The sequence below is a fragment of the Pseudomonas sp. MEJ108 genome (genome assembly GCF_030208985.1).
GTDB lineage: Bacteria > Pseudomonadota > Gammaproteobacteria > Pseudomonadales > Pseudomonadaceae > Aquipseudomonas > Aquipseudomonas fragariae.
In genome coordinates, this window is the sequence record NZ_JARVSW010000022.1 from 1 (window position 1) to 55328 (window position 55328).

61 protein-coding genes (1 of these 61 running past the window's edge) are annotated in these 55328 nt (G+C 59.9%); 19 read left to right on the forward strand and 42 right to left on the reverse strand.

Features of this window, described 5'->3' with window-relative positions:
* Nucleotides 1-134: 134 nt before the first annotated feature.
* A complete protein-coding gene (gene argC, locus QRN50_RS12280; RefSeq protein ID WP_003411695.1) occupies nucleotides 135-1169 on the reverse strand; it encodes an N-acetyl-gamma-glutamyl-phosphate reductase in 1035 nt (344 codons plus the stop codon).
* Nucleotides 1170-1302: 133 nt separating this feature from the next.
* Here argC and hemJ point away from each other — a divergent pair, with 133 nt between their 5' ends.
* The 5 genes from hemJ to coq7 all read left to right on the forward strand — a co-directional run bounded on the left by hemJ (nucleotide 1303) and on the right by coq7 (nucleotide 4775).
* A complete protein-coding gene (gene hemJ, locus QRN50_RS12285; protein WP_003401951.1) occupies nucleotides 1303-1731 on the forward strand; it encodes a protoporphyrinogen oxidase HemJ in 429 nt (142 codons plus the stop codon).
* An 85-nt stretch (nucleotides 1732-1816) separates the two neighbouring features.
* Nucleotides 1817-2731: a DUF805 domain-containing protein gene (locus QRN50_RS12290; RefSeq protein ID WP_003401952.1), complete on the forward strand. Its 915-nt coding sequence runs from the start codon at nucleotides 1817-1819 to the stop codon at nucleotides 2729-2731.
* Between the two features lie 56 nt (nucleotides 2732-2787).
* Entirely contained in the window at nucleotides 2788-3564 is a 777-nt protein-coding gene (locus QRN50_RS12295) for an SDR family NAD(P)-dependent oxidoreductase (RefSeq protein WP_024659392.1), read from the forward strand.
* Nucleotides 3565-3667: 103 nt separating this feature from the next.
* Nucleotides 3668-4006, forward strand: coding sequence for a histidine triad nucleotide-binding protein (locus QRN50_RS12300; protein ID WP_003316306.1), 339 nt, complete (start codon nucleotides 3668-3670; stop codon nucleotides 4004-4006).
* A 121-nt stretch (nucleotides 4007-4127) separates the two neighbouring features.
* On the forward strand, nucleotides 4128-4775 hold the full coding sequence (coq7, locus tag QRN50_RS12305) for a 2-polyprenyl-3-methyl-6-methoxy-1,4-benzoquinone monooxygenase (RefSeq protein ID WP_003401955.1): 648 nt from the start codon (nucleotides 4128-4130) through the stop codon (nucleotides 4773-4775).
* A 70-nt stretch (nucleotides 4776-4845) separates the two neighbouring features.
* Here coq7 and speD read toward each other — a convergent pair whose 3' ends face one another.
* A complete protein-coding gene (gene speD, locus QRN50_RS12310) occupies nucleotides 4846-5640 on the reverse strand; it encodes an adenosylmethionine decarboxylase (protein WP_003316303.1) in 795 nt (264 codons plus the stop codon).
* A gap of 242 nt (nucleotides 5641-5882) precedes the next feature.
* Nucleotides 5883-6305: an OsmC family protein gene (locus QRN50_RS12315; protein ID WP_024639966.1), complete on the reverse strand. Its 423-nt coding sequence runs from the start codon at nucleotides 6303-6305 to the stop codon at nucleotides 5883-5885.
* 201 nt (nucleotides 6306-6506) lie between these two features.
* Here QRN50_RS12315 and crp point away from each other — a divergent pair, with 201 nt between their 5' ends.
* Nucleotides 6507-7151, forward strand: coding sequence for a cAMP-activated global transcriptional regulator CRP (gene crp / locus QRN50_RS12320; RefSeq protein ID WP_003401959.1), 645 nt, complete (start codon nucleotides 6507-6509; stop codon nucleotides 7149-7151).
* Nucleotides 7152-7162: 11 nt separating this feature from the next.
* Here the strand turns inward: crp and QRN50_RS12325 are convergent, their stop codons facing one another.
* The 27 genes from QRN50_RS12325 to QRN50_RS12455 all read right to left on the reverse strand — a co-directional run bounded on the left by QRN50_RS12325 (nucleotide 7163) and on the right by QRN50_RS12455 (nucleotide 28310).
* Complete coding sequence (locus QRN50_RS12325) at nucleotides 7163-7858, reverse strand: lipoate--protein ligase family protein (protein ID WP_060406096.1); 696 nt, start codon at nucleotides 7856-7858, stop codon at nucleotides 7163-7165.
* 34 nt (nucleotides 7859-7892) lie between these two features.
* Entirely contained in the window at nucleotides 7893-8729 is an 837-nt protein-coding gene (gene trpC, locus QRN50_RS12330; protein WP_011269105.1) for an indole-3-glycerol phosphate synthase TrpC, read from the reverse strand.
* Nucleotides 8726-9775, reverse strand: a complete 1050-nt coding sequence (gene trpD, locus QRN50_RS12335) for an anthranilate phosphoribosyltransferase (protein ID WP_024640873.1) — start codon at nucleotides 9773-9775, stop codon at nucleotides 8726-8728. Before trpD ends, trpC begins: the two co-directional genes overlap by 4 nt.
* Before the next feature lie 21 nt (nucleotides 9776-9796).
* Nucleotides 9797-10396, reverse strand: coding sequence for an aminodeoxychorismate/anthranilate synthase component II (locus QRN50_RS12340; protein ID WP_004415847.1), 600 nt, complete (start codon nucleotides 10394-10396; stop codon nucleotides 9797-9799).
* A 411-nt stretch (nucleotides 10397-10807) separates the two neighbouring features.
* Complete coding sequence (locus QRN50_RS12345) at nucleotides 10808-11320, reverse strand: lysis system spanin subunit (protein ID WP_192873921.1); 513 nt, start codon at nucleotides 11318-11320, stop codon at nucleotides 10808-10810.
* The gene (locus QRN50_RS12350; RefSeq protein ID WP_057457391.1) at nucleotides 11317-11862 is read right to left on the reverse strand and encodes a glycoside hydrolase family 19 protein; all 546 of its coding nucleotides are present in this window, start codon (nucleotides 11860-11862) and stop codon (nucleotides 11317-11319) included. The genes QRN50_RS12345 and QRN50_RS12350 overlap by 4 nt, the downstream gene beginning before the upstream one ends.
* Before the next feature lie 231 nt (nucleotides 11863-12093).
* Nucleotides 12094-12591: a tail fiber assembly protein gene (locus QRN50_RS12355; protein ID WP_024643155.1), complete on the reverse strand. Its 498-nt coding sequence runs from the start codon at nucleotides 12589-12591 to the stop codon at nucleotides 12094-12096.
* Nucleotides 12592-12945: 354 nt separating this feature from the next.
* Nucleotides 12946-13512 carry a tail fiber assembly protein gene (locus tag QRN50_RS12360; RefSeq protein WP_024639975.1) on the reverse strand — a complete coding sequence of 189 codons (567 nt, stop codon included), beginning with the start codon at nucleotides 13510-13512 and terminating at the stop codon, nucleotides 12946-12948.
* Nucleotides 13513-13519: 7 nt separating this feature from the next.
* The gene (locus QRN50_RS12365) at nucleotides 13520-14983 is read right to left on the reverse strand and encodes a hypothetical protein (RefSeq protein WP_024639976.1); all 1464 of its coding nucleotides are present in this window, start codon (nucleotides 14981-14983) and stop codon (nucleotides 13520-13522) included.
* A gap of 10 nt (nucleotides 14984-14993) precedes the next feature.
* On the reverse strand, nucleotides 14994-15593 hold the full coding sequence (locus tag QRN50_RS12370; protein ID WP_024661073.1) for a YmfQ family protein: 600 nt from the start codon (nucleotides 15591-15593) through the stop codon (nucleotides 14994-14996).
* On the reverse strand, nucleotides 15581-16621 hold the full coding sequence (locus tag QRN50_RS12375) for a baseplate J/gp47 family protein (protein ID WP_003401993.1): 1041 nt from the start codon (nucleotides 16619-16621) through the stop codon (nucleotides 15581-15583). Before QRN50_RS12375 ends, QRN50_RS12370 begins: the two co-directional genes overlap by 13 nt.
* On the reverse strand, nucleotides 16611-17009 hold the full coding sequence (locus tag QRN50_RS12380) for a phage GP46 family protein (protein WP_024652217.1): 399 nt from the start codon (nucleotides 17007-17009) through the stop codon (nucleotides 16611-16613). Before QRN50_RS12380 ends, QRN50_RS12375 begins: the two co-directional genes overlap by 11 nt.
* Entirely contained in the window at nucleotides 17006-17518 is a 513-nt protein-coding gene (locus QRN50_RS12385) for a phage baseplate assembly protein V (protein WP_003372720.1), read from the reverse strand. Before QRN50_RS12385 ends, QRN50_RS12380 begins: the two co-directional genes overlap by 4 nt.
* Nucleotides 17515-18642: a phage baseplate assembly protein gene (locus QRN50_RS12390; protein WP_003401994.1), complete on the reverse strand. Its 1128-nt coding sequence runs from the start codon at nucleotides 18640-18642 to the stop codon at nucleotides 17515-17517. Before QRN50_RS12390 ends, QRN50_RS12385 begins: the two co-directional genes overlap by 4 nt.
* A 3-nt stretch (nucleotides 18643-18645) precedes the next feature.
* Nucleotides 18646-20070: a DNA circularization protein gene (locus QRN50_RS12395; RefSeq protein WP_096127451.1), complete on the reverse strand. Its 1425-nt coding sequence runs from the start codon at nucleotides 20068-20070 to the stop codon at nucleotides 18646-18648.
* Entirely contained in the window at nucleotides 20067-22226 is a 2160-nt protein-coding gene (locus tag QRN50_RS12400; protein ID WP_096127452.1) for a phage tail tape measure protein, read from the reverse strand. The genes QRN50_RS12395 and QRN50_RS12400 overlap by 4 nt, the downstream gene beginning before the upstream one ends.
* Nucleotides 22226-22432, reverse strand: a complete 207-nt coding sequence (locus QRN50_RS12405) for a hypothetical protein (RefSeq protein ID WP_103360398.1) — start codon at nucleotides 22430-22432, stop codon at nucleotides 22226-22228. Before QRN50_RS12405 ends, QRN50_RS12400 begins: the two co-directional genes overlap by 1 nt.
* The gene (locus QRN50_RS12410; RefSeq protein ID WP_003316280.1) at nucleotides 22357-22653 is read right to left on the reverse strand and encodes a phage tail assembly protein; all 297 of its coding nucleotides are present in this window, start codon (nucleotides 22651-22653) and stop codon (nucleotides 22357-22359) included. Before QRN50_RS12410 ends, QRN50_RS12405 begins: the two co-directional genes overlap by 76 nt.
* Nucleotides 22650-22997, reverse strand: a complete 348-nt coding sequence (locus QRN50_RS12415; protein ID WP_011269114.1) for a phage tail tube protein — start codon at nucleotides 22995-22997, stop codon at nucleotides 22650-22652. Before QRN50_RS12415 ends, QRN50_RS12410 begins: the two co-directional genes overlap by 4 nt.
* A 60-nt stretch (nucleotides 22998-23057) precedes the next feature.
* Nucleotides 23058-24554 carry a phage tail sheath subtilisin-like domain-containing protein gene (locus QRN50_RS12420; RefSeq protein ID WP_024652213.1) on the reverse strand — a complete coding sequence of 499 codons (1497 nt, stop codon included), beginning with the start codon at nucleotides 24552-24554 and terminating at the stop codon, nucleotides 23058-23060.
* Nucleotides 24555-24572: 18 nt separating this feature from the next.
* Entirely contained in the window at nucleotides 24573-24761 is a 189-nt protein-coding gene (locus tag QRN50_RS12425) for a DUF2635 domain-containing protein (protein WP_024639981.1), read from the reverse strand.
* Nucleotides 24758-25348, reverse strand: a complete 591-nt coding sequence (locus QRN50_RS12430; RefSeq protein ID WP_096127453.1) for a phage tail terminator protein — start codon at nucleotides 25346-25348, stop codon at nucleotides 24758-24760. Before QRN50_RS12430 ends, QRN50_RS12425 begins: the two co-directional genes overlap by 4 nt.
* 45 nt (nucleotides 25349-25393) lie before the next feature.
* Complete coding sequence (locus QRN50_RS12435; RefSeq protein WP_024639982.1) at nucleotides 25394-25732, reverse strand: hypothetical protein; 339 nt, start codon at nucleotides 25730-25732, stop codon at nucleotides 25394-25396.
* Nucleotides 25713-26102 (reverse strand): hypothetical protein, encoded by a 390-nt coding sequence (locus tag QRN50_RS12440; RefSeq protein ID WP_003411734.1) that lies wholly within the window; start codon nucleotides 26100-26102, stop codon nucleotides 25713-25715. Before QRN50_RS12440 ends, QRN50_RS12435 begins: the two co-directional genes overlap by 20 nt.
* A gap of 122 nt (nucleotides 26103-26224) precedes the next feature.
* Complete coding sequence (locus QRN50_RS12445; protein WP_096127454.1) at nucleotides 26225-27397, reverse strand: cellulase family glycosylhydrolase; 1173 nt, start codon at nucleotides 27395-27397, stop codon at nucleotides 26225-26227.
* Nucleotides 27398-27408: 11 nt separating this feature from the next.
* Nucleotides 27409-27594, reverse strand: coding sequence for a Com family DNA-binding transcriptional regulator (locus QRN50_RS12450; RefSeq protein WP_011269119.1), 186 nt, complete (start codon nucleotides 27592-27594; stop codon nucleotides 27409-27411).
* 272 nt (nucleotides 27595-27866) lie between these two features.
* The gene (locus tag QRN50_RS12455) at nucleotides 27867-28310 is read right to left on the reverse strand and encodes a hypothetical protein (protein WP_011269120.1); all 444 of its coding nucleotides are present in this window, start codon (nucleotides 28308-28310) and stop codon (nucleotides 27867-27869) included.
* 189 nt (nucleotides 28311-28499) lie between these two features.
* Here QRN50_RS12455 and QRN50_RS12460 point away from each other — a divergent pair, with 189 nt between their 5' ends.
* The 4 genes from QRN50_RS12460 to estP all read left to right on the forward strand — a co-directional run bounded on the left by QRN50_RS12460 (nucleotide 28500) and on the right by estP (nucleotide 31906).
* Nucleotides 28500-29111 carry a LexA family protein gene (locus tag QRN50_RS12460; protein WP_024639984.1) on the forward strand — a complete coding sequence of 204 codons (612 nt, stop codon included), beginning with the start codon at nucleotides 28500-28502 and terminating at the stop codon, nucleotides 29109-29111.
* Nucleotides 29112-29265: 154 nt separating this feature from the next.
* Nucleotides 29266-29514: a DUF1654 domain-containing protein gene (locus tag QRN50_RS12465; protein ID WP_003402012.1), complete on the forward strand. Its 249-nt coding sequence runs from the start codon at nucleotides 29266-29268 to the stop codon at nucleotides 29512-29514.
* Between the two features lie 121 nt (nucleotides 29515-29635).
* Nucleotides 29636-29878, forward strand: a complete 243-nt coding sequence (locus tag QRN50_RS12470; RefSeq protein WP_003316268.1) for a pyocin activator PrtN family protein — start codon at nucleotides 29636-29638, stop codon at nucleotides 29876-29878.
* Between the two features lie 105 nt (nucleotides 29879-29983).
* Entirely contained in the window at nucleotides 29984-31906 is a 1923-nt protein-coding gene (estP, locus tag QRN50_RS12475; protein ID WP_096127456.1) for an esterase EstP, read from the forward strand.
* A 559-nt stretch (nucleotides 31907-32465) separates the two neighbouring features.
* Here the strand turns inward: estP and trpE are convergent.
* From trpE to QRN50_RS12520, 9 genes are all read right to left on the reverse strand, one after another.
* On the reverse strand, nucleotides 32466-33947 hold the full coding sequence (gene trpE, locus QRN50_RS12480) for an anthranilate synthase component I (protein WP_003402019.1): 1482 nt from the start codon (nucleotides 33945-33947) through the stop codon (nucleotides 32466-32468).
* Nucleotides 33948-34017: 70 nt separating this feature from the next.
* Nucleotides 34018-34836, reverse strand: coding sequence for a phosphoglycolate phosphatase (locus QRN50_RS12485; protein ID WP_024651921.1), 819 nt, complete (start codon nucleotides 34834-34836; stop codon nucleotides 34018-34020).
* Nucleotides 34833-35507 carry a ribulose-phosphate 3-epimerase gene (gene rpe / locus QRN50_RS12490; RefSeq protein WP_003304938.1) on the reverse strand — a complete coding sequence of 225 codons (675 nt, stop codon included), beginning with the start codon at nucleotides 35505-35507 and terminating at the stop codon, nucleotides 34833-34835. The genes QRN50_RS12485 and rpe overlap by 4 nt, the downstream gene beginning before the upstream one ends.
* A 259-nt stretch (nucleotides 35508-35766) precedes the next feature.
* On the reverse strand, nucleotides 35767-36588 hold the full coding sequence (locus QRN50_RS12495; protein WP_096127036.1) for an ABC transporter permease: 822 nt from the start codon (nucleotides 36586-36588) through the stop codon (nucleotides 35767-35769).
* Nucleotides 36589-36599: 11 nt separating this feature from the next.
* Nucleotides 36600-37847 carry an ABC transporter permease gene (locus QRN50_RS12500; RefSeq protein WP_058823013.1) on the reverse strand — a complete coding sequence of 416 codons (1248 nt, stop codon included), beginning with the start codon at nucleotides 37845-37847 and terminating at the stop codon, nucleotides 36600-36602.
* 77 nt (nucleotides 37848-37924) lie between these two features.
* Entirely contained in the window at nucleotides 37925-38959 is a 1035-nt protein-coding gene (locus tag QRN50_RS12505; protein ID WP_003394920.1) for a polyamine ABC transporter substrate-binding protein, read from the reverse strand.
* An 82-nt stretch (nucleotides 38960-39041) separates the two neighbouring features.
* On the reverse strand, nucleotides 39042-40166 hold the full coding sequence (locus tag QRN50_RS12510; protein ID WP_096104450.1) for an ABC transporter ATP-binding protein: 1125 nt from the start codon (nucleotides 40164-40166) through the stop codon (nucleotides 39042-39044).
* 277 nt (nucleotides 40167-40443) lie between these two features.
* On the reverse strand, nucleotides 40444-41073 hold the full coding sequence (locus tag QRN50_RS12515; RefSeq protein WP_003341145.1) for a response regulator: 630 nt from the start codon (nucleotides 41071-41073) through the stop codon (nucleotides 40444-40446).
* Nucleotides 41070-43082 carry a sensor histidine kinase gene (locus QRN50_RS12520; protein ID WP_096127037.1) on the reverse strand — a complete coding sequence of 671 codons (2013 nt, stop codon included), beginning with the start codon at nucleotides 43080-43082 and terminating at the stop codon, nucleotides 41070-41072. Before QRN50_RS12520 ends, QRN50_RS12515 begins: the two co-directional genes overlap by 4 nt.
* A gap of 114 nt (nucleotides 43083-43196) precedes the next feature.
* On the opposite strand from QRN50_RS12520, the gene QRN50_RS12525 reads away from it, so the two are divergent.
* Nucleotides 43197-44201, forward strand: coding sequence for an alpha/beta hydrolase family protein (locus QRN50_RS12525; RefSeq protein ID WP_024651923.1), 1005 nt, complete (start codon nucleotides 43197-43199; stop codon nucleotides 44199-44201).
* Nucleotides 44202-44222: 21 nt separating this feature from the next.
* On the opposite strand, the gene QRN50_RS12530 is transcribed toward QRN50_RS12525, so the two are convergent.
* From QRN50_RS12530 to QRN50_RS12540, 3 genes are all read right to left on the reverse strand, one after another.
* Nucleotides 44223-44990: a DnaJ domain-containing protein gene (locus QRN50_RS12530; protein WP_024642762.1), complete on the reverse strand. Its 768-nt coding sequence runs from the start codon at nucleotides 44988-44990 to the stop codon at nucleotides 44223-44225.
* Entirely contained in the window at nucleotides 44991-45662 is a 672-nt protein-coding gene (gene murU, locus QRN50_RS12535; protein WP_003402035.1) for an N-acetylmuramate alpha-1-phosphate uridylyltransferase MurU, read from the reverse strand.
* A 97-nt stretch (nucleotides 45663-45759) separates the two neighbouring features.
* Complete coding sequence (locus tag QRN50_RS12540; RefSeq protein WP_032655944.1) at nucleotides 45760-46782, reverse strand: aminoglycoside phosphotransferase family protein; 1023 nt, start codon at nucleotides 46780-46782, stop codon at nucleotides 45760-45762.
* A gap of 129 nt (nucleotides 46783-46911) precedes the next feature.
* Here QRN50_RS12540 and QRN50_RS12545 point away from each other — a divergent pair, with 129 nt between their 5' ends.
* From QRN50_RS12545 to QRN50_RS12580, 8 genes are all read left to right on the forward strand, one after another.
* The gene (locus QRN50_RS12545; protein ID WP_060400820.1) at nucleotides 46912-49692 is read left to right on the forward strand and encodes an LPS-assembly protein LptD; all 2781 of its coding nucleotides are present in this window, start codon (nucleotides 46912-46914) and stop codon (nucleotides 49690-49692) included.
* Complete coding sequence (locus QRN50_RS12550; RefSeq protein WP_024639777.1) at nucleotides 49673-50995, forward strand: peptidylprolyl isomerase; 1323 nt, start codon at nucleotides 49673-49675, stop codon at nucleotides 50993-50995. Before QRN50_RS12545 ends, QRN50_RS12550 begins: the two co-directional genes overlap by 20 nt.
* Nucleotides 50992-51981 carry a 4-hydroxythreonine-4-phosphate dehydrogenase PdxA gene (pdxA, locus tag QRN50_RS12555; protein WP_003402040.1) on the forward strand — a complete coding sequence of 330 codons (990 nt, stop codon included), beginning with the start codon at nucleotides 50992-50994 and terminating at the stop codon, nucleotides 51979-51981. Before QRN50_RS12550 ends, pdxA begins: the two co-directional genes overlap by 4 nt.
* Complete coding sequence (gene rsmA, locus QRN50_RS12560) at nucleotides 51978-52784, forward strand: 16S rRNA (adenine(1518)-N(6)/adenine(1519)-N(6))-dimethyltransferase RsmA (protein ID WP_003402042.1); 807 nt, start codon at nucleotides 51978-51980, stop codon at nucleotides 52782-52784. Before pdxA ends, rsmA begins: the two co-directional genes overlap by 4 nt.
* Nucleotides 52785-52900: 116 nt before the next feature.
* Nucleotides 52901-53281 carry a Co2+/Mg2+ efflux facilitator ApaG/CorD gene (gene apaG, locus QRN50_RS12565; protein ID WP_024639778.1) on the forward strand — a complete coding sequence of 127 codons (381 nt, stop codon included), beginning with the start codon at nucleotides 52901-52903 and terminating at the stop codon, nucleotides 53279-53281.
* Complete coding sequence (locus QRN50_RS12570; protein ID WP_011269135.1) at nucleotides 53281-54156, forward strand: symmetrical bis(5'-nucleosyl)-tetraphosphatase; 876 nt, start codon at nucleotides 53281-53283, stop codon at nucleotides 54154-54156. Before apaG ends, QRN50_RS12570 begins: the two co-directional genes overlap by 1 nt.
* A gap of 23 nt (nucleotides 54157-54179) precedes the next feature.
* Nucleotides 54180-54500, forward strand: coding sequence for a thiosulfate sulfurtransferase GlpE (gene glpE / locus QRN50_RS12575; RefSeq protein WP_003402047.1), 321 nt, complete (start codon nucleotides 54180-54182; stop codon nucleotides 54498-54500).
* A gap of 284 nt (nucleotides 54501-54784) precedes the next feature.
* Nucleotides 54785-55328: the beginning of a PrkA family serine protein kinase gene (locus QRN50_RS12580; RefSeq protein WP_003316247.1), read on the forward strand. 1379 nt of this gene lie beyond the right edge of the window; 544 of the gene's 1923 nt are visible here — the first part of the coding sequence; it begins with the start codon at nucleotides 54785-54787; its stop codon lies beyond the right edge, outside the window.

The window sequence follows — 55328 nt, forward strand, 5'->3', positions numbered from 1 at the left end:
ACAAGCTACAAGCTACAAGCTACAAGCTACAAGCTACAAGCTACAAGCTACAAGAGCATGGCCGGCCCGCCTTTGCCTTGCAACTTGAAGCTTGCCGCTTGAAGCTTGAAGCTTGAAGCTCAAAGCTGCCTCCCTCAGGGCATCATGCCCGCATGGGACAACCCGGCGCGCTCATCGAGGCCAAACAGGATGTTCATGTTCTGCACCGCCTGACCCGACGCACCTTTGACCAGGTTGTCGATCACCGAAAGCACGACGACCAGATCGCCGCCCTGCGGACGATGCACCGCGATGCGGCACACGTTGGCGCCACGCACACTGCGGGTTTCGGGATGGCTGCCCGCTGGCATCACATCCACGAATGGCTCGTCGGCGTAGCGCTTCTCGAACAGTGCCTGCAGGTCCACCGAGCGATCAGTGACCGTTGCATAGAGCGTGGAGTGAATGCCACGAATCATCGGCACCAGGTGTGGCACGAACGTCAGGCCGATGTCGCCACCGGCAGCGCGACGCAGCCCCTGGGTGATTTCAGGCAGGTGGCGGTGGCCCTTCACGGCGTAGGCCTTGAAGCTTTCATTGGCTTCCGAGTACAGCGAACCGATATTCAGACCACGGCCCGCTCCGCTCACGCCAGATTTGCAGTCGGCAATCAGACGAGTGTTATCGGCAATACCGGCTTCAAGCAGCGGCAGGAAACCCAACTGGGTAGCGGTGGGATAGCAACCCGGTACGGCGATGAGTCGCGCGTTCCTGATCTGTTCGCGGTTGACTTCCGGCAGCCCGTACACCGCATCCTCCAACAACTGAGGAGCACCATGAGGCTGGCCGTACCACTTGGCCCACTCGACCGGATCCTGCAGACGGAAGTCGGCAGACAGGTCGATCACTTTGGTGCCTGCCGCGAGCAATTCACCAGCCAGGGCATGGGCTACACCGTGGGGCGTGGCGAAGAACACCACGTCACAGGCACCCAGGGTTTTCACGTCAGGCACGCTGAACGCGAGGCCGTCGTAGTGCCCGCGCAGGTTCGGATACATGTCGGCGACTGGCATGCCGGCCTCCGAGCGCGAGGTAATGACCACTACTTCTGCCTGCGGATGCTGTGCCAACAGACGCAGCAGCTCGACCCCGGTGTAACCCGTGCCGCCGACGATACCGACCTTGACCATAACCTGCCCTCAACGAAACAACTGGAAAGCGGTCGATAATAGGAGCCTATCGCCTCTGCGACAACCGACAACGTGACGTATGGGCGCACAAGACACTACTATTCGGCCACCGTGAACCTGGGAATAATCAAAAATGCTCTATCTATGGATAAAGGCGCTTCATGTCATTTCAATGGTCTGCTGGTTTGCAGCCCTGTTCTATCTGCCAAGACTGTTCGTCTATCACTCGATGAGTGAGGACACGGTCAGCCGCGAGCGTTTCATCGTCATGGAGCGCAAGCTGTACCGTGGCATCATGACCCCGGCAATGATCGCAACGCTGGTCTTCGGCGGCTGGCTGATCAGCTTCGACCCCAGCGGTTATTTCAGTCAGGGCTGGATGCACGCCAAGCTCGCACTGGTTGTCCTGCTGATCGGCTATCACCACGTCTGCGGTGCACAGGTCAAACGCTTTGCCCGTGGCGAAAATGGCCGCAGCCACGTGTTTTATCGATGGTTCAATGAAATCCCGGTACTGATCCTGATCGCTATCGTCATTCTGGTTATCGTCAAACCCTTCTGACTTCAATCATCAGTAACGCGACAGGGCGCCCTGTCTCAGACAGGCGCCCGGCATTGTTTTCCATTTAAAGACAAGGAAGCCCCGTATGGCCGATTCACACTTCAAGATTGTATTTGAAGGGCAGGTGCGTGAAGGCGTCGAGCTCGACACCGCAAAGGCCAACCTGGCGGGGCTGTTCAAAAGCGAACCGTCTGCAGTGCAGAAGCTGTTCAGCGGTCAACCCGTCGCGCTCAAGCGCGGGATCACTTATCAGGATGCGGAACGCTACCTGAAGGCGCTGGACGATGCGGGCGTCGAAGCACGTATCGAACCTGACGTTGAAATCAGCCTGAGTCTGGATGAAGTCGTCAGCCAGCCCTCCCCCAAACCCGCGCATCTGGAAATATCGCCCTACGCACCGCCCAAGGCACAGGTCGGCGCTGATCAGCCCGGTCATTCGACGCTGAAGGTCTTGAGTATCCATGGGCGTATCGGGCGCTTGCGCTATCTGGCGTGGAGCATGGTCCTGAGTGCCGCGACGCTGGTGCTGGTAGGTGTGTGCCTGCTGGTCATGAACGGTTCGCTGGTCGCCGGCGGCCTGCTGATGGCGGTGGTGCTCGTCGTGTTCGCTGTCATAGGTGCGCAGATCGGCGTTCAGCGGCTGCACGATCTGGGTTGGTCGGGCTGGCTTCTGCTGCTGACCATGGTGCCGTTCGTAGGCAGCGTCTTCCCGTTTCTGATGATCCTGCTGCCTGGAACGAAAGGCCCCAACGCTTTCGGCCCGCCGCCGCCACCGAATTCCCGAGGCGTGAAGACCCTGGCCATTCTGTGGGTGTTACTGATCCCGATTGTCCTGATCGGACTCACCGCCGGCGGCGCAGGCATGCTGCGTGATGAGCTGGAATTGCAGACCGACGAATACGAGCAATCGCTCCCTTACGACGACGAAGAAAGCCGTGACAGTGCCTTGACCGCGCCAGCGGATGTCAACATAGAGCCCGAAGAACAAAGCGACAAGTAATAGACTGCTCACGGTTCGGCAGACTGCCGGTCGCAACACGCTCAATGGAGAAATGCATGACCCGTTACGCCCTGATCACCGGCGCGTCCAGCGGCATAGGCCTGGCGATGGCCGAAGCGCTGGCACGTCGCGGTCGCAACCTGATCCTGGTCGCCCGCCAGCGCGACCTGCTGGAAACAATTGCACTGGAATTGACTCAGCGTTTTGGCGTGGAAGTGCTGTTTCGAGCCTGCGATCTGGGCGAGCCGCTGAGACTCTCGGGCTTTCTGCTGGAACTGGAAGACGGCGCCCATCAGATCGATCTGCTGGTCAACGCTGCGGGCATCGGCACCTGCGGACCTTTTCTGGCTCAGGACTGGAGTGCAGAGCAGGACCTGATCGATCTGAACATTCTGGCCCTCACGCGCCTGTGCCACACGGTCGGCAACCTGATGGCCATTCAGGGCGGCGGCCAGATACTCAACATCGCCTCGGTGGCGGCATTCCAGCCCGGGCCATGGATGAGCACCTACTATGCAAGCAAGGCGTATGTGCTGCATTTTTCCGAAGGGCTGCGCGAGGAAGTGAAGAAAGCCGGCGTAAAGGTCTCGGTGCTGTGCCCCGGCCCGACCAGGACGGCTTTTTTTCGCACCGCGCAGTTGCAGGTCAATGTGGATAACCTGATGAGCCCCGAAGAAGTGGCGCTGTATACCGTTCGCGCGCTGACAAAAAACCGCGCAGTGATCACTCCCGGTTTCGGTAACCGGCTGTGGACGCTTAGCCCGCGCCTGGTTTCACGCTGGCTGGCCCGCCAGATCAGCGGCTACATCAACAAGAAATACTGCCCGCGCTGACCGACAAACGGCTGGGCGAGCCGCGTCTTGCTCAGTACACTCGGACGCGCTGAAGCACAGCGATACCCTGTGACGACCATCAACCGACAAGGAGCAAACGGCTGTGGACACTTTGTTTACCAAGATCATCAATCGGGAAATCCCGGCGAAGATCATCTATGAAGATGATCAGGTACTGGCCTTTCACGACATCGCCCCACAGGCACCCGTGCATTTTCTGGTTATCCCGAAAAAGCCCATTCGCACCCTGAACGATCTGACCGAGGAAGACAAAGGCCTGGCCGGACATATTCTGTTCACGGCGCAGCGTCTGGCCCTCGAGCTGGGCTGCGAAGAAGGCTTCCGCGTGGTGATGAACTGCAATGAGCTGGGCGGGCAGACCGTCTACCACATTCACATGCATGTACTTGGTCAGCGCCAGATGAACTGGCCACCGGGCTGAGCCAGCGTTTTCGGGCTTCCCGGCCGACCAGCGTGTGTGATCAGCGCTGGTCGGACGACACAAGCCCTGCCCGCTCCGGCCGATTGGGGTAAACTGCCCGCATGATCTTCCGGAGGTGCCCATGGCTACCGAACGTCAATACTCCCCCCTCGACCGTCTGTTACTGCAAGCCGACAGCGCGATGCGCACATTGCTGCCGTCCAGCGCGCACTCGCAGCGCCCTTCCCCCGCCGTTGTTCAGCCCGAGCACAAGATGAGCGAAGTCGACACGCGCCACGTCGCGGGTCTGATGCGCATCAACCATACCGGCGAAGTCTGCGCCCAGGCGCTTTATCAGGGCCAGGCGCTGACGGCAAAGCTGCCCAAGGTGCGCAAGGCGATGGAGCGTGCGGCTGAAGAGGAAATCGATCATCTGGTCTGGTGCGAACAGCGCATTCATCAGCTTGGCAGCCATACCAGTGTGCTGAACCCGCTGTTCTACAGCCTGTCCTTCGGGATGGGCGCAGTAGCCGGCGTTATCAGCGACCGGGTCAGCCTGGGTTTTGTCGCGGCGACCGAAGATCAGGTCTGCAAGCACCTGGCTGAACATCTGGAGCAACTGCCGACCGAAGACGGCAAGTCCCGGGCTATCCTGCAACAGATGCTCAGCGATGAAGAACACCACGCTGAATCCGCACTGGAGGCAGGCGGTTTTCGCTTCCCGGCACCGGTCAAGTTCGGCATGAGTGTGCTGGCCAAGGTCATGACCAAGTCGACTTATCGCATCTGACAACACGTATACAACCCCCCATAAAAAAGGCGCCTGCATCAGGCGCCTTTTTAATGTCCGGAATCCGGGTTTATACGGCGACGTTGCGGCCGTAGAAGATTTCCAGCATTTCGTGTTTGACCTTGGCGGTCACTTGCTCGCGCTGCTCGGGAGACAAGTTGCTGGTGGCGTCGCCAAACAGGTAGTTGTCCAGTTCGAACTGCTTGAGCAGCATCTTGGTGTGGAACAGGTTTTCCTGATACACGTTCACGTCGGTCATCTGGTAACCGTTGCGCGTGTCTTCGGACAGGTAGTTCTGGATCGAGTTGATCTCGTGGTCGATGAAGTGCTTCTTGCCTTCCACGTCACGGGTAAAGCCGCGCACGCGATAATCGACGGTCACGATATCCGACTCGAATTTATGAATCAGGTAGTTCAACGCCTTGAGCGGTGAAATAACGCCACAGGTCGACACATCGATATCCACGCGGAACGTGGCAATACCGTCAACCGGATGAATTTCCGGGTAGGTGTGGACCGTGATATGGCTCTTGTCCAGGTGCGCCAGGATGGTTTCCGGCAGTGGACCTGGCGACTCTTCGATCTGGCTTTCGGTAGGCGTCACCGGCTGCTCCGAGATCAGAATGGTCACACTGGCACCTTGTGGATCGTAATCCTGACGCGCAATGTTCAGGATGTTGGCACCAATGATATCGACAACATCAGTCAGAATCCGCGTCAGGCGTTCTGCGTCGTACACACTGTTGATGTACTCGACATACGCCTGCTGGTCCTGCGGGGTTTCCGCATAGCAGATGTCATAAATGTTGAAGCTCAAGGTCTTTGTCAGGTTATTGAACCCGTGGAGCTTGAGTTTGCTTTTCACCGTTAAAAACTCTCTATATGGGTGCGGCGCCAGCCGCGTGATCAAGCATGCCCGTCAGGTGAGCCCGGCTCATCTGCGTAGGACGGTTAACACCTCTTCGCGTTGGCGATTTTGGTTGTCTGTTCGGACCGGCAGCAGAAAACCAATACATGCTGCGCCCGTAAAAAGTGGCGCATTATGCAGACGTCCGAAGCCGTCTGCCAGAGTGTGCGCCGTTTTTATGATCGTTGGATGTCTGGCGTTCAGCCCAGTTCGACAATTTCATAATCGTGAGTGATCTTCACACCCGCGTTGCCGAGCATGATCGAGGCCGAGCAATACTTCTCTGCGGACAGTTCGATCGCCCGCTTGACCTGTGCTTCTTTCAACTCTCGTCCCTTGACGACGAAGTGCAGATGGATCTTGGTGAACACTTTCGGGTCTTCATCGGCCCGTTCGGCATCCAGAAACGCCTCGCAGCTTTCCACGGGTTGGCGCGACTTCTTCAAAATGCTCACAACGTCAAAGTTGCTGCAGCCACCCAGCCCGATCAAGACCATTTCCATCGGGCGTACACCCAGGTTGCGACCACCGCTTTCCGGCGGACCATCCATTACCACCACATGACCACTGCCGGATTCGCCGAGGAACATGGCTTCGCCAGCCCATTGGATGCGTGCCTTCATCGCCAAGACTCCACTGTAAAAAAGGGGTCGCCAGCTTAGCACAGGGCCAAAAGCCGCCCGGAAGAAATGCCTTTTGTAGGAAATGCGTAGGAATGTTCGCAAATAGCTTCCTACACGTCTGGAAAAGCTGGCGAGAATAAAGGCGCAGCCGATACCTATAGGTATGCCATTTGGCCATACACCTTATTTCGGAAGCCTCGCATGGTCGCAATAACCTTTACGCCCAAAGCAAACAGTCTGGACAAGCTGCTGCCCCATGCAGAACGCCGCCGCTGCCCCGCGAAAACCAACATCATCAATGCTGGTGAGCGTTCCGAGTCGTTGTTTCTGATCCTCAAGGGATCAGTCACGGTTTTGATCGAAGACGACGAGCGCCGGGAGATGATCGTCGCCTATCTCAACAGCGGGGACTTCTTCGGCGAACTGGGTCTGTTCGAGCAAGCGGGAAAGGAGTCCGTACGCAGCGCCTGGGTGCGGGCCAAGACCGAATGCGAAGTGGCCGAGATTTCATATGACTCGTTCCGCGAGCTGACCAGGCAAGAGCCGGAAATTCTGTATGCGCTCGGCAGCCAGATGGCCGAGCGCCTGCGCAATACAACGCGCAAGGTCGGTGATCTGGCGTTTCTCGATGTCACCGGGCGAGTGGCTCGCACGTTGCTCGAGTTGTGCAAGCAGCCGGATGCAATGACTCACCCGGACGGCATGCAGATCAAGATTACCCGCCAGGAAATCGGACGCATCGTCGGCTGTTCGAGGGAAATGGTCGGACGCGTGCTCAAGGCCCTTGAAGAACAGAGCCTGGTCAACGTCAAAGGCAAGACCATGGTGGTCTTCGGGACACGCTGAGCCCTTGGTATTCAGAGCCCGGCGAGCAGCTTGCGGTAAGCCTGCGCCAGACGCTCCAGGACGTCAGCACCCGGAAACGCTTCGTACAAGGCAATGTGACTTTCGGCCTGAACACGCGGCTCAAGCTCACACAGCTCATTGAAGCGGTTTACCGCGGCCGCCATCTGAACGCGCTCGTTATCCAGCAGCAAGGCGCCATGCGCCAGCACTACGGGACGCGTCCCGCCCTGGCTCTGACGCCAGCGCTGAGCCGTTCCAACCATTTTGCGACCATCGAGGTTGACGTTGAAGCGACCGTCGCAGAATGCGCCTGCCACCTCACCCAGTGAGGCTTGGCCACCCAGGTCGGTCAACAGATCGAGAATCGGCTGACATAATCGCAGGTAGGCGGTTTCTATACGGTCACGATCCACGTCAGTGGGCGGCTGCGCGTAGACCAGCGCGATGTTCAGCGTGGCAGAGGACTGCGGCACTGGCTCGCCGCCGGTTTCACGCAAGAGGACAGGCCATGCATTGTCCGACAGGGTCTCGCTGGCCTCGGCAAAACCCGCTAACCGGCTCATCCGCCGTGGCATGACCAGCGCCCGATCATTGGGCCGCCAGAACAGCAGCCCGTGATCTGCAGCACCTGCACATACCGACGCCAGAAGATCCTGCTCGGCCTGCAGGCCTTGTTCGACACATATGTCGATGATCGAGTCTTGCATGCCGGCCCTCGCAAAGATGTTCAGCTCAATACGCTCAGTCGCTGGACGAAGCGCTTACTGCAATCTTGCGCTCCGGGAAGAACAACCGCTGCAACTCGGCGCCCGGGTGTTCGGCACGCATGAAGGCCTCACCCACCAGAAACGAGTAGACATCGCTGATTTCCATCAGCTCGACATCCGCACGATTGAGAATGCCGCTTTCGGTAACGACCAGGCGATCACGCGGGATGCGCGGGAGCAAGTCCAGCGTGGTTTCCAGGCTCACCTCAAAGGTATGAAGGTTGCGGTTGTTGATGCCCACCAGCGGTGTATCGAGCGTTTTGAGTGCGCGCTCCAGTTCGTCGCCGTCGTGCACCTCGACCAGTACATCCAGCTTCAGGCCCTTGGCAACGGCAGCCAGTTCAGCCATTTGCACGTCATCCAGTGCCGACACGATCAACAGAATGCAGTCAGCGCCCAAAGCACGTGCTTCGACCACCTGATAAGGGTCGATCATGAAATCCTTGCGGATCACTGGCAGGTTGCACGCCGCACGTGCCTCCTGCAGATAGGCATCGGCGCCCTGAAAGAAGTCCACATCGGTCAGCACTGACAGACAGGTCGCGCCACCGGCCTGATAACTTCTGGCGATCTCGCCCGGCAGGAAGTGTTCGCGGATGACGCCCTTGCTCGGCGATGCCTTCTTGATCTCGGCGATAACGGCAGGCTGCTTTGCCTTGGCCTGAGTGATCAATGCCTTGGCAAAGCCACGTGGCGCGTCGGCCCGGGCGGCCTGTTGTTCAAGCTCGGTCAGGCCCACAATCGCACGACGAGCCGCAACTTCCTCGGCCTTTCGGGCAAGGATCTTTTCCAGTACGGTTGGCACACTCATGCTTCGTTCTCCTGCTTGAATACCGCCGTGAAGGCACCCAGTTCTTCCAGTTTTTCCCGCGCCAGGCCAGTGTGCAGCGCATCGTGCGCCAGGGCCACGCCTTCTTTCAGGCTTGTCGCGTGATCAGCAGCATAAAGCGCGGCGCCGGCATTGAGCACGATCATCTCCGCAGCTTTCTGCCCGTTCTCGGTTTTGCGGCGTCCCAGCGCATCGCGGATCAGCTCCAGCGAAGCCGCCGGGCTTTCCACGGCAAGGCCGTACAGGCTCTGACTTTTGATGCCCAGGTCTTCGGGCTGTACCCAGTATTCGGTGACTTCGCCGTTTTTCAGCTCGGCCACGAAGGTCGGTGCGGCCAGACTGAATTCGTCCAGGCCGTCCTGCGAGTGGACCACCAGCACATGCTTGCTGCCCAGACGCAGCAGCACCTCGGCCAGCGGGCGGCACAGCGCCTGGTTGAACACGCCGACGATCTGATGACGAACGCCGGCCGGATTGGTCAGCGGGCCGAGCATATTGAACAGTGTGCGCAGACCCAGTTCGCGGCGCGGCCCGGCCGTGTGCTTCATGGCGGTGTGATGAGACTGGGCGAACATGAAGCCGATACCCACGCTGTCGATGCAACGCGCTACCTGAACAGGCGTGAGGTTCAGATAAACCCCGGCAGCCTCGAGCAGATCGGCACTGCCGCTTTTGCCCGAGACGGCACGATTACCATGCTTGGCCACGGTGCAACCCGCGGCGGCGATGACGAAAGCGGAAGCTGTCGACACGTTGAAAATATTCGCGCCATCGCCGCCCGTGCCAACAATGTCGACCACGCCGTCCAGGGTTTTCAGTTCGACCTTGCCAGCCAGCTCGCGCATGACCGACACCGCACCGACGATTTCATCGATGGTTTCGCTCTTCATGCGCATGCCCATCAGAAACGAACCGATCTGCGCTTCAGTGCATTGGCCGGTCATGATTTCGCGCATGACATCGCTCATCTCTTCAGTGGTCAGGTCCAGCTGGTTGACCACGCGATTGAGCGCGCTTTTGATATCCATGGGGGTACTCATAAAAAATCCTTAGCCCTGACGATGACCGCCACTCTGCTTGAGAAAATTGGCGAACAGCTCGTGGCCCTGCTCGGTCAGGATCGACTCGGGGTGAAACTGCACCCCTTCGACGTTCAATGTCTTGTGGCGCAGGCCCATGATCTCATCGACCGAACCGTCTTCCAGCGCAGTCCAGGCCGTCACTTCCAGGCAATCGGGCAGCGTATCCTGTTTGACCACCAGCGAGTGGTAGCGGGTGACCACCAACGGATGATTCAAGCCATCGAACACCCCGCCGTCTTGGTGAATGACCGGGCTGGTTTTGCCATGCATGACCTGACGCGCGCGGACCACGTCGCCGCCAAAGGCCTGACCGATGGACTGATGCCCGAGACACACGCCCAGAATCGGCAGTTTGCCCGCGAAGTGCTTGATCACATCCAGCGAGACGCCGGCTTCATTGGGCGTGCACGGGCCAGGCGAAACGACGATGTGCTCCGGGTTCAGGGCCTCGATCTCGGCGATGCTCAGTTCGTCATTGCGAATGACTTTGACGTCCGCCCCCAGCTCACCGAGGTACTGCACGACGTTGTAGGTAAACGAATCGTAGTTATCGATCATCAGCAGCATTTTGCTATCAACCTTTTGATTTACTGACTTGATTCAGGCCTTCCGGATTCTGCTTCACTCATGCATCCCCTCGTCAGCCACAAGGCCGGGGGACGGAGAAAAACATCACAAAATCGAAGGCATACAGGTACGGGACCGGCAGGGCCGGCAAGGAAATAGTCAGGCGCGCCAACGCCAACGGGCGTGAGCCTTGATAACGCGCATCAAAAGCTTGCTGACTGTCGTCACGGAAGGGGTCTCATCGGTACGTTTCAAGACATTAGCGTACCGAATCGGCCGGTGCAATATGAATGTACCGGGCCGCGCCGATTGAAAAGCAGTTAAAGGCTGAAAAGAGGGCCGCGCCTCCTTGCGGAGGCGGGATTGAGGCAGGGGCACGATGGCCTGGGAGGTGGGGAGCCGAGAGGAACATCAGTGCGCAATCTCGCGCACATAGGCTTGGCAGGCCTTCAAAGCGATCAATCCCTGATCGCCGTAGTCGGTGATGGCGACAATTCGTCCAGCAGCCGCTGGGTCAAGTTCGCCTCGCGGGCTTCCATGAACCACGCCGCCGGTGTCGGTGCCGGCTGGCATGCCATCACGGTTGGCGGGGCTGTTGGCGAGGAGGACTGACAAGCGCAAATCAGCGGTAGCCAGGCGATCACGCAAACGAGCCTGAGCAGTCTGTGCATCGCTCAACTCCTTGTGGATGGTTGTATCGTTGGTGTGCAAACGGACTTCCAGCGCCCGTCGTTGTGCCTGCTCGGCGTTCTGCCAGTCGACGACCGCCAGCGCCGCCTGCTCGCGCTCGCGCTGCCACGTCAGCGCTTGCGTGGACAGTTGCAGGCCATAGCGGGCCGCCTGCCATTTCCAGGCGGCCCAGGTACCCAGCCCTGACCCCAGCACGAATGCGAGGATCAGGAATCGCATATCCAGCACTTTCACGGCAGCACCTCCAATGCCCGCTGGTAAAGCGCCTGCCGATCCGCCAGGCCGTTGGTACCGCCGTTGATGCGGCGGGTGATCATCAAAAAATCACCCTGGTCTGCCAGCACGTTGAGGTTGGCCCGATCCCAGAACCATGCCGCCGACATGGCCGCGTGGCCGGGTTGTTCGAGCAGTTGCGGCTGGGCAAGCAAGTCCAGCCCGAGCGCCTCCCCGCACGCCTCGTAGTTGGTCCGCCCCGTCACCTGAATCAGCCCACGGCCCCGATACAACTGACCGTCGCCATCTGCTTCTGGCGTGTTGCCCAGACGCAGCGCCAACTGGCCCGTGTCGTACTTCGCCAGGTAGCTGTCACTGCCCAGCTCGCGCACATAACGAAGCTGCCCGGACTCATGCCCTATCTGAGCAATGAACGCGGCGATACGCAGGCGGGTGTCGATGGCGTAACGGGCCATGGCGATGTTGAGAGCAGGAACGAAAACGCCGGCTTTAGAGCCGGCGTTGGGGAGGATTTGCAGTAGTTGTTGCTGGTTGATAGGCATGGTTACTCCTGCCTTGCTTATGACGCTCGTCAGTGTCCCCCATCGACGAAGCTCTCGTGACTCAAGAACGACGCGCATTACGGGTAAAAAAACGCCCCATCATTGACCTGAGTCGTTAGCAGCAGTCATATCGGCAGGTCGCGGCCATAGCGAAAGCAGAAACAACAACTCCAGCCTCATAGCTGGCGCCGGATGCAATTCGTTTTCGCGCACGCCCTGCCAAATGGCTAACTACTCAGAAGGTGGCACATACACAAAAGGCTGCGCAGGCGCCACTGGCCAGTCGAACTTCCTTGGGTAACCTGGCAATGTGTCAATTAGGGAAAGCTGCACGCGATAAAGACGGAACGCGTACAGCTCAGCTTTTAGGGCTGGCACGGATTTCAATTGCTCTTCGGTCGCCAGATTCATTGCTATGGCGTCTTGAAGAATATCCAGTTCGTCCAGCAACGAGTGAATTCGATAAGTAGCGTTACTTGACAAGTTATTCCGCTGACTCGTCACCAGCTGCAGGACCGCCTCCTCGGTCGGCTCGAGAACCGGGCCGAACTCACCGGCGAGGGCACGGTTAAACAGATCGACGCCATGAGCAGCGGAGTCGTTGGGAGACGCACTAAAAGGCACCTCGCCGTAAGTGTCTTTAAACTCTGCAAACAACACCCACAGATTAATGTATGTGTGTGCCATATCGGACCAACGTGGATCACGAGCGCTTATTACTGTGTACATATGAATACCTTCGGTTTTCTAGTGAGAGAGTATGGGTTTATGAATGATTGACGCTTGCGGGCGTCGGCGGACCTCCTGTTTCGTTTGATGACAGGAACTAAAACGCCGGCGGTGGGGCCGGCGTCAGGGATGATGTTGAGTTGTTGTTGCTGGTTGACAGGAATTGATACTCCTCTGGGGCTTGCGGGACGAGCCCACCCCTTGAGTCGACAAGGCTCTCCTGTTCAAAAGCGAGATTAAATGGCGAATAAAACAACGCCCCCTCAGAGCGGGGCAGTTCGTCTGTACTTGCGCCCTACCGGGGCTAGCTGTTCTGTAGGCACGGGCAAAAAAAAACCGCTCTCGCAGTCATGTCTACAGGGCAGTTGTACCCGAGGGCGGTGAAGGCCATTTGATCTGGAGAGGGTAATCCGGGGTTTGCTCGATCCGGTTCAGTTCTACGCTATAGCGTTTCCATTCGAGCAAACTTGCCTTCTCCGCCTCGGTGGCATCTCCCAGTTCTTCGGCATACTGCAACGGGGCGATACGTGTAGCTGCTTCCTGCAAACGCTGGTCACGAACCAGCAGAGCGGCGGAAGCCAAAGCGGCCTTCTGCGCTTCCGTATCAAGAACCCATTCACCCTCTCGCCAAACGTAATACTTGCCGGGCCATTGTTTGGCGGTGAGCCGTTCAGGCGGCAGACCGAGGCTGCTCCACTCCTCTACCGAGCCGTCGTTTATTCGATACATCAAGCCACGGCGATCTATGACCTGCTGCAGCTCACCATTTATCAGTGTCCAGGCAAATCCTGTGTTCGGTTCGTTAAGCAACTCGGTCATGCTTACAGCATTGCTGGGCGTTTGCTCGCCCAGTCCAGGAACAACCGGTAATTCAACAGGCCCTATCAAGGCCCCAGAGTCGTCTATCAAGTAAGTAGGCATAATGTCCTCAGATCAGTTTAATACGGCCGGGATAGGCCATGTTGCGGCTACGGAAACGAATCCAGTTGTTCATCGGTTGCTGGTCGTCTCTCATAGCAGCTCCCGTCACGCCGTTATCTGTCGTTTCACGGAGATACGCAGAACCTCCAGCTGGAACCAATGCACCGATCGGCAACAAGCCATTAGGGCCTGTGGAGTTGAGGCGTCCATCTGCCTGGGCGTGACCACTGCCCAACAAGTAAGTACCCGTTTCTATGTCAGACCCGCTCCACTCCTGAGCCACCGTCCTCAGCCAAGTGCCGTCCTGCCAAGATCCGGCGACACGCGACGTATCGACGCCACGAGACTCATCCAGTACCCGCAGGAACTCGCCCCTACCTTCGGGCCCTCGGAAGGTCAGGGCGCCGTCGCCACTGCTCCATCCACCTTCCTTGCCGGTACGAGCTGCTTCGGTGTAAACCATCCCGGACTTTTGCGCATGATCCCAAAGCCACGGCCAGTCGGCGCGGTTGAGAAGCCCACCGTTCAACGCTCCGTATCCTCCTGGGCTGAACAACGTCGTTGTTTCGAAGACGGGTCGTCCCAGAGGTGTGTTGTCGTAGCGTCCTACCGGCCACCAACTCCCGGCACCATCGCTGCGCAGATGCCACCAGTCTCCAGCCCCCATCAGAACCAGAAAGGAATAACCAGCAGCATTTAGATGGGTATGAAACCTGATCTTTTCCCCGGCACTTGCATTAACGGTCAGCCGGTTGCCACTGCCGTCTATTCTGCGAACAATGACGTCCTTGACACCTAGTGCCGCGTTTGAGGAGGGCAGTGTGAACGCACGATTGCCGCCAGTGGCATCCAGTAGCAGCAACTCCATCTGGTCTCTTGTAAAAACTGTATCGGTGGTGAAAGAGAACACTTTTTGAGAGTCGACCTCCTCTACCTCTGTCATTTTGCCGCGCTTGGTGATGTAGATCGCGTCAGTATTAAAAACAAGCTCTACCCACTCCGCCGCATTGAGCTTCAACGTATTGCTGCCGGCACCGTATAGGGAGATGATCTCAGCACCATTGGCCTTGATAGTTGCCGCTGCTGGCGATGCGTTATGAAAGGTTATCGACTTACCTACCACTACGTTCGCTTTGGGAGGCAAGGTCAGCGTGATGCCCCCAAGGTTGATTCTGTGCCAATGCCCCGCCGCTCCGGGCAACAGAGTTTCAGAAGCGGTGTAGCCAAACCCGGCACCTTTATAGGCCTGCCTGACTTGCGAACCAATCTGCGTAATTGCGGTTGCGAGCTGGTCTGTTCTGGTTTCATCAGGCTGCTCACCACCGGCCGCCATCGCATTCAAAATCTCCTGCGTGATCGAGTTACCCCACTGCGCAGGAATAAGCGAGCCGGGCATGCCGGTCGCCGGGTTTTCATCTACAAACTTGCCGCTTGCCAAGCCTACGCCCGGCACACTCTTGGGATAATCCACATTGTGTTCCTCAGTTGAAGTTTACGAATTCGACGCTGTGCGCCGGTGCTGCTCGACGGATCAAACATTCGATTGCGAGCCCGGGATTCACCCCGAACCGCTCTCCCCAGTAGCTGGCCCCGAAGCGTCGGCCCAGGCGCTGGCGCCCGCCGGTGTTCAGGGTCCACATGAATTGCGCGTTCCAGGTGCCGAAGTACGCTTGGCCAAAACGCGAACGCCCCATACGGGGCGCTCGGTGTTCGGTCACGGTGGCATCGGGGTAGCCCTGGCTGATGGCAATGTCGATGTAGAACGCCGCGTTTTGCCCTCCTGTTGCCACGAGCCGCTGGCGCACCGACAGACGCCGGTCAGCGAACAACGGTTTGAGCCCCAGGCACGGGTCGGGCAGGTTCATCACCCGCTCCCAGTCCGGGACCAGCTCACTGACGGTGGCGGGGTCCATCTCGTTGAGCAGGTCGAACGCGCGGCCATCGATGCGCGCGAACTCGCGGGACAGCCCGGTAATCACCTGCTGCAATTCCGGCACCCGCTCCGGATCCCACGCTGGGCCGGGGGGCAACAGCGCCTGCAGTTGCCCGGCGTAGTGTTCGGCAGTTCTTATGAAGACCATTGAATACCCCCGAACGTGAGCAGCTGGTTGGCCGCCGCGGTAACGTTGGCCACGGGTGAAACCAGCACATGATCGGTTTCGCCCGTCGCGCGACTGATAGCCTCGGCGATGTGCGTGAGCAGCAGGGTTTCGCCCAGCCCGCCCTCACGGTTGTGCAGGTCCAGCAGCTGCGCCTCGACCGCCGCCCGCACGGCGGAGGTGTCCGGTGTGAGCCGGATCGTGTAGACCACCGGTTTCTGCACCGGTGCCAGCACATACACATCCGCCGTAACCGGACGCAGCGGCTCGATATACGCCGCGACCGCAGCGAGCTGCTCAGCGTCAGGAATGGGATCGGCCTGGTCGTCACGCATGAAGAACACCGCCACCGTCCCCGGCCCCATGAACCGGCGCACACACCAGGCACGCGTCACGCCCGGTACCTCCAGCGCCCAGGTCACGTAATCATCCTGATTGCCGCCATGCGGGATGACCCGGTAGGAGCGCACGACACGCGCACGCAACGACTCGATACTTTCCTGCGAAATGCCGCCGGACAGTCCGTCGGCAATGACGGTGAAGGTGCTGTCGATGCCTTCGACCGGTTGCACGGCAGTCATCACCAGACCGGCATCCGCGTTGCCCAGAACACCGGCATCCACCGCTTCGACCGTGGTCGTGTTATTGCCCGCAACTGTGGTGACGCCTTTGGTGACACGGTAGAAGCGTCCATCGCTGAACTGCAGCACAGTGTCCGCATCCAGCACCGCGCCGGCTGCAGCGCTGAAGCGCACCGTGCCAGTAGCGGCCTGTGCCACCTTGCGCGGTTGCCTCAGGCGCAGGATGGCTTGCCGCTCGAGGGTTTCCTCGTCGGCGGTGTCCGGCAGAATCTGGTCGGCGATCCAGTCCTGATAGCCGTACAGCCCGTAGGCCGCACCGCTGTGCGCGCGGGACAATACCCGGGCATCGGACTGACGTAGCGCTTCGTCGGCGAGGTCGACCTGGGTTCGGTTGATCAGCGCCGGTAACGTAGGTGTTTCAAACGGCATAAATCACCTGCCACTGTTCAGAAGGGTTGAAACGCACGATCTGACCGTCCGAGACGACCAGCTCGACGCCCAGGTTCAGGCGGTTGCTCTGAACCTGTTCGGTAAGGATGTTGATGTGCTGGACCTGGCCATCTTCGATCAGCCAGTCGAGCGCTTCGCGGGCATAGAACTCGGCGTCGCGCTGGGTCTGGGCAGTCAGCCTGACCCGGCGCAGCAGCCACAGCCTGGAACCGATGCGGTCATTGGCCTGTGCCGGGTAGGTGTCGCCCCACCAGCCATAGCGCTCGGCATCGTCGAACGGGTCGTCCGCTTCAGCACGTCGCCAGGTGAACAGGCTGATGACCACCGAGCGCAGCAGAGACGCCTGCAGAGAGCCTTCGATGATCATCCGGCACCTCCAACGGGCGGCCCGCTCTGGCCATTCCCGCCCTGCACGTTGCCGTGCAGATGGCTGATCTGGCTGATACCCGCGGCGAGCTGGTCGCCCTGGGAGACGATCTTTCCGGTCTGGGTGATCTGCGGTGTGTCGAAGTTCACGGCCACCGTCGCCTTGATGTTCAAGGTGTCGGTTTCAATGTCGATGACCTTGCCGCGCTTGAGGTGAATCTTGTCGCCCTCGTCGGTGTAGATCGCCACTTCGCCCGACTCCAGCCCTTTGAGCCGATAGCGCCGGTCGGCCACCACCAGCAGCAGACCGTGCGACCGGTCGCCACCAATGAACGCGGCGATACCTTCAGCGCCGGCCAGTGGATTGCTGGTGAAACCGTAGGGTTCGAAGTGCTCCATGTCGTCCTTGACCTCTCCGGCGGTGAGGCGCATTTGCAGCGCCTGCATTTTGCTGCTGGCCCTGGCGAGCACCACGGTGCCGCGCACCAGCATGCGATTGAGTAAGCTCATGAGGTTGTTTCCTCGTCGATGGGCAGCAGCCAGGAGTAAGCATCCTGATTGACCTGCACCTTGCTGCGCTTGTTGGGGTCACCCGGCTCGGCCTGGAAACCTTCAGGCGGACCGACCACCAGTGTGGTGATCGTGCCTTGGTCACTCAGCGAATAGGTCACGGCTGAAATCAGCATGTTGCGGCTCGTAAAACCGATGACCGGATCGATCACCCGGACCATGGTGTTATGCCGCCAGAGCGCCCCGTTGGACTGCCGCCAGCCCTGGACCTTGTAGGTGGTGAGCAGCGCCTTGCCAGCCCGCTGACCACGCTCCCAATTGGCGCGACTCAGGGCGAGTTTGGGTGTGATCGGCGCATCCTCATGAACGACCAGTACGCGAAGCCGCTTTTTATGCGCGGGATCGTCATGCCGGTTATCCGTGACCTCGGCCGAGACCTCCGACGACTCCTTGCCGAACGTCTGGTCATTACCGGTTTGTTGACCGATGACCCGGTACTCGGAAAAAAGCCCGGAAAAGTCCCGCGCGATGACGGCGCTCAACACGTTCTTGCCAAGTTCGAGCGCGTCTGCGCTCTGCCCGCGACTACCCGGCCTGGCCAGCACCACATTGCCGTATTCGTCATCGGTGGAAAAAATCCGGAACAGGGTCAGCAGCCGGTCAATGGACTTGAACACGGTTTCGGCAGGCTCGATGGTGTGATCGGCCATCTTCGAGGTTTCCGGTATTTCGCTGATCACCGACAAACCATAGGGAGCAGCCAGCGCTTCAACGATCTTCAGCACCCCCACCTCCTTCCACTGACTCGGCTTGTTGATGGCCGAGCAGTCGATGAGGTCGGCGGTTTTCGAGCGTCCGGAAATCTTTAGCGTGACTTGCTTGCCGTCATAGCTGATCGGCGCGGCAAACACCCAACCGGTCAGAATCAACTCGCCGCCGATACGCACTTCGCACGCGGCGCCAGGCGTGATCGGATGCGAGATTTCAGTGCCCGGCCACTGCCAGGTAATGCTCACGTCAAAGCTGCGCGCCTGACGCTCGATCCCGGCAGAGATTTCCACCGACTTCCAGCCGGCATAGTCGTGCTCGTCAACCGTCAGGGTGACAACGTTAGGGTCGATCATGGGTCACTCCTGAGCGATCTTCAGCGTGCCGGGCGGCACGAAACCCGGATGGGCCAGCCGATTGCGCTGCACCATTTCCTGCGCCCGGCTGGCGTCACCGAATCGGCGATAGGCCAGCACCAGCGCGGGCAAAGGCTCGGACACCTTCAGGTCCACCAGACGCACGCCAGAGGCCGCCACCGCGTTGAGGTGCCTGATCAACGCCTGACGCAACGTGTTGAGCGCCAGGTAATGTTCAGGGTCGGCTTTCAACGACGCTTCCCAGATGGCTGAACTCAGCGTGTCGCGCAGTTCGATGACGTCATCGGCAACCGGCACATCGACGCGCTGCAGTGCTTGCGTCACTTGCTGATCCAGCGACGGCACCACAGTGAGCGGCATGACGGTCGTCGCAACCGGCATGCTCGCGACGATTTTCGCCACCTTGACCAACAAGGCATCCTGGACCAGATTGGCCGCGGCCTGCGCCGTCACGCCGGTATCCAGCCCGCTGCTCTGGCTGACCAGATTGATGCCGGACACCGCTTCCGCCTGTTGCGTGGCCTCGGAAATCACCGACCGGTAATCGACCGTTTCAACAGAGGACACGCCGCCATTGCTGCCGGACCTTGCTGCCGCGCTGCTCGCAGCGGTGCCGTTACTGCCACTCGCGGAACCATTGCCTGAGCCGCCCCCTGTCGAGTTGCCGGAACCTGAGCCGGCATCCGTTCCGGTACTCGCCCCGCCAATACTGCTGGTGCCGTTCGCTCTTCTGGCTCGACGACTGTCACCGTCGAAACTGGCGAAGAACGTGCTAAACAGCGTGCTGACCGTCAACGGCGCATTGACCAGCGAATGCACCAGCGCGGTGACATCCGAATAAATCGTCATGAACGGTGTGAACTGCCGCTGAATGGTCGCGAATACTCCCGACAGGGCGCTGCGCAGCGCCTGAATATTGATACGCACCGCGTCCACTGTGGCCATCACCGAGCGGTAGCGCCTGAGCGCCGAGCCCAGCAGGCTCTCGGACGCCCCCAGCAACTGCCGTCGCGTATTGAGCGTCGACACGGGAAACTTGAGCGGGTTGGCCGGATAGAATTTCAGGTCCAGCCGGACGAGTCCGCCTTCGCTCAGGTTGTGTGTAACACCACATTCGCCAACCTGGACCTGCACGCGACCCAGCCAGGGATGTACCAGCTCGCCGGCACCTTCCTGCTCCAGTGCCTGCAGCAATTTGTCTCGCTGTTCGAAACAGTCGGGACCGACAATGAACCCCGTCAGCGTATGCACTTTCGACTGTTTGCCCAGCGACTCGAAATAAGGCTCGTCGCGTTGTGGAAACTCATGCAACTGCCCCTTGCGGCCTGCCGGGACGACGGCTTTTTCAATAAAAAAACCGACGCCCCGGAAAGACGCTGGCAGCAGGCTGTCACGCCATGTACTCATGATCCGGCTCCTGCGCCGAGGGTTCGATAACCGACGTTTGGCGATATCGTCAAACCCGGCTGGTTGGTTTGCACTTGCCCGGCACGCATGCCCGGCGGCGCGTTTTCAAAGCGAATGTTGAGCTCGCCTTCAAGTCGCGGGCCGGCCCCGGCTGCGCCCTGTTGCAACAACAGGCTGCCGGGGGCCAGCGGGGTGGGTACGCCGAGCAATTGGCTGGTCGGCGGCACGCCAGTGGCCTGATTGAGCAACTGTTGATTTGTGCGAACGTTCTCGACGGCACCGGCCGCCAGAAACGTTCCAGTCCCGCCGCCTGGCCCTGCGTTGCGTATCCGCTGTTCTTCCGCGAACTGATTGGCCTTCTCGGTCGCCCGCTGCAGGACGGTCTTATTCGTGTCGCCACCAAACCAGCTCATGATCGGCTCGATGAATGGCTTGATGTCCGCCCATAGACCTGCGAACCAGGTTTTGATCGGCTGCCAGTTCTCGATGACCATGCCCAGCGGCGAAAAACTGAACAGCGTTGCCAGCACATCAGTAAACGGTTGTGCCTCGGCCTTGATGGTTTCCCACAGGCCGGCCAGGTACTCGGACAGCGGCTGCCAGTTGGCCACGACCATGCCCAATGGCGACCACGCAAACAGCGTCTGCAGAAAATCGAAAACCGGCGTGGCCAGCGCCCTGATCACGTCCCACAGCGCAGCAAAGAATTCGCTCAGTGGCTGCCAGTTGGCTGCGATCATGCCCAGCGGCGTCCAGGCGAAGACCGCCTTGAGTACGTCCCACAGCGCCATCACCGGTCCGCGAATAGCCTCCCAGACCGCCTGAAAATAAGGTGCAACGGTCGACCAGTTGGCGATCAGAAAACCTGCCGCCAGCGCGAGGCCGCGCACGATCAGGCCGAGCGGGGACATGCCCATGACCGCAGCCAGCAGCCCGGCGGCACTCGTTGCAGCGAGAACGGCGACTTGCAGTACGCCGAAAGCAATCGCGGCGCCCACGACGCCCTTGATCACCTCTGGGTGTTCGGCCGCCAGCGCGGCGACCTGAGAAATCATCGGCCCGATCACGGCCATTGCTTCGTTCATCGCCGGCAGGAACATACTGCCGATATTGATGCCCAGACGATCGACACGGTTAGTCATCTCTTTGATGGCAGTGGCCGTGGTCTGGGAGTTGTCTGCGAACTCCTTCTCGATGGAGCCGCTGTTTTGCACGCCCTCCCCGACCTTGGCCAGGTTGGACTTGAGCACATCGAGGTGGGCCAGCAGCGGCGTGATCGCGCCCAGCGATTCGGCACCGAACAGCTGCGTGATGACGTCCGACTGTTTGCCAGGATCAACACTGGAAACCGCCGTCAGGACCTTTTCAATGGTCCCGGACGGGTCACTCTGCATGCCTTGGGTCAGCTGGTTGACGTCGAGCTGCAACGCCTCGAACGCCCCGGCTTTCGCCGCGCCCCCTTCGGTCAACGACTGCATGAACCGCTTCATGCCGCTGGCGGCCACATCGGCCGGCACATCGACGCTGGCCAGGGTCGCGCCCATTGCCGCCAGTTGCCCGGAGGCCATCCCCGCAACCGGCCCGAGCGGGCCCATTGCAGTCACCATGGTGGCGATTTTCTTTTCCAGGTTGTTGCCGCCGAGCACGTTGATCTTCTCGGACAACGCCGCGACCTGCGGCTGAGTCATCTGAAACGATGACCGCCATGAGGCCATCATGTCGCCCGACTCGGCCGCCGTCTGATCGAATGCGACACCCATTTTCACGGCGTCGCTGGCAAACCCGGTCAGTTCTTCGCGCGGTACGTTGGCCTTGGCACCTGCGGCGACAATCGCCGCGATACCGTTGGCGCTTTCCGGCAGTCGTTCACTGAGGTCCAGAATGTCGGAACTCATCTGCTGGAACTGTTGCGGTGTTTCAAAGGTGACCGATCGTTTCACGCCGGCCATGCTGGTCTCGAAACCGATCGCTGCCTTTACCCCGGCAATCAAGGGCTCTGCCAAAGCATTGCTCTTGATCATCTCGCCCACTTCGACGTTCCCAAGACCAGAGCCTTTAAGCCTGGTCTCGAAGCCTTCAACGTTGTTGCGGATAGTTGCCAGCGTTGGAGACAGCTTGTCGACGCCGGTAATCAGCGTCTTGATAGTGTCTGCCATCACTCCCCCTGCAGGATCTGGTTGATGCGTTGCGTCTGCAAGATCGACTCGGTGATGATGTCCAGCTCCCTGGACATCATCAGTTCGGGATCGGTCTTCCAGAAGTACGCGAGGTCGTAAACGACGGCGATCAGTCCTTCGAGGTCGCTGATGCCGCTGCCATGAAAAAACTCGCAACCTTCCAGCTCAGCGTGTTGATGTCGCACAGGTCCATCTGATTGACCGACGAGGGCGGGATGCCAGCGCAGACGGCGATGTATTTCGCCGCCACGTCCAGATCCAGGGAGACTTCCTCGTTCTTGTCGATCCTGTACGGCAGGGCCTTGATGGCCCGCGCTTCCTGCGCCGTAGGGCGCCGGAAGGTCAGTTGCGAAAGGGTTTCGCCGTGCGCTTCGATCGGGCTGGCCAGGTCGATGACTTCACTCATTGCCAGCTCCCCTGATTGCCGTCGAATTTCAGCTCGATGGTGCCGTCGTCAGCTTTGCTGCTCGGCTCATCGACCAGGTAGGCGCCGGACAGGACGTAGGTCTTGCCGTTCTTGAACTCACAGGTGATGGTCATGTCCACACCGGTGGTGAGCAGCTTGAGCGGCAGATCGGCGGTATGCACGGCGGTAAATTTCAACCACGCGGCCTTATCAACTTCCTTGTAGTAGCCCGGTACGACGGTATCGCGCTTGATGTTCATCAGAGGCGCTTCGCCGCCGCCGCTGATGGTCAATTGGGTGCCATCCACTTTGATGTAGCAGGTACCCGCAACTTTCTGACCCATGTTGTTTATCTCCAGAATGAAAAAACCCGCACGAGGCGGGCTTGAAAGGGTTGGTTAGGCTTATGCCGCTTCGTCGTACTGCAAGCGGAACTGGTTGAGCAGCGCGAACACGCGCAGGCCGTTGATGTAGTCAGGCGGGAACATCACGTTCACGCGGCTTGGGTCATTGCCGTCACGCTCGACGATCAGGTGCTGGGCGAACGTTTCGGCGTTCTCCACATGACCCTCTTCTTCAAGACGTGCGTACTGCGCAATCAACTCGCCACGGATGGTGCTCGGCGTGATGATCGGCTGACCGGCACCGAAGCGCGTGCCATCGTTGGCCAGCTTGTGGCGGCCGTACTTGCTGGTGATGATGCCTTGCAGGCGACGGATGATGAACGCCGACTGGTGCATGGTTTCGCTGTCCAGGTACGAGTTGTCAGCCTGGCCATAAGCGTTCTTCTGATAGGTGGTGATCGAACGCTGAATGCGCACGTAACCGCCTTCGTAGTACGCCGTGGCGATGCCGTAACGCAGCAGCGACTCACGCTCGGTCAGGGTGAAACGCTGACTGGCCGGAGCCGGATCGATGCCAGGCATGGTGCCGCTCTGGGTCGGACGGCTGGCGTCGGCAGAGATGAACACCGCCGTGCGCGCAGCCAGTGCAGCGGCTTGCAGCCAGACCGGTTGCGGAACACCGTTTTCCACACCCTGCAGGGTGATGTGCTGATCGTTGCGCAGTTGACCTGCGGCCACCAGCGTACCGACCGTGCCGCGCTTGGCGCTGTAAACGTGACCGTACAACTGACGCGCCCAGCTCCAGCGACCGGTGCTGTCGTCCATTGCCGCTTTCCAGGCATCCAGCGTAGCGGTGTCGGTCCAGGGCATGCAGATGAACTCGAACGGCTCATCGCCCAGCGCAGCCAGTGCCTTGAGCTGATCAGGCGTACCCACGCCGCCGGTCATGGCTGATACTGCCGCCGTCAGGCCAGCCGGAATGACTTCGCCATTGGTCTTGCCCTGGCGATTGAATTCCAGCTGGATGTCATTGCCGCTTGCCCCGCTCCATTTGCAGGAAAGGGTCAGCACACCCGCTTCGACAGCCGCGGTGATCGGCAGGTCAGGCGTGGCATTGATCTTTACCGACAGTGCCGTGGCCGCCTGGGCAGCGGTTGCGCCGTTGACCACAGTGGCCTGCACTCGCATGCCGCCGACATACAGGTTCAGCAGACCGGCTTCGGTCGCCGCCCCGGTGAGGGTGACTTTCGCGCCGGCCTTGGCGCCTTCGGTACTGAGCAGCGGCAGGCACCAGACTTCGCCGGTGGGGTCCGCCTTGCGCCAGGTTTCATACATGGAGGCCAGCATGGAGCCCTGACCGCCGATGTTTTTCGCCAGCGCCACGCTCGGCACCAGCACCAGAGAACCCAGTTCGGGACCGGACACATCGTCGTTGACCTGCGCAACGATCAGGCGACGCATGCTGGCCGACGCGCTGTTGGCGGCAGAGTTGTCCATCTCCGCATAAAACAGCGGCACGCGGACATCGGATGGAATGTTGTTAAAGCTGATAGCCATTGTTTGGCTTCCTCTTGGTTAAGCCGTGAAGGCTTGATGGGTGGTGGTGGATTGCTCGGTTTTAATGGTGATGTCGCCGTCGTTCTGACGACGCTGCCACCAGGCGTTGAAGGTCACCTGCCGGCCTTCGACGGGCAGCAAATCGCCCGCCTCCGGATCCGGCACAGTGCGGCCCTCGGCCGGTATTACAGTGATGCGTTGAGTCATGGGGTTACCTCTGCTGTGAACTTCGCTTCGATACGGCCATCAGGGCCGGGGGATTTCAGATTCGGATCTGCGGGGTCAACGCAGTCCATCTCGAGGGTGGCGCCGGTAAAACCGGGCAAACCATCCAGATACGCTTCGTGCCAGGTCTCGGCAGGCTGATCGGCGGTGTTGCGGCCCAACTGGAACTGCGCGGCAAAGCCGAAGCGATACGTCACCCGGTCGCCGCTGATCTGCACCAGCGCGCCACCGGTGTATCGCATCGCGTCGTAATCGTGATCCGGGTTCCAGCCCACCAGTGCACGCCACAGTTCGGCGCGCAGGGCATGCAGTTGCTCACTGGCTTGCTGCCCGCGCTTGTCACCGCCATCGAGCACCACCACGACATCAATCGTGTCGGTGATGTTCTGGCGAATGACGTTCTGCAAATCGTTGGCCGTGGACTGATCGCCAGTGGCAATCACGTACGCCGACGGGTGAGCGAGCTGATCGCCGAGGGCGACCGCAGCCCAGTCGATACCGGCACTGATTCGCCCGGCAAAGCTCGGGCAGGTCGCCTGCAAATGGGCAACTATCGGGGTTATCTTCATAAGGGGTTCCGCGTGTGTTGGAGTGATCTGACGTGATGAATGCGCCTACTGGCTTACCTTGCCCAGCGCCTCATCCGCCTTGTCCGCCGCGCGACTGGCCGCATGCGCAGCCTGGCTGGCGATGGAGGCAGCCGTCTCGACCTTGTCCGCCGCCTGCGTTGTGGTTTCGGCCAGCCTGTCCAGGCGCCGGTCACGTTTGCCCAGAGCTGCGTCATAGGCATTGCGAACCTCGGCCAGCTGCTGCGTATGCTCGGCATTGGCCGACCACTGCCCGGCCTGAAAACCGAGCATCAGGCAGCCAGCGATCAGCAGCACGGAAATCAGCCAGACCTCCAGGCGCCGCCACCAATGGCGAGCGATGAAATCAATTGCGCATCTGTGCATCGTTTGCACCTCCGAGTTGGGATCGCAGCCGGGCTATTTCGGCGCTTTGCGTAGTGACCTTGTCGGTAAGCTGAACGATGTGGCTGGTGAGGGCTTCGATCTTGCCCTCCATCCGGCCAACCGCTGCGGCGAGCTCGTTGCGCTCCTTGGCGAACTGATCAGCCCGCGCTTCAGCCTCCTTGCGCGCCTGGCGCTCGGAGTCGAGCAGTTCATTGAGGCGGCGAACCGTGCCGATGTCCGCGTTGTCCATCGCCCGGTCTGTTGCATCTCTGGAAAGAAACTTGCGCAGCCATAAAAAGCCGCCAAGCAGAATTGTGCCCGTGCCGCCCAGCCAGGTAGCTGTGCCTGGGCCTAGGTCGGTTGGGTCCATGGGTACTCCGTAACAGGCTGGTGGACTCTCAAGGCCCTCGTTGATCGAAAGCCTGAACAAACTGGAAAGAGCCCCTTGATACGGGGCTCCGTTGTCGGGTCAGAACGGAATGACTTGCACCGTCATGCCTGTGCATAACCCCACAGGGCAATGCGCTCGGCAAAGTACGGTGTGACCAGTGCGACGGTCTGCGCCTGGTTGCTGGCTTCCAGGCTCATCTTTTCGCCATCGGTGCCGGGTCCTGTAACCCACAGCGTCACTGGCACCATTTCTGCCTTCGCTTTATCGAGCAGGTTTTTCAGCGCGGTGCGACCGGCAGCCGTTGGCGGAATCCCTGTTTCACCGATAAATGCGGCCATCTTGTTAGTCTTGGCATAGGTCAGAAACGGACCCACGATTTCATCGCGCAGAACGGTCGGCGAGATCAAATCGTTGTTATTGGCGTAGGCACCGCTGGAGCTTTTATCGTAATCGCCGTAAGCGTGGGCTTCCCAGACGATTGCATTGGCCGGATCGACAATCTTCGACTGAAGGTTGGCGGAGACGGTGGCCCAGTTTCTGGCGCTTGCAAACTCCAGCCCACAAATGAACACCGGCTTTTTCGAGCTGTTGCGCAACGCCTGCAGCAGGGTATTCATCGTGCTGATGTACAGCGCTTCAAGATCAGGCAACGTAATGTAGTCTTTGGCACCTACCGTGGTATTCGAATACGGCTCGTTACCCAACCCCCAGCCCAGCACCATCGGATCGTCGCATTCAGTGACCAGCTTCTGGTGGAAGTTGGCCAGGTGAACGGCGCTCCAGAAAGTGCCGTTGACACCGTTCCCGTCCTTGATCAATACCGATTCGGTTGCCTTCCAGCCATTCTGATTACCGGCCTCTGCGGCAGGAAGAATGCGTCCGGTCAGCGTCCCGTTTGCATCTGTTTCGTAGCGATGCAACCGCATGTAGTGGTGCGGATCAGGAATGATTCTGGCCTCGCCGTTGGAGTCATCGCGAATCCAGCCAAGCATTTCTTTCCAGCGCTTCACAAAATCGGTGTTCAGGTTCGCCCCTTGGCCTGGCAGACCGTCCAGAGTCGACAGCTGAATGGCGCGCTGAAGTTCGAACGGAAACCGGATCAGACGCACGCCCCGGTTCTTGACCCAGGTCGTGATGGTTCCACGATTGGGCCACTGGTAATGAGTCCCGGCCTCGCCCGGCACGATCTGTCCGGCGTTCGCCACCGAACCCAGGTTGATACCTACCAGCGGAATATTCTTCAGCTGGCTGACAGCAGAACTGCTATTGGACATGATTGATACCTCTAGTTGGCACCGCGAGGCAGCAGCGACGCTGCTGTACCTCTTTCGCTCAACGGCGATAACTCGAGGCTCGCGGCCTTCACATGATTCAACGTCCCGCAGCGGGAACATTTGATCTGGAGCTCTGTGTATTCACCCATGCGGGCCAGCAGTTTCTTGCACTGCCCGCATCTAAAGTTTTTCAACATCTACATTGGCCTCCATGCGCCTGGCCCAATGAAAAACCCCGCCGGAGCGGGGTTTGAGGTGGGTCGCGAGTGACCGGTTGTGGCTGTTGATCAGCCTGTTTCCGGCTGCGGCCCTGAGGCGCAAATCGCATATCGTGGGACCTTTTTACCCCCCTCCGGAAAGCCTGGGAAGGGGCAGTTTCGGGGTGGGTCGAGTTTGACCGGAGTTCAACACGAGTTCGGCCACAGCTGTGCAATCGACCCGGATAAACGGCGTGAAACCGTGTTTTCATTCACCCTTGGGCAGCCTTGTCGGCGACCGCATTGTTGCTTCTGGAAGCGCTGCGCTCAGCGAGAATCGCCAGCACTTGCTGGTGCAGCTTGTTGATCCAGTTGCGATAGGTGCGGTCTGCGCCTTCATTGATGCCCACCAGACGCATCTGCTCGCGCACCGGCAATGACTCGACATAACGCAATGTCGCCAGTTGCGCCAGTTCAGGCCCGCGGCTCTTTGCCGGGCTGCGCGACAGCTGCGCCACGGCCGCCTCGACTTCGCTGCTTATATAGTCCAGGCCGCTGCCATTACCCACCAGCGCGCGCGAGCCGGGTGTGCGACGCGGAATGTACGCGCCCCATTCCATGATCCCGGCCATCGGACTGCTCAGCCCGCCGCCCAGACCAATGCGCATGCGCTGTTCACCCCAATGCTGCATCACGGCTTCTACTTTCTCGATCATTGTGTCTCTCCTGTAGGACCTTTCTGAAAAGCTGTGCAGCGTCTTTCGCTACACAGAACCGAGGCCTTACAATACATTTTGTATTTTTATGACACAACGAAGCATTACATTATGTATATTGCTCAACACCCTACAGCCTGTATGATTCGACGCATGAACAGAAAATGGTATGAAGTCGCAAGACAGGTCATGGAAACCCAGGAAATCAGCCAGGAAGAAATGGCTGAGCGGATGGGCGTGACGCCCGGCGCGGTAGGGCATTGGCTGAACGGCAAGCGTGAACCGAAGATCGAGGTCATCAATCGATTTCTGACCGAGCTCGGCCTGCCGATTCTCACCACCTCCATCCCGGCCAGCGAACCCGGCATGCACAACGTGGAGCCCACGGTGCAGCCTTCGCGTTTCTATCGCTATCCGGTCATCAGCTGGGTCGAGGCCGGTGGCTGGAGTGAGGCCGTCGAGCCCTACCCTGCCGGCTATTCGGACACTTTCGAGATCAGCGACTATAAAGCCAAGGGCAGAGCTTTCTGGCTGGTAGTGCGTGGCGACTCGATGACCGCGCCCGCAGGGCAGAGCATTCCCGAAGGCATGTTGATTCTGGTCGACACCGGAATCGAGCCCACTGCCGGCAAGCTGGTCATCGCCAAACTGCCGGAAAGCAACGAGGCCACCTTCAAAAAGCTGGTCGAAGACGCCGGACGCTATTTTCTCAAGCCGCTGAACCCCGCCTACCCGACCCTTGCGGTGACCGAGGAGTGCAAACTGATCGGCGTCATCAGGCAGATGACCATGCGCCTCTGAATCCCGGCACGCCCCGCCCAAGCCCCGATAATCGGGGCTTTTTCATGCGCCACTGTTTCAGTCCGGGCAGGTGTCCGTGTAGGAAACATTTGTAGCTTGCGTGAGAAACACCCCTCAATTACTGTATGCACATACAGTAAAAAGGAGTTCACTCATGCTCAAGCAGTTCCCCGACACCTCGCAACATGACGCTTATCTGGCCCTGGCACAGCGGATTCAGGACGCTATCACCAGTGACAAGGCCCAGATCGAGCATCAGGTCCTGCTGATCAGAGAGCCTGGCGAGTCGGTGGCCCACTGGGAGCGCATCATGGATCAGATCAGCGAGGCCGACGGCATCAACGTAACCCGCAGCTCTGAAAACGGCACTGCCCACGTGTCCTGGTACATCGATTCCCTGTGATGCGAACTATACAGATCGTATTTAAAATACAAACTGTATTGTCACGACGCGCTACATATCGTATTGTTTGTCTGCACCCCATTTCGGGAGTACTCACATGCAAACCACAGGGAGTCATGGAATGAACGAAATACTGGATCAACTCCGCAAAGAATTCGCCACGCCGTGCCCTTCGCTGAGCGCCGTCAGAGAGCGTTATTTTTCGCACCTGTCGAACGACAGGAATCTGCTGCGCAAGATCAACGCAGGGCGCATCGACTTGAAGGTCAGCCGTACAGGCGGCAGTCGTCAGGGCCACCCCTTCGTGTACCTGCACGACCTGGCCAACTACCTGAGCGCCATCGTGACCAACAGGGCCGCCTGAGGTCAAAAAAGCACCGCCGCAGCGCGATAATGTTCATCGAACTTTGCAGTCATGAAAAATCTTGCTACGTTTCCGGTACAAAACAAAAACAATCGGGATCCGTTCATGACCAAGACATCGAGGCGCTGGCCCTTCGCGGCCTGCCTGTTATCGCTTGCCTGCGGCACCGCTGCTGCCGCGCCCTATTCGACCATGGTGGTGTTCGGCGACAGCCTGGCCGATGCCGGGCAGTTTCCCGACACCGCCGGGCCCAGGGGCTCTACGCTTCGGTTCACCAATCGGGTCGGCCCCACTTATCAGGACGGCAGTGGAGAGGTGTTCAATCTGAACTCGTCGACGCTGATCGGCAGGATGCTCGGTGTGCAGGCAGGAGATCTGGCGGCTTCCACGTCGCCGGTCAATGCTGCGCTGGGCGCACCCGATGGCAATAACTGGGCAGTCGGCGGCTATCGGACCGACCAGATTCTTGACTCGATCAACTCGCAATCCACCGTCGTCGACCCGAACACCGGCACATTGCTGCGCAGCCGGACCGGTTATCTGCCCGCCAACGGTTTTCGCGCCGACCCCAACGCGCTTTATTACCTGACCGGAGGCGGCAACGACTTCCTGCAGGGTCGTGTGTTGAGTGCCAGCAGCGCCGCGCAAGCTGCCAATCAGCTGGCTGACAGCGCGCAAGCCCTGCAACAGGCCGGTGCGCGCTACATCATGGTCTGGTTGCTGCCGGATATCGGTAAAACGCCAGCCTTGAGCGGTTCGCCACTGGCTTCGGCAACTTCCGCACTCAGCGCGGGCTTCAATCAGCAGTTAGTCAGCCGACTGGCGCAGATCAATGCCCAGATCATTCCGCTGAATGTTCCATTGCTGATCAATGAAGTCCTCGCCGAACCGGCACGCTTCGGGTTCGATCCCAACGAGAATCTGGTCAGTACCTGTTTCAGCGGCAATAGCTGCCGGAAAAGCACCACCAACGGCCGGTCCAGTGCGACGCCGAATCCAAACCGGCTGTTCTTCAACGATCGCGTGCATCCGACCGAGGCCGGGCAGAGGTTGCTGGCCGACTACGCCTACTCGCTGCTTTCGGCCCCCTGGGAAATCTCCCTGCTGCCGGAAATGGCCAATGGCACGCTGCGCATGCATCAGGACGAGATCCGCGCCCAGTGGCTCAGCGACTGGGGCAACTGGCAAGGCATAGGACAGTGGCAGAGCATGCTTTCGGCAGGCGGTCAGAAAATGGACTTCGACGCGCAGGACAGTTCGGCTGATGCTGACGGAAGAGGCTATAACCTGACCATCGGCGGCAGCTACCGATTTGCCGAAAACTGGCGCACTGGGGTTGTCGCCGGGGCGTATCGCCAGAATCTTGAGGCAGGGCCAAGGGATTCGGACTACAAACTCAACAGCTACATCGCCACTGCGTTCCTGCAGTATCAGGCCAACCACTGGTGGGGTGATCTGGCGGTGTCGGGCGGCAAACTGGACTACGAAAATGCCGAGCGCAAGTTCGCGCTGGGCGTCAGCGAAGGTCAGGAAAAAGGCGATACCGACGGCGAAATGTGGGCTGTCAGCGGGCGGGTCGGTTTCGACATCGCGGGCCCGACCAGTCGCTGGCATCTGTCGCCGTTCGTCAGCGCCGATTACGCGCACATCGATGTCGACCGCTACTCGGAAAAAGGCGACCGCTCGACCGCGCTGACCTTCAGTGACCAGACGCGCAAATCGCGGCGTGCTGGCGCGGGTGTGCAGGGCAAATTCCAAGTGACACCGAGCACACAGGTATGGGGCGAAGTGGCCCATGAAAGGGAATTCGAGACCGATCAGCAGGACGTGACCATGGCGCTCAACAGCGTCCAGTCAGTCGGTTTCACGCTGCAAGGCTACACACCGCAACGCGACCTGAACCGGGCCACGCTGGGTGTCAGCCAGAAGCTGACTCAGGACCTGACACTGCGCGGCAATTACAACTGGCGCAAGAACGACGACGTGACCCAGCAAGGGGTGAATGTTGCGTTGAGTCTGAGTTTCTAGACTGCCCGCAGGAGGGAGCGTGAGGAACGATAATCTGACTATCGTGCCCATGCTCCGCGTGGGCATGCCGTTCTGGACGCTTCGCGTCCTGTCCTGAGAACTGCGGCGCGGCGCAGATCTGTGACGCGGAGCGTCACCCGCGGCATTCCCACGCTGGAGCGTGAGGAACGATAGCTCTCCAACTACCGTTCATTACCAGAGCAGCAAGCCTGACTATCGTGCGACGCTCTGGACGCTCCGCGTCCTGTCCTGAGAACTGCGGCGCGGCGCAAATCTGTGACGCGGAGCGTCACCCACGGCATTCCCACGCTGGAGCGTGAGGAACGATAGCTCTTCAACTACCGTTCATTACCAGAGCAGCAAGCCTGACTATCGTGCGACGCTCCGCGTCGCATGCCGTTCTGGACGCTCCGCGTCCTGTCCTGACTCTGCGGCGCGGCGCAGATCTGTGACGCGGAGCGTCACCCATGGCATTCCCACGCTGGAGCGTGAGGAACGATAATCTCAAGTATCGCGGGATGCTCTGCGTCCGCTTTGAGACGCAGAGCATCCCGCCTGCTCAACCCTCGGCAGGCTGCGAGGCCAGGGCTACGGCGCGGAACATGGCGCGGCGTTTGTTCAGGGTTTCTTCCCATTCCAGCACTGGCACGGAGTCGGCGACAATGCCGCCACCGGCCTGTACATGCAGCTCACCATCCTTGATCACCGCAGTCCGAATCGCAATCGCCGTGTCCATGTTGCCGTTCCAGGCCAGGTAACCGACTGCGCCGCCGTAGACGCCGCGTTTGACCGGCTCCAACTCGTCGATGATTTCCATGGCGCGGATCTTCGGCGCCCCGGACAGGGTGCCCGCCGGCAGAATCGCGCGCAGCGCGTCCATCGCGCTCAACCCGCTTTTCAACTGGCCTGTGACGTTGGATACGATGTGCATGACGTTGGAATAACGCTCGATGACCATTTTCTCGGTCAGTTTGACCGTGCCAATCTCGGACACCCGACCGGTATCGTTGCGGCCGAGATCGATGAGCATCAAGTGCTCGGCGATTTCCTTGTGATCGGAGAGCAGGTCTTCTTCCAGCGCGCGATCCGCCTCTTCGGTGGCGCCGCGAGGACGAGTACCGGCGATCGGACGCACAGTGATCAGATTGTCCTCGACCCGCACCAGCACTTCCGGCGAACTGCCGACGACATGGAAGTCGCCGAAGTTGAAGAAATACATATAAGGCGTCGGGTTGAAGCAGCGCAGCGCCCGATACAGATCGATCGGCGCGGCGCTGAAATCGATGGACATGCGCTGCGACGGTACAACCTGCATCACGTCGCCGGCGAGGATGTACTGCTTGATCGTATCGACCGCCGCCTCGTAATCGTCCTGGGTAAAGCTGGAACGAAACACCGGGTCGGCCGCCGGCGGCCGGTCCAGATCAAGGCCGCGGCGCGGCGTGATCGGCTGACGCAGCTTGTGCATCAGTTCATCGAGCTGTGCAACACCACTCGCGTAAGCGTCCTGTTGCGCCGGATCGATCAGCACGATGGCGTGCATCTTGCCCGCCAGGTTGTCGAACACCACGACCGCGTCAGACACCATCAGCAGGATATCCGGCACGCCCAGCGGGTCAGGGTTCGGACAGTTGGCCAGACGCTTCTCGACATAGCGCACACAGTCGTAGCCAAAGTAGCCCACCAGCCCGCCGTTGAAGCGTGGCAGCCCGGCAATGGTCGGCACGTTGTAACGCGCCTTGAAGGTTTCGACGAAGTCCAGCGGGTCTTCGACATCCAGGCTTTCGATCTCGACGCCATCATGGGTCACGCTGACGTGATGACCGTGCACACGCATCACGGTGCGGCATGGCAGACCGATGATCGAATAACGCCCCCACTTCTCGCCGCCCTGCACCGACTCCAGCAGATAGGAGTTGGGCTGATCGGCAAGCTTGAGGTAGATCGACAGCGGCGTGTCGAAGTCGGCCAGGGTTTCGCGGGCAAGCGGGATGCGGTTGTAGCCTTCGGCGGCCAAACGCAGGAATTCTTCACGGTTCATGAGCAACCTCGTGGTTTGAGGACAAAACGGTCAGTAAGGCAAACGTGCCGGCAGGCCGGCCAGGATCAGGTCAGGCGCGCCAACGCCAGCGGGCCAGGGCCTTGATGACTTTCATCCAGAGTTTGCGAGTGACCACCACGATGGATTCTCTTGAGGAGGGACGTTTGATGTCGGGCAACAGTATCTCAGCGTCCATGTCCAGGCAACCGGGAATCAGTTTGCGCAGATCATCGATGACCATCGCCGGGTTTTCCTCGGCAATCGGTCGCCCGTGGTTGTAGCCATAGCTCAACGCGACGCAGGCCACACCGGCAGCCTTGGCAGCCTGCACGTCACTGCGCGAGTCGCCGACGAACAGCGATTGCGAGGCAGGGGCACCAGCCATTTTCATCACGAAGAACAGTGCAGCAGGATCAGGCTTTTTCTGCGGCATGGTGTCACCGCCGACGATCCAGCGAAAGAAACGCCCCAGCTTCATCTCGTCCAGCAGCGGCGCGACGAAGCGCTCCGGCTTGTTGGTGATGAGCGCCATTTCGACACCCATTTTCTGCAGCCACTTGAGGGTTTCGCGCACGCCGGGGTAGACCACGGTGAATTTATGCTTTTGTGCATAAGCGCGCATGAAGATTTCCAGGCCCTGCTCGGCCAGGGCGTCATCGACTCCACTGTGGTCGAGGTTGTTGGCCAGCGCGCGGCGTACCAGCACCGGCGCACCGTTGCCCACCCAGGCCCGCACCGATTCCAGCCCGGCGATCGGACGCCCCAGTTCAGAGAGCATGGTGTCCACCGCCACGGCCAGATCGGGCACCGAGTCCACCAGGGTGCCGTCCAGGTCGAACATGATCAGCTTGGGAAGCTTGCCTGCAAACAACTGCTCGAAGCCGCTCATGCGCGGGATGACGCCAGTTCTGTGCGCATCTTTTCGATCACTTCGCGGTAGTCCGGCGCATTGAAAATGGCTGAACCGGCGACGAAGGTATCAGCACCTGCCGCTGCGATTTCGCGGATATTGTTGACGTTCACGCCGCCGTCGATTTCCAGGCGGATGTCGCGTCCGGAAGCATCGATCAGGGCGCGCGCTTCACGCAGCTTGTTGAGCGTACCGGGAATGAACTTCTGCCCGCCGAAACCGGGGTTGACGCTCATGAGCAGGATCATGTCGACCTTGTCCATGACGTATTCGAGCAGGTTCAACGGCGTGGCCGGGTTGAACACCAGGCCCGCCTTGCAGCCACCCTCGCGGATCAACTGCAGCGAACGGTCGATGTGCTGGGTCGCTTCCGGGTGAAAGGTGATGTAGGTGGCACCGGCCTCGATGAAGTCGCCGATGATGCGATCCACCGGGCTGACCATCAGGTGCACGTCAATCGGTGCAGTGACGCCATATTTGCGCAGCGCGCTGCACACCATCGGACCAATGGTCAGGTTCGGGACGTAGTGATTGTCCATGACATCGAAGTGGACAAAGTCGGCGCCGCTGGACAGCACGTTGTCGACTTCCTCACCCAGACGGGCGAAGTCAGCGGAAAGAATCGATGGGGCAATAACGAAGGGCTGCATGACGCACCTGTTTGAGCAGAATCACGGTGCGCGGATTGTACGCCAAGCTTCGCCCGGAGCGGTAAGCTTCGAGCCTCAAGCCTCAAGCCTCAAGCCTCAAGCCTCAAGCCTCAAGCCTCAAGCTTCAAGCTTCAAGCTTCAAGCTTCAAGCATTTTGATTTGCTTCTGCTTTTAGCTTGTAGCTTGTAGCTTGTAGCTTGCAGCTTGCAGCTTGCAGCTTGCAGCTTGCAGCTTGCAGCTTGCAGCTTGCAGCTTGCAGTCACTGCGCCGTTCTGAGTTTTTCACTGCGCCCGCGTAACCATTCGAGCACCAGCAGCAAGACCACCGAAAAGCCGATCAGCAGGGTCGCAGCGGCGGCGATGGTCGGGCTGAGGTTTTCGCGAATGCCGCTGAACATCTGCCGAGGCAGGGTCGCCTGTTCCGGCCCGGCGAGGAACAGCGTGACCACCACTTCGTCGAACGAGGTCGCGAAGGCGAACAGCGCGCCGGAAATCACCCCCGGCGCAATCAGCGGCAGCGTCACGCGCCGGAACGCGGTCAGCGGCGATGCACCGAGGCTGGCAGCAGCGCGCACCAGGTTGTGATTGAAGCCCTGCAAAGTAGCCGACACCGTGATGATCACGAACGGCACGCCCAGCACCGCATGGACCAGAATCAGCGAGGTGTAGCTATTGCCCAGGCCCAGTGGCGCGAAGAACAGGTAGCTGGCGACGCCGACGATCACCACCGGCACCACCATCGGCGAAATCACCAGGGCCATGACCAGCGCCTTGCCGGGGAAGTTGCCGCGGGTCAGGCCGATCGCCGCCAGCGTGCCGAAGCCCATCGCCAGCAGGGTCGCAGCCGGGGCGACGATCATGCTGTTCTTCAGCGCGCGCATCCACTCGGCAGAGTTGAAGAAGTCCTGATACCACTGCAACGAGAAGCCTTGCAGCGGATAGACCAGAAAGCTGCCGGAGTTGAATGACAGCGGCACGATGACCAGTATCGGCAGCACAAGAAACAGCAGCACCAGCGTGCAGATGATGCGCAAGGTGTAATACCAGAGGCGCTCGATCGGCGATGTGTATGGGTTCAGCATGGTCACGCTCCTTAGCTCAGACGCAGGCGGCTGGCGCCGACCAGCCAGCTATAAATCAGGTACAGCACGATGGTCGCCAACAGCAGCAGCCCGCCGAGCGCGGTGGCCATGCCCCAGTTGATGCTGGTGTTGGTGTAGAACGCGACGAAATAGCTGACCATCTGATCGTTCGGGCTGCCCAGCAACGCCGGGGTGATGTAGTAGCCGATCGACAGAATGAACACCAGCAGACAGCCGGCCCCGATCCCGGCGTAGGTCTGCGGGAAGTACACGCGCCAGAAGCTCGCAAACGGATGGCAGCCCAGCGAAATCGCCGCGCGCATGTAGGTCGGGGAAATGTTCTTCATCACGCTGTAGATCGGCAAGATCATGAACGGCAGCATGATGTGCACCATCGAGATGTACACCCCTACCCGGTTGAAAACCAGTTCGAGCGGCTTGTCGATGATGCCCATCGCCAGCAAGGCACTGTTGATCAGACCGCTGGACTGCAACAACACGATCCAGGCGGCCACGCGCACCAGAATCGAGGTCCAGAACGGCAGCAGCACCAGAATCATCAGCAGGTTGCTCTGCCGCGCAGGCAGGCTGGCGAGCAGATAGGCCAGCGGATAAGCCAGCACCAGACAGATCGCGGTAATCACCAGGCCCATCCAGAACGTGCGGGCGAAGATGTCCAGATAGATCGCCTGGTCCGGAGTCGCCGGGGCGATTTCGCCGAGGTCATCGATGCGATGGTCGACCGCCGCCAGCAGGTAATACGGGGTGATGCTGCTGGTATTGCGACGCACTGCCTGCCAATAGGCCGGGTCGCCCCAACGCTCGTCCAGCGCTTCGAGTGCTTCTTTATAAGAGGCCGGTTCAGTCTTGAACGGCAGCGCGCGTACGGTTTTGCTCAGCAGGCTGCGGTATCCGGCCAGTTCGATGTTCAGACGCTTGGACAGATCGCCCAGCGTGGAATTCTTGCGCGTTTCGACCAGGTCCAGGCTCATCGCTTTGTAGACCGACTCGGGCGGCAGCCCTTTACCATCCCATTTTTGCACTTCGACCACGGTGGTCGGCAGCGCCGTCACGACTTCGGGGTTGCCGACGCTCTTGTAAAGCAGCGCAGCGATGGGCACGAGAAACACCAACAACAGGAAAATCACCAACGGCGCGATCAGTGCCTGAGCCTTCCAGCGGTTGACCCGCTCGGCGCGAGCGAGACGTTGCTTCAAGTTAGGGCTGGCGCCTTCAGTCAAGGGCACGGCGATGGCCATAGCGAACTCCGGAATCTTTCAACGAGGGGGCGCTCCCCGCTTCAGGGAGCGCCCGGTTCTGACTCAACGCAAACGGATTACTTGGCAGCCCAGGCAGTGAAACGCTGCTCGAGGGATTCGCCGTTGTCGGTCCAGAACGCCACGTCCATCTGCACCTGATCCTTGATGTTCTCAGGCGTGGTCGGCATGTTCTGCAGGGTTTCCTTGTCCAGCAGCTTGACCGCCTGGGTGTTGGCCGGGCCGTAGGCGATGTTCTGCGAGTAGGTCTTCTGCTGCTCGGGGCTCAGCATGTAGGCGATGAACTTCTTCGCGGCATCGGCGTTTTTCGAACCCTTCGGGATGGCCCAGGCATCGAAGTCATAAACGCCACCGGTCCACACGACTTTGAGATTGCTTTCCTTCTGCACGGCGGCGATCCGGCCGTTGTAGGCCGAGCTCATCACCACGTCACCGGAAGCGAGGTACTGCGGCGGCTGTGCGCCAGCTTCCCACCACTGAATGTTTGGCTTGAGCTCATCCAGCTTTTTGAACGCGCGGTCCTGGCCGTCTTTGCTGGCCAATACCTTGTAGACGTCTTTCGGCGCAACGCCGTCGGCCATCAGGGCGAATTCCAGGGTGTACTTGGCGCCTTTGCGCAGGCCGCGCTTGCCCGGGAATTTCTTGGTGTCCCAGAAATCGGCCCAGCCGCTGGGTGCAGTGCTGACTTTGTCAGCGTTGTACGCCAGCACGGTGGACCAGACGAAGAAGCCGGCACCGCAGGTGGTGATGGCGCCAGGCACGAAGTCAGCGGCATTGCCCAGCTGTTTCGGGTCCAGCTCTTCGAACATGTCTTCGTCGCAACCACGCGCCAGTTCCGGCGATTCGACTTCTACCAGGTCCCAGGAAACGCTCTTGGTGTCGACCATGGTTTTGACCTTGGCCATTTCCCCGTTGTACTCACCGGCGATGATCTTGCCGTTGCCAGCCTTTTCCCAAGGCGCGTAAAAGGCTTTTTCCTGAGCGGCCTTGTTGGCACCGCCAAAGGAGATGACGGTAAGATCAGTGGCAGCCATGGCCTGCGCCGCGCACATCATGCCCAACGTGATGGCGGTGAACTTCAAAGACTTCAACATAGGTTCTTTTCTCCACGAGCAGTGTTGGTAAGCGATTGGGATGGGCGATCAGGTCGCCTCTGTTATTGCTTTTGTCGGTAGATCAATGCACTGGCTGCAAGGGGTCGAGCGCACGGACGTGCTCGACTTGCCAGCCGATGGGCACCACGTCGCCCACGCTCAGGCCGGGGTCCAGTTCGGCAATCGGCTGTTTGACGAAGAAGTCGTGCTTGCCGGCCACTTCCAGACGCACACGAACGTGGTCGCCCAGATAGATGAACTCGGCCACACGACCGGAAAAACGGTTGGCGCAGCTCTCGCTGCGGCCATTGAGGTTGATGCGCTCGGGACGGATCGACAGGGTGACCGGGCCACCTGGCTGACCGACATTGATTGCCAGCGCGTGGACTTTTTCGCCACGCTCCAGCTCGACCACACAGCGGTCGCCGTCCTGACTGACCAGACGTCCGTTGAGGCGGTTGTTCTCGCCGATGAAGTTGGCGACGAAGGTGTTCTTCGGTTCTTCGTACAAGCTGCGGGGCGGCGCGATCTGCTGGATCTCGCCCTGATGGAAGACCGCGACCCGGTCCGACATGGTCAGCGCTTCGCCCTGGTCGTGAGTCACATAGACCACGGTCACACCCAGGCGCTGGTGCAAGTGCTTGATCTCCATCTGCATGTGTTCGCGCAGCTGCTTGTCGAGGGCGCCGAGCGGCTCATCCATCAGCACCAGTTGCGGTTCGAAGACCAGCGCACGCGCCAGCGCAACGCGCTGCTGCTGGCCACCGGACAGCTGCGCCGGATAGCGATGCGCAAAGGTATCGAGCTGGACCATGCCCAGTGCCTTTTTGACCTTCTCGCCGACGTCTGTCTTGCTCATGCCACGCACCGATAACGGGAACGCCAGGTTCTCGGCCACGGTCATGTGCGGAAACAAGGCGTAGTTCTGGAACACCATGCCGATGTCGCGTTTATGCGGTGGCACGTTGTTGATGGCGCGGCCACCGAGGAGGATTTCACCGGCCGTCGGGGTCTCGAAACCGGCCAGCATCATCAGGCTGGTGGTCTTGCCGGAGCCGGAAGGACCGAGCAGGGTCAGGAACTCGCCCTTGCGAATGTCCAGGTTGAGGTCTTTGACGATCAGTGCTTCGCCGTCGTAGCTCTTCTGCACACCACGAAAGCTGACCAGAACATCATTTGCTCCAGCGCTTGTATCGACGTCGCTCATTACCCACACCCTTGTTTTGTCTGCGTGGGCTCCAGCCTAGAGCAGCCCGAAGCCCCCGCAAATCGGTGGCCGGGAGAGAATCGCCTAGGCCGGCTGGAAGGCCAGGGGTAGGGATTGCCCTACAGAGATGGCGCGATTGGATAAGTCGGCTCAGGCATCCTTCTCGACGCACTGCGTTGCAAGAGGACGCAGAGCGTCCCGAACGGCATGCCCACGCGGAGCATGGGCACAATAGTGTTCTCACGGACGCCTATCGTGCCGGGTGTCGTTTTCAGACTCAGAGCAGCTTGTGCTCCATCGCGTACTTGACCAGATCGGCCAGCGAGTTGAGTTTCATTTTTTGCATCAGCCGCGCCTTGTGGGTGCTGATGGTCTTGCTGCTCAAGGCCAGTTGCTGAGCGATGTCGTTGACGTTGGCGCCCTGGGCGAGGCGCTCGAATACCGAAAACTCGCGCTCCGACAGCAGCGAGTGCAGAGGCCGGCTGTCGGTGAGACCCACTTCAAAGACCATGCGGTCAGCCAGGTCCGGATCGATATAACGCCCACCGGCCGCCACCCGGCGAATGGCCGTCAGCAGCAGCGCCGGGTCGCTGTCCTTGGTGGCATAACCTGCTGCGCCGACCTTCAGGGCACGCGCGGCCATCTGCGCCTCATTGTGCATCGACAACACCAGAATGGCCGGCGGGTTGGTCAGTGCGAGAATCCTCGGTATCGCCTCGAGGCCATTGACGCCGGGCATGGAGATATCCAGCAGCACCACTTCGCAGGCCACATGACGCAGGGTTTCGAGCAACTGTTCGCCGTTGCTGGCCTCGCCCACCACCTGCAGATCCCTGGCCAGACCAATCAATTGCTTGATCCCTTCACGCACGATGGTGTGGTCTTCGGCTACCAAAACACGAATCACTGTCTTCGCTCCTGTGCGAGGGTGTCCAGCGGGATATAGGCGCGCAAGGTTGTGCCCTCACCCACCTCGCTGTCCAGCTCCAGTCTGCCGCCGAGCATCAGCACCCGCTCGCGCATCCCGACCAGACCGAACGAAACCGCCCTGCCCGACTCGATGACAAAGCCCTGCCCGTCATCAGCGATGCTCATGCACATCATGCCGTCCTGCAGCGTCAGGCTGATCTCTACCGTGTGTGCGCGGGCATGGCGCATCACGTTGGTCAGCGCCTCCTGAAGGATGCGGAACATGCCCGTAGCCCTGGCATCGCTGAGCGCCGGGAGATTGTCCGGCACCTGCACCAGGCACGGAATCTGAGTACGCGCCTCGAAACGGCGTGCCTGCCATTCGATGGCCGAAGCGATACCGGCGTCGAGAATCGGTGGGCGCAAGGCCGTGGCAACATCGCGCACCAGTTGAAACAACTGAGCGATCAGACGCTTCATGCTGTCCAGCCGCTCGCTCAGGCCAGGGTCGAGGTCGGCATAGGCCAGCTCGCACATCGACGTCTCGAGTTTCAATACCGTCAGCATCTGACCCAGCTCGTCGTGAACCTCGCGGGCAATATGCGCCTTCTCTTCTTCACGCACGCTTTCCAGATGCGCTGACAACTCACGTAACAGATCATGCGCGCGGCGCCGCTCGCTGACGTCAGTGAGAAACACCACCAAGTATTCAGCGTCACGAAAGCGCAGGAAGCTCAACGAGACATCGACAGGCAGCAGGCTGCCATCGGCGCGCAGGCAATGGGTCTCGAACACTTGCGGGCTGTCTTCGCTGGAGCGTGCGTTCTTCCACAGGTTGAGCCAGCGATCCATGTGCAGACCGGGCTCGAAATCGATCAGCGGGCGCTCGACCACCTGCCCCGGCGCATAGCCCAGCATGGATTCCGCCGCCCGGTTGGCGTAACGCACGCGGCTGTCCCAGTTGACCCAGAGGATGCCGACGGTGCTTTGATCAATGGAAAACTGCGCCAGGCGCAGCGCCTCCTCCTCTTCGACACGGCGGGCGAGTTCTTCACGCGCAGCCAGCAGCTCCTGCTCCAGCGCCTGCTGCTGGCGACGCTGCCAGATCACGATGGCGAAACACGTCAGCAACATCACCAGCAGCAGAATGCACAGGTTCTTCCAGAGTTTGGTCGACTCGATGAAGTGGGACGGGGTCAGCGGCATCCAGCGCGCGTGCAACTGCTCCAGCTCCTTGGCAGGGATCGCTCGCAACGCTTCGCTGACGATGGCGGCCAGCTCCGGCATGTCGCGTCGTGAAGCCACACGCAACAATTGCGGCAGCCCGATATCCCCCACCACCGCCAGCCCGGCGAACTCCGGCTCGCGCAGCAGACGACTGAGTTGCGCTTCGTCCACCACGGCATAACGAGCTTGCTGGCTGAGCAACAGCTGCAAGGCCTGGCGCTCCAGCGGCACGCCTTGCAGGTTGAGGTGTGCAAAGTTGCTGCGCAGGTAGTCGGCCGTGGTGCTCGGCATGCGTACCGCGACGCGCGAAAGGCTGTCGAGTTTCTCCAGGTCCACGGCAGTGCTGCCATCACGTTCGCCGATCAACAGCTGCGAAACACGCAGATACGGGTCGGAAAACAACCACAGACGCAAGCCTGCGGGGGTTTGCATCAAGCCGGGCGCAACGTCGATTTCCCCCTTGGCCAGCGCGTTCTCCAGCGCGCTCTGATCAGGAAAATTCCGCCACAGCAAGTCGACCGGCAGCGTCGCCGCCAGCGCATTAATCAGGTCGACGTTGGCGCCGGATAACTGCTGCAAACGTTGATCAAACTGTGCGTAAGGCGCGCGCAGTACCAGCCCTACGCGCAGGGGGCCGTGCTGGTCGAGCCAGTTGCGTTGCGCTGCGCTCAACTGCGCAACGGCAGGTGTTTGAGGTTCATCAGCCTGCGTATTCGCCATCTGAGCCATCAAGAGCAAGGCCAGGCAGCCGATAAAACCGGTGCGCAGAAGACGAATCATCAGTATGTCGCTCTCGTGTGTGCGTATCACGGCCGTGTGCCGCGCAGGCTCAGGCCTGACAAAAGCCGATCAACCCATTAGGCTGCCGGGATAGTTTCTGGCTTGGAATATCCGATGTCCTACACCTTTCGCGCAACGTTTCCTGCATTGTTTCTGTCATTGATACTGCCTTGCGCCTTGCCTGCCCTCGCAGCCGACCCGGCGCCTGCCCCGGCCAAGGACGCGGCTGCAGAAGCGCCCGTCGAAAGAGCCCCGCTGCTCAGCCGCTCGCAGGAAGACGCAATAGCGCTGGAACGTCAATTGCCGCGCGAAGATCAGCAACAACTTCAGGCTGGAGACGACAGCTTTCTCGCGCTCTGGAAACCCGCCAACACTGAGGCCCCTGAAGGCGCGGTCATCATTGTGCCTGGCGACGCCGAGTCACCGGACTGGCCCGACGCTGTCGGCCCGCTGCGACGCAAGTTTCCGGATGTGGGCTGGTCGAGCCTGAGCATCACCCTGCCGGACCCGCTCGACAACACGCCAGGAGCACGCGAGCCCGATGCTGCTCCAGCAGATGCAAACACCGCCAAAGCCACTGACGCACCGAAGGAAACCCCCAAGGACGCCACCGCGACGGCAAAAGACCCGGCCGCAGAAGCCGAGGCCCTGGCTGCGGCTGAAACGGCCAAGGCTGCTGCCGACGAAGCGCTCGACAAGGCTCAGGCCGAGCGCATCTTCGCGCGGATCGAAAGTGCGATCAGCTTTGCGCAGCAGAACAAGGCACGCAGTATCGTGCTGATCGGCCACAGCAGCGGCGCGTACTGGGCGGCCAGGTTCCTCAATGAGCGGACATCGCCTGTGGTGCAGAAACTGGTGATGCTGGCGGCGCGTGAGCCTATGAATGCCAAGCCTTCGCTGCTGGACATGGTGCCTCAGCTGAAAGTAAAAGCCGTCGACTTCATCTACAAAAACTCACCTGACGAGGCCGCAAAGGCCCGCCTGCAGGCCAGTAAACGCACCAAGGGGCCAGGCTTTACCCAGATCGGCCTGATCAACATCGCCGGCAGCGGAGATACCGAACAAGAGCAGCTATTCCGCCGTGTTCGTGGCTGGATAGACGCCAAAGAGGAAAAATAAGCGCCACACGCACCAGCAGGTTCAGTTGAACCCGCGTCGGGCTTTGACCACCCGATAGGCATTGTGCAACTCGCTGGTCTTCTCGGTCGCCACCCGCACTTGCTGAGGATTGGCGCCCGAACCGGCAATCTTGTCAGGATGATGGCGGCTGAGCAGACGCCGATAGGCGCGCTTGATGCTCAAAGGATCGGTGTCCGACCTTACCCCCAGCAGCGTCATCGCACTTTTGTAGTCGTCGCCGCTGCTGATCGGCGAGCGCTTCATGGGGTCGTGGTCAGCAGCCAGCGCCTCGACTTGCGGCCCTGTCCAGCCAAGCCACATCCCCCATACCCCGATCAGCTCGCGCTCGACCCGAGAAGCCTTGCCGTCCGCCCAGGCCATCCGCCAGCAGGCACGCAACATATCTTCGGCAATGTCCGGCTGCCCTTGCAGACCACGCAGATAACTGCGCAGGCCATCGCTGCCATCGCGGCCGCGCTTGAAGGCGTTGATGGCGCGCAACTGATCCGTCTCGTTCAGATTCAAACGGCGCATCTCGATACGTGCCTGGTGGATATGGCTGGCCAGAACCCGTCCGCCACTTTTGGCCAGACGGCCCAGCAACACAAACAGCAGGTCATTCTGGGGGATCGCTGCACGTCCACCCAGGCGCTCACGCAGATGCGCCCAACTCTGCAGTTTCAGGCGCCGATCCAGCGCCTGACCCAATAGAGCCCCGAGCATCGCGCCTGGAATGCTGGCAATTGCATAACCGGCTCCAGCGCCGATCAATGTGCCGGGCCAGAGCATTCAGCGAGTCTCCGCAAGCAACTGCTCGACTTCAGCCAGGCGCTCGTGGGTACCGACATCGACCCAGCGCCCTCTGTAGTGCTCACCCGTGACCAGCCCCTGATGCATCGCCTCGCGCAACAGCGGCGCGAGCTTGAACGCGCCGGGCTCGCAGTTGGCAAACAGCTGTGGATGGAGGATGGCGATACCGCTGTAGGTCAGCCGCTGCCCCGCCGAATCGTCGTCGCGCACCTGACCATCGACCAGCGAGAAATCACCTGTCGGATGATGCGCGGGGTTATCGACCAGTACCAGGTGCGCAAGGCCTTCAAGCGGCACGCGCAATGCGCCGAAGTCGTAATCGGTCCAGATATCCCCGTTGATCACCACGAACGGCTCCAGGCCAAGCAATGGCAACGCCCGCTGTATGCCGCCGCCCGTTTCCAGCGGCAGACCTTCGGGGGAGTAACGGATGCTCAGGTCGAAACGCTGACCGTCGCCCAGGTAATCCTCGATCTGCTGGCCCAGCCACGCATGGTTGATGACCAACTGGTGAAACCCTGCATCGCGCAAGGCGTTCAGGTGGTATTCGATCAACGGTACATCCCCGACACGCACCAACGGTTTGGGCGTGTGCAGGGTCAACGGGCGCATTCGCTCGCCTTTACCGGCAGCGAGAATCATCGCTTTCATGCAGTCCTCTTCGACACAATCAAGATCTTTTCCAAAGTGGCCATCTTTCAAAGCGGCCCTTTATAAAACCGGCTGTTTATCACGTTGACGGTTTCTGTCAGACAGCGGTGTCTACCGGCTGCAGACTGGTAAGCAATTGCCCGAGCTGCGCCAGCTCTGGGCGACGTGACAGTACCGCCTCTATATAAGCGAAAAAGCGCGGAACGTCTTCCAGGTAACGAGGTTTTCCATCGCGGTGGCAAATACGGGCAAAAATGCCGATCACCTTCAAATGTCGCTGTACGCCCATCAGATCACTGGCGCGCTCGAAAGCGGCAAAGTCTTCCTGTACCGGAATGCCGATGGCCCGCGCCTGATCCCAGTAGGTGCGCAGCCAGTCACTCACGCGCTCCTGTGGCCAGCTCAGGAATGCGTCCTTGAACAGGCATGTCACGTCATAGGTAACCGGGCCATAGACCGCGTCCTGGAAATCCAGCACGCCCGGATTGGGCTCGCTGATCATCAGGTTGCGCGGCATGTAGTCGCGATGCACCAGCACTTTGGGCTGTGCCAGGGCGCTGTTGATCAGCAGCTCGCTGACCTGCTGCCAGTCGCTCAGCTGCGCCTCGTCCATCTCGACACCCAGGTGCCGCTTCACGTACCACTCGGGAAACAGCTCCAGTTCACGGCGCAGCAACGCGACGTCATAGCTGGGCAACGGCGCGTCCATAGGCAGTTGCTGGTAAGCCAGCAACGCCTGAATGGCATCAGCGAACAAGGCATCGGCATTGTCGGCGTCAATGACATCCAGATAAGTCTGACGACCCAGATCGTTGAGCAGCAAAAAGCCTTGTGTCAGGTCTTCGGCATAAATTTTTGGAACATTAATGCCCGACTTTTCCAATAAATGAGCGATATCCACGAACGGTTTGCAGTTTTCCTGCGGTGGAGGGGCGTCCATGACAATAAAAGTTCGGCCCGCACCCTCCCAGCGAAAATAACGGCGAAAACTTGCGTCACTACTGGCCGCAGTCAACGTAGCCGGGGGCACGGCGCCCCAACCGTGCGCCGAAAACAGCGCCGGCAACTGCTCATCGAGCCAAACTTTCAGGGATTGCAGGCGTATATCTTGATCTGACATTACAAGGGTCTCCGACGGCGCTAGCCGTCAAGCGGGTCATGCTTTATTATCCGGAATCTTTTTCAGCCCATCGAGAGGCGTGCGGCCCCCCCGCGGGCAGATGGCGCGCAGGAAGCCCGGACTAATAAGATGGCATTGAAATCCCCCGCGTTTCGTAAAAAATTTCCGTTGCTCGTAACCGGCAGTCTGCTGGCGATGCAACCTCTGGCCACTCAGTTCGTGGTCGCCGCGGAACAGTATGACTGCTCAGTCTCTGCTTCGGGTGCCTGGAACTGTGCGCCGAAATCCAATGCTGCTGCAGTGGATCTGCCTCCGCGCCCCGTGCATGACACGACGTCGGTCAGCTCCAACGGCACGGTCACCTCACAAGGCACCTCTTCGGGTGAACAGTCTGCGGGTACGCAACTGGTCACTGAAGCCAAGGGCAAAGGTCTGAAGTCGCGTAGTGCTGACTACAGCCACCTCGATTGGGTTCCTCGCGAAAAGCTTACCGCAGCGCAACTGGCCGAGACCGGCCCGTATTGCTCGGGTGCCTACGTCGAGCCGATCCGTCCTGGCATGGACGACAAGACGCCGATGAAAGACGCGCCGATGTTCGTGGGAGCCAAGGCTTCGCGTTACGAACAGGACGCGCAGGTCGCAACGCTGGCCGGTGATGTGGTGATGCGCCAGGGCAGCATGCAGGTGCAGGCCCAGGAGGCTGCACTGCATCAGGCCGAGAACCGTGGCGAGCTGAACGGCGATGTCCGTCTGCGCGACAACGGTGCGCTGATCGTCGGTGACAAGGCCGAACTGCAACTCGACACCGGCGAAGCCCGTGTCGACAACGCCGAGTACGTCCTGCACAAGTCGAACATTCGCGGTAACGCCCTGTACGCCAAGCGTGCAGAGAACGCGATCATCCGGCTCAAGGACGGTACCTACACGACGTGCGAGCCGAACAGCAACGCCTGGACGCTCAAGGGCAACAACATCACGCTGAACCCGGCCACCGGCTTCGGTACCGCGACCAACGTTACCCTGCGGGTCAAGGACATACCGGTTCTGTATACGCCGTATATCTACTTCCCGATCGACGACCGTCGTCAGTCCGGTTTCCTGCCGCCGACCATTGCAGCAGGTGGCGACAACGGCTTCACGCTGGTCACCCCGTACTACTTCAACCTGGCACCGAACTACGACGCCACGTTGTACCCGCGTTACATGGCTGATCGTGGCTTGCTGATGGAAGGCGAGTTCCGCTACCTGACCAAGGGCAGCGAAGGTCAGTTTGGCGGCGCGTACCTGAACGACGAGAATGACGACCGCAAACAGCAGTCCGATTACGACAAGACCCGCTGGATGATCAACTGGCAGCACAAGGGCGGGCTTGATACGCGCTGGCTGACCCAGGTCGATTACACCGATATCAGTGATCCGTATTACTTCCAGGATCTGGAAACCGATCAGATCGGCGTGAAAAGAACAGACTTCCTCAACCAGCAGGGCTCCCTGACCTACCGTGGCGACAGCTTCTCGGCAGTGCTCAATGCTCAGGCCTACAAGCTGGCGACGGTTGCCAACGTTACGCCGTACAACCGCCTGCCTCAGCTGACGCTCAACGGTACGTTGCCCTACAACCCCGGCGGCCTGAAGTTCGATTATCAGACTGAAGCGGTGCGCTTCGAGCGTGACCTGCGCAGCGGCGCGTTCATCGATGAAGATGGCAACTCCGAAACACGTCTGGACAACAACATCTCCGGCCTGGCTCGCGCAAACGGTGATCGCCTGAACCTGGCACCGTCGGTCAGCTTGCCGATGAACTGGACCTATGGCTTCCTGACGCCGAAGCTGAAGTATGTCTACACGCAATACGATCTGGATCTGGACAGCCAGGGCAAAAACACCCTGCTGGCCGGCGAAGAGTACAGCAGCAGCCAAAGCCGCAGCGTACCGATCTTCAGCGTCGACAGCGGCCTGTACTTCGACCGCAATACCAACTGGTTCGGCAAGGATTACCGCCAGACCCTGGAGCCGCGCCTGTTCTATCTCTATGTTCCCGAGAAAGACCAGACCGACATCCCGGTATTCGACACCAGCGAAAGCACGTTCAACTTCGCCTCGCTGTTCCGTGACAACCGCTTCACCGGTTCCGACCGCATCGGCGACGAGAACAAACTGTCGCTGGGCGTCACCAACCGCTGGATCGAGAACAACGGTTTCGAACGTCAACGCTTCAGCATCGGTCAGGCGCTGTATTTCGAAGACCGCAAGGTGCAGTTGCCGGGTGTCGCGTTCGCTGACCGTGACGATGCGCGCTCCAACGTTTCGCCTTACGCACTGGAATACGAATACCGCTTCAACCGCGACTGGCGCTTCAACTCCGATTTCAACTGGGATCCGGACAGCCGAAGCACCCGTTCGGGCAGCGCAATGTTCCACTACCAGCCTGAAGACAACCCGAACAAGGTCGTCAACCTCGGCTATCGCTATCGTAACGACCAGATTCGTTACGACGAAAGCACCGGCCGTTGGGTCGTGGGCGGTGGCGACTACGGCACTCCGGGTTCGCCAAACTACGTGAAGGACTACTACAAGATTCAGCAGCACGATTTCTCGGTCATCTGGCCGATCGTGCCGCAGTGGAGCCTGATCAGCCGTTGGCAGTATGACTACAACCGTGAACGCACCATCGAAGCTTTCGGCGGGTTCGAGTACGACAACTGCTGCTGGAAAATGCGTCTGGTCAATCGTTACTGGATCGACTACGACGAATTCAGCCAGGCAGCACCTCAGAACGAGAAAGGCGACCGCGGCATATTCCTACAAATCGTGTTGAAGGGGCTCGGCGGTGTAACTGGCGCCAAAGTAGACAGCTTCCTCGACAAAGGCATCCAAGGTTATCGTGAACGTGAAGACCAAGCTTTCTGATTGTCTGCGCCCGCTGATGCTGGGCGCGTTACTCCTGAGCGGTGCAGTGCATGCTGCGGTTCAACCTCTGGACAGTGTCGTGGCCATCGTCGACAACGACGTGATCATGAAAAGCCAGATGGACCAGCGTGTACGTGAAGTTCAGCAGACCATTGCCAAGCGTGGCTCTGGTGTACCGCCTGCCGAAGCCCTGCAACCACAGGTTCTGGATCGTCTGATCCTGGAAAACCTGCAGTTGCAGATGGGCGAACGGTCTGGCATTCGAGTCTCCGACGAAGAGCTGAACCAGGCCATCGGCACCATTGCCCAGCGCAACAACATGAGCGTGGAGCAGTTCCGCGCCGCGCTGGCGCATGACGGCCTGTCCTATAACGATGCGCGCGAACAGGTGCGCCGGGAAATGATCATCAGCCGCGTGCGTCAGCGCCGGGTGGCCGAACGTATCCAGGTGTCCCAGCAGGAAGTGAAGAACTTCCTCGCCTCCGATATGGGCAAGGCTCAGCTGTCTGAAGAGTTTCACCTGGCCAACATTCTGATCGCCACACCTGACAGCGCTTCTTCGGACGCCATCCAGGCCGCAGCGGTCAAGGCCAAGGGTATCTACGACCAGCTGAAGAAAGGTGCTGACTTCACCCGTCTTGCAGCCACCTCCTCGTCCAGCGAAAACGCACTGGAAGGCGGCGACATGGGCTGGCGCAAGGCTGCACAGTTGCCACCACCCTTCGGCGACATGCTCAGCTCGATGCCGGTCGGTGACGTAACGCCTCCTGCGCGTACGCCGGGTGGTTTCATCATTCTCAAGCTGTTGGAAAAGCGTGGCGGTCAGGGTCAGGCGCAAATGCGTGATGAAGTGCATGTGCGTCATATCCTGATCAAGCCAAGCGAAATCCGTAATGAGGAAGAGACCAAGCGTCTTGCCCAGAAGATCTACGACCGCATCGAGAACGGCGAAGATTTCGCCGAGCTGGCAAAAAGCTTTTCGGAAGATCCGGGTTCTGCACTCAATGGCGGCGATCTGAACTGGGTTGATCCCAATTCTCTGGTTCCGGAATTCCGTCAGGTCATGAGCGAAACACCACAAGGCGTCTTGTCCAAACCGTTCCAGACCCAGTACGGCTGGCATGTCCTCGAAGTGCTCGGTCGTCGCTCCACGGACGCTACCGATCAGGCTCGCGAACAGCAGGCGCTGAACGTACTGCGTAACCGCAAGTACGACGAAGAGCTGCAAACCTGGCTGCGTCAGATCCGCGACGAAGCCTACGTTGAAATCAAACTCCCTGGCGCGACCCAGGCTGCACAGTGAAACCCAAGCGTTTCGCACTGACACCCGGCGAGCCGGCCGGCATAGGTCCTGACCTTTGCCTGCTGCTCGCCACGCAGCCTCAGCCATACCCCCTGATTGCCATTACCAGCCGTGACCTGCTCCTGGAGCGGGCCGCGCAACTGGGTGTAGCGGTCAGTCTGATCGATGTCACCCCCGAAGCGTTTCCCGACCTGCCTGCACCTGCCGGCAGTCTGTACGTCTGGGATACGCCACTGGCTGCTCCGGTGGAAACCGGCGTACTGAACAAGGCCAACGCGGCGTTCGTCCTGCAAACCCTGACCCGCGCCGGCCAGGGCTGCCTGGATGGGCTGTTCAGCGGCATGGTCACCGCCCCGGTGCACAAAGGCGTCATCAACGACGGCGGTATCGCATTTTCCGGACACACCGAATTTCTCGCTGAACTGACTCACACCGAACAGGTGGTGATGATGCTGGCAACCGGCGACCTGCGCGTGGCACTGGTGACCACTCACCTGCCGTTGCGCGATGTGGCCGACGCTATCACAGCGGATCGTCTGGAGCGAGTGACACGCATCCTGCACGCTGATCTGGTCACCAAGTTCGGCATTGCCCACCCACGCATTCTGGTCTGCGGCCTCAACCCTCATGCCGGCGAAAGCGGGCATCTGGGTCGTGAGGAAATCGACATCATCGAACCTGCTCTGGAGCGCCTGCGCAGCGAAGGCCTGGACTTGCGCGGCCCGCTGCCTGCAGACACTCTGTTTACCCCCAAATATCTGGAGCACTGCGATGCAGTGCTGGCGATGTACCACGATCAGGGCCTGCCCGTGCTGAAATACAAAGGTTTCGGCGCAGCGGTCAATGTGACGCTCGGCCTGCCAATCATCCGCACCTCTGTCGATCACGGCACGGCGCTGGACCTGGCTGGCACCGCGAACATCGACACCGGCAGCCTGCACGTCGCACTGCAAACCGCCTACCAGATGGCCGAGACCCATTCATGACCGAGCAATACCAACACCGGGCGCGCAAGCGCTTCGGGCAGAACTTCCTGCACGACGCAGGCGTTATCGACAAGATCCTGCGTGCCATCCGTGCCAGACCTGAAGACCGGCTGCTGGAAATCGGGCCGGGCCAGGGTGCACTGACCGAGGGCCTGCTCGACAGCGGCGCTCAGCTGGACGTGGTCGAGCTGGACAAGGACCTGATTCCGATCCTGAACGGTCAGTTCGCCAGCAAGCCGAACTTCAACCTGCATCAGGGCGATGCACTGAAGTTCGACTTCAACACCCTCGGCGCCGAACCGCGCAGCCTGCGGGTGGTGGGCAACCTGCCGTACAACATCTCGACACCGCTGATTTTTCACCTGCTGCAGAACGCCAGCCTGATCCGCGACATGCACTTCATGCTGCAAAAGGAAGTGGTCGAGCGCATGGCTGCCGGACCCGGCGGCGGTGACTGGGGTCGTCTGTCGATCATGGTCCAGTACCATTGCCGCGTGGAGCACCTGTTCAACGTCGGACCGGGTGCGTTCAACCCGCCGCCGAAAGTGGACTCGGCCATTGTGCGCCTCGTCCCATACGAAACACTGCCGCACCCTGCCAAGGATCACCGTGTGCTGGAGCGCATCGTGCGTGAAGCGTTCAACCAGCGTCGCAAGACCTTGCGCAACACGCTCAAGCTGCTGTTGACCAGCGATGAGATCACCGCTTCCGGAGTAGACGGCAGCTTGCGCCCCGAGCAGCTCGATCTGGCTGCATTCGTTCGTCTGGCGGACACTCTCAGCGAAAAAGTTGTGACAGAGTGAACCCTGGGGACAAGTAAACGGCAGGCTCAGTCGTCATTTTCCGCTTACTTGTCCTAGACTGATCTACCTGCCGCACACGCCCTTTTTTCGCAGCTATGGATTTCAAGGCCTATTGCATGCCCGATTCTCGTTACAAGGTCGACGTCAGCGTCGTCACACGCTTCCTCTCGGAGCAGTCGCAACCCGAGCAGAACCGCTTCGCTTTCGCCTACACCATCACCGTGCACAACAACGGCGAGTTACCTGCCCGACTGCTGTCGCGGCACTGGGTCATCACCGACGGTGATGGCAATGTCGAGGAAGTGCGTGGCGAAGGCGTGGTTGGCCAGCAGCCACTGATCAAGAACGGCCACAGCCATACCTACAGCAGTGGTACGGTCATGACCACCAAGGTCGGCAACATGCAGGGCACCTATCAGATGCTGGCCGAAGACGGCAAACGCTTCGATGCCGTCATCGAGCCATTCCGGCTGGCCGTTCCGGGCTCGCTGCACTGATGGCGGTGTACGCCGTGGGTGACCTGCAAGGCTGCCTCGAACCTCTGCAATGCCTGCTCGAGCACGTTCACTTCAACCCGGAGCAGGATCGCCTCTGGCTGGTAGGTGACCTCGTTAACCGTGGTCCGCAATCGCTGGAAACGCTTCGCTACCTGTACAGCCTTCGCGAATCGCTGGTGTGCGTGCTGGGTAATCATGACCTGCACCTGCTTGCAGTGGCGCGCAAAAAAGAGCTGCTGAAAAAAGGCGACACGCTGCTTGAAATCCTTGAAGCGCCTGACCGTGACGACCTGCTCGGCTGGGTGCGTCGGCAAAAGCTCATGCATTACGATGCTCAACGCAATGTCGCCATGGTGCATGCCGGTATCGCACCACAGTGGACGCTGAAAAAGGCCTTGAAGCACGCTGCCGAAGTCGAGCACGCGCTGCAGGACGAGCAGTTGTACGGCGCCTTTCTTGACGGCATGTACGGCAATGAACCGACCAGGTGGGACAACGACCTGCAAGGCGTGACGCGTCTGCGGGTCATCACCAACTACTTCACGCGTATGCGCTTCTGCACCAGCGACGGCAAGCTCGATCTGAAGAGCAAGGAAGGGGTCGGCACCGCGATACCTGGCTACGCGCCCTGGTTCAGCCACCAGAGCCGCAAGACCCGCGACGTGAAAATCATTTTCGGCCACTGGGCTGCGCTTGAAGGTCGCTGCGACGAACCGGACGTCTTTGCCCTGGACAGCGGATGTGTCTGGGGCGGTTCGATGACGCTGCTCAATGTCGATACGCTTGAACGCCATCAGTGCAATTGCGATGCTATGGGCAATGCCGCAGACGGGCTTGTTACCCGAGTGCAACCCGGCGCTACTCCCCTTCCGTAACCTCAGGCTCAGGAGCCCAGGCAATGACTGAATTCAAACGTATCCCACCCGAACAGGCCCAGGCTCTGCGCGAGCAAGGCGCCGTGCTGGTCGATGTCCGGGATCCGCAGGCTTTCGAGAGCAATCACATTCCCGATTCCGTGCATCTGGACAACCACTCGATCGCCGACTTCATCCGCGAAGCCGACCTGGACAAGCCGCTGGTGGTCGTCTGCTACCACGGCAACTCCAGCCAGAGCGCTGCAGCCTATCTGGTCAGCCAGGGTTTCTCCGATGTGTACAGCGTGGACGGCGGTTTCGAGCTGTGGCGCGCCACTTACCCACAAGAAACCGTGCAAGGCTGATAGAAAATATTTTTATGACAGCTGATCCCGCGTTCTACGCGGGCTCGCGAGCCATCTGACGAACGGTCAGCCCGTCTTCTCGCGCATCCCTTCTTTATCTTTCCGAATCCGAACTATCCTTAGCCTAGGCCATCCGTATTCAGGGGAGAGCCGGTACACCGGCGCGTGGGTCATCGGTAGTTACTTTTAGGGTGTTCTGGGGGGAAACAGTGGCCGTTAAGCGGCTGCTGCCAGCATCGACTGACGATCCGCCGCCGGCTCCACGTATCGAGCGAGGTGACGTCATGAGTATATTCAGCCACTTCCAACAACGCTTCGAAAGCACGAGGCAAGAAGAGCTCTCGCTACAGGAGTACCTTGAGCTCTGCAAACAGGACCGCAGCGCCTATGCCTCTGCCGCAGAACGTCTTCTGCTGGCTATCGGCGAACCTGAACTGGTGGATACCTCCACCAACTCCAGGCTGTCGCGCATTTTCTCCAACAAGGTCATACGCCGCTATCCGGCCTTTGCCGACTTCCACGGAATGGAAGAATGCATCGACCAGATCGTTTCGTATTTCCGCCATGCCGCCCAAGGCCTGGAAGAGAAGAAGCAAATCCTGTATCTGCTCGGCCCGGTGGGTGGCGGTAAATCGTCCCTGGCGGAAAAACTCAAGCAACTGATCGAAAAAGTCCCGTTCTACGCCATCAAGGGCTCGCCAGTCTTCGAGTCGCCCTTGGGCCTGTTCAACGCCACGGAGGACGGCGCGATTCTCGAAGAAGACTTCGGGATTCCGCGACGCTACCTGAGCACCATCATGTCGCCCTGGGCGACCAAACGCCTGGCCG

What these genes read in the sequence shown, in the direction of transcription:
- argC (WP_003411695.1), bottom strand. Translation starts at nt 1,169, where the DNA reads ATGGTCAAGGTCGGTATCGTCGGCGGCACGGGTTACACCGGGGTCGAG.
- hemJ (WP_003401951.1), top strand. Translation starts at nt 1,303, where the DNA reads ATGCTCTATCTATGGATAAAGGCGCTTCATGTCATTTCAATGGTCTGC.
- QRN50_RS12290 (WP_003401952.1), top strand. Translation starts at nt 1,817, where the DNA reads ATGGCCGATTCACACTTCAAGATTGTATTTGAAGGGCAGGTGCGTGAA.
- QRN50_RS12295 (WP_024659392.1), top strand. Translation starts at nt 2,788, where the DNA reads ATGACCCGTTACGCCCTGATCACCGGCGCGTCCAGCGGCATAGGCCTG.
- coq7 (WP_003401955.1), top strand. Translation starts at nt 4,128, where the DNA reads ATGGCTACCGAACGTCAATACTCCCCCCTCGACCGTCTGTTACTGCAA.
- QRN50_RS12315 (WP_024639966.1), bottom strand. Translation starts at nt 6,305, where the DNA reads ATGAAGGCACGCATCCAATGGGCTGGCGAAGCCATGTTCCTCGGCGAA.
- crp (WP_003401959.1), top strand. Translation starts at nt 6,507, where the DNA reads ATGGTCGCAATAACCTTTACGCCCAAAGCAAACAGTCTGGACAAGCTG.
- QRN50_RS12325 (WP_060406096.1), bottom strand. Translation starts at nt 7,858, where the DNA reads ATGCAAGACTCGATCATCGACATATGTGTCGAACAAGGCCTGCAGGCC.
- trpC (WP_011269105.1), bottom strand. Translation starts at nt 8,729, where the DNA reads ATGAGTGTGCCAACCGTACTGGAAAAGATCCTTGCCCGAAAGGCCGAG.
- trpD (WP_024640873.1), bottom strand. Translation starts at nt 9,775, where the DNA reads ATGGATATCAAAAGCGCGCTCAATCGCGTGGTCAACCAGCTGGACCTG.
- QRN50_RS12340 (WP_004415847.1), bottom strand. Translation starts at nt 10,396, where the DNA reads ATGCTGCTGATGATCGATAACTACGATTCGTTTACCTACAACGTCGTG.
- QRN50_RS12350 (WP_057457391.1), bottom strand. Translation starts at nt 11,862, where the DNA reads ATGCCTATCAACCAGCAACAACTACTGCAAATCCTCCCCAACGCCGGC.
- QRN50_RS12355 (WP_024643155.1), bottom strand. Translation starts at nt 12,591, where the DNA reads ATGTACACAGTAATAAGCGCTCGTGATCCACGTTGGTCCGATATGGCA.
- QRN50_RS12360 (WP_024639975.1), bottom strand. Translation starts at nt 13,512, where the DNA reads ATGCCTACTTACTTGATAGACGACTCTGGGGCCTTGATAGGGCCTGTT.
- QRN50_RS12370 (WP_024661073.1), bottom strand. Translation starts at nt 15,593, where the DNA reads ATGGTCTTCATAAGAACTGCCGAACACTACGCCGGGCAACTGCAGGCG.
- QRN50_RS12375 (WP_003401993.1), bottom strand. Translation starts at nt 16,621, where the DNA reads ATGCCGTTTGAAACACCTACGTTACCGGCGCTGATCAACCGAACCCAG.
- QRN50_RS12380 (WP_024652217.1), bottom strand. Translation starts at nt 17,009, where the DNA reads ATGATCATCGAAGGCTCTCTGCAGGCGTCTCTGCTGCGCTCGGTGGTC.
- QRN50_RS12385 (WP_003372720.1), bottom strand. Translation starts at nt 17,518, where the DNA reads ATGAGCTTACTCAATCGCATGCTGGTGCGCGGCACCGTGGTGCTCGCC.
- QRN50_RS12390 (WP_003401994.1), bottom strand. Translation starts at nt 18,642, where the DNA reads ATGATCGACCCTAACGTTGTCACCCTGACGGTTGACGAGCACGACTAT.
- QRN50_RS12395 (WP_096127451.1), bottom strand. Translation starts at nt 20,070, where the DNA reads ATGAGTACATGGCGTGACAGCCTGCTGCCAGCGTCTTTCCGGGGCGTC.
- QRN50_RS12400 (WP_096127452.1), bottom strand. Translation starts at nt 22,226, where the DNA reads ATGGCAGACACTATCAAGACGCTGATTACCGGCGTCGACAAGCTGTCT.
- QRN50_RS12410 (WP_003316280.1), bottom strand. Translation starts at nt 22,653, where the DNA reads ATGAGTGAAGTCATCGACCTGGCCAGCCCGATCGAAGCGCACGGCGAA.
- QRN50_RS12415 (WP_011269114.1), bottom strand. Translation starts at nt 22,997, where the DNA reads ATGGGTCAGAAAGTTGCGGGTACCTGCTACATCAAAGTGGATGGCACC.
- QRN50_RS12420 (WP_024652213.1), bottom strand. Translation starts at nt 24,554, where the DNA reads ATGGCTATCAGCTTTAACAACATTCCATCCGATGTCCGCGTGCCGCTG.
- QRN50_RS12425 (WP_024639981.1), bottom strand. Translation starts at nt 24,761, where the DNA reads ATGACTCAACGCATCACTGTAATACCGGCCGAGGGCCGCACTGTGCCG.
- QRN50_RS12430 (WP_096127453.1), bottom strand. Translation starts at nt 25,348, where the DNA reads ATGAAGATAACCCCGATAGTTGCCCATTTGCAGGCGACCTGCCCGAGC.
- QRN50_RS12435 (WP_024639982.1), bottom strand. Translation starts at nt 25,732, where the DNA reads ATGCACAGATGCGCAATTGATTTCATCGCTCGCCATTGGTGGCGGCGC.
- QRN50_RS12440 (WP_003411734.1), bottom strand. Translation starts at nt 26,102, where the DNA reads ATGGACCCAACCGACCTAGGCCCAGGCACAGCTACCTGGCTGGGCGGC.
- QRN50_RS12445 (WP_096127454.1), bottom strand. Translation starts at nt 27,397, where the DNA reads ATGTCCAATAGCAGTTCTGCTGTCAGCCAGCTGAAGAATATTCCGCTG.
- QRN50_RS12450 (WP_011269119.1), bottom strand. Translation starts at nt 27,594, where the DNA reads ATGTTGAAAAACTTTAGATGCGGGCAGTGCAAGAAACTGCTGGCCCGC.
- QRN50_RS12455 (WP_011269120.1), bottom strand. Translation starts at nt 28,310, where the DNA reads ATGATCGAGAAAGTAGAAGCCGTGATGCAGCATTGGGGTGAACAGCGC.
- QRN50_RS12460 (WP_024639984.1), top strand. Translation starts at nt 28,500, where the DNA reads ATGGAAACCCAGGAAATCAGCCAGGAAGAAATGGCTGAGCGGATGGGC.
- QRN50_RS12465 (WP_003402012.1), top strand. Translation starts at nt 29,266, where the DNA reads ATGCTCAAGCAGTTCCCCGACACCTCGCAACATGACGCTTATCTGGCC.
- QRN50_RS12470 (WP_003316268.1), top strand. Translation starts at nt 29,636, where the DNA reads ATGAACGAAATACTGGATCAACTCCGCAAAGAATTCGCCACGCCGTGC.
- estP (WP_096127456.1), top strand. Translation starts at nt 29,984, where the DNA reads ATGACCAAGACATCGAGGCGCTGGCCCTTCGCGGCCTGCCTGTTATCG.
- trpE (WP_003402019.1), bottom strand. Translation starts at nt 33,947, where the DNA reads ATGAACCGTGAAGAATTCCTGCGTTTGGCCGCCGAAGGCTACAACCGC.
- QRN50_RS12485 (WP_024651921.1), bottom strand. Translation starts at nt 34,836, where the DNA reads ATGAGCGGCTTCGAGCAGTTGTTTGCAGGCAAGCTTCCCAAGCTGATC.
- rpe (WP_003304938.1), bottom strand. Translation starts at nt 35,507, where the DNA reads ATGCAGCCCTTCGTTATTGCCCCATCGATTCTTTCCGCTGACTTCGCC.
- QRN50_RS12495 (WP_096127036.1), bottom strand. Translation starts at nt 36,588, where the DNA reads ATGCTGAACCCATACACATCGCCGATCGAGCGCCTCTGGTATTACACC.
- QRN50_RS12500 (WP_058823013.1), bottom strand. Translation starts at nt 37,847, where the DNA reads ATGGCCATCGCCGTGCCCTTGACTGAAGGCGCCAGCCCTAACTTGAAG.
- QRN50_RS12505 (WP_003394920.1), bottom strand. Translation starts at nt 38,959, where the DNA reads ATGTTGAAGTCTTTGAAGTTCACCGCCATCACGTTGGGCATGATGTGC.
- QRN50_RS12510 (WP_096104450.1), bottom strand. Translation starts at nt 40,166, where the DNA reads ATGAGCGACGTCGATACAAGCGCTGGAGCAAATGATGTTCTGGTCAGC.
- QRN50_RS12520 (WP_096127037.1), bottom strand. Translation starts at nt 43,082, where the DNA reads ATGATTCGTCTTCTGCGCACCGGTTTTATCGGCTGCCTGGCCTTGCTC.
- QRN50_RS12525 (WP_024651923.1), top strand. Translation starts at nt 43,197, where the DNA reads ATGTCCTACACCTTTCGCGCAACGTTTCCTGCATTGTTTCTGTCATTG.
- QRN50_RS12530 (WP_024642762.1), bottom strand. Translation starts at nt 44,990, where the DNA reads ATGCTCTGGCCCGGCACATTGATCGGCGCTGGAGCCGGTTATGCAATT.
- murU (WP_003402035.1), bottom strand. Translation starts at nt 45,662, where the DNA reads ATGAAAGCGATGATTCTCGCTGCCGGTAAAGGCGAGCGAATGCGCCCG.
- QRN50_RS12540 (WP_032655944.1), bottom strand. Translation starts at nt 46,782, where the DNA reads ATGTCAGATCAAGATATACGCCTGCAATCCCTGAAAGTTTGGCTCGAT.
- QRN50_RS12545 (WP_060400820.1), top strand. Translation starts at nt 46,912, where the DNA reads ATGGCATTGAAATCCCCCGCGTTTCGTAAAAAATTTCCGTTGCTCGTA.
- rsmA (WP_003402042.1), top strand. Translation starts at nt 51,978, where the DNA reads ATGACCGAGCAATACCAACACCGGGCGCGCAAGCGCTTCGGGCAGAAC.
- apaG (WP_024639778.1), top strand. Translation starts at nt 52,901, where the DNA reads ATGCCCGATTCTCGTTACAAGGTCGACGTCAGCGTCGTCACACGCTTC.
- QRN50_RS12570 (WP_011269135.1), top strand. Translation starts at nt 53,281, where the DNA reads ATGGCGGTGTACGCCGTGGGTGACCTGCAAGGCTGCCTCGAACCTCTG.
- glpE (WP_003402047.1), top strand. Translation starts at nt 54,180, where the DNA reads ATGACTGAATTCAAACGTATCCCACCCGAACAGGCCCAGGCTCTGCGC.